General features: G+C 60.3%; 40 protein-coding genes and 2 pseudogenes. 13 read left to right on the forward strand and 29 right to left on the reverse strand.

Translation table 11 applies throughout. The features are described 5' to 3' along the window. Positions 1 to 166: 166 nt before the first annotated feature. From AUK77_RS14710 to AUK77_RS14775, 15 genes and pseudogenes are all read right to left on the reverse strand, one after another. Positions 167 to 763 carry a MarC family protein gene (locus tag AUK77_RS14710; RefSeq protein WP_296130961.1) on the reverse strand — a complete coding sequence of 199 codons (597 nt, stop codon included), beginning with the start codon at positions 761 to 763 and terminating at the stop codon, positions 167 to 169. A 68-nt stretch (positions 764 to 831) separates the two neighbouring features. Continuing rightward, the gene (locus AUK77_RS14715; protein WP_296130963.1) at positions 832 to 3,609 is read right to left on the reverse strand and encodes a hybrid sensor histidine kinase/response regulator; all 2,778 of its coding nucleotides are present in this window, start codon (positions 3,607 to 3,609) and stop codon (positions 832 to 834) included. Positions 3,610 to 3,720: 111 nt separating this feature from the next. Further along, a complete protein-coding gene (purD, locus tag AUK77_RS14720; RefSeq protein WP_296130968.1) occupies positions 3,721 to 5,010 on the reverse strand; it encodes a phosphoribosylamine--glycine ligase in 1,290 nt (429 codons plus the stop codon). Between the two features lie 214 nt (positions 5,011 to 5,224). Further along, a complete protein-coding gene (gene purH / locus AUK77_RS14725) occupies positions 5,225 to 6,832 on the reverse strand; it encodes a bifunctional phosphoribosylaminoimidazolecarboxamide formyltransferase/IMP cyclohydrolase (RefSeq protein ID WP_296130970.1) in 1,608 nt (535 codons plus the stop codon). Between the two features lie 89 nt (positions 6,833 to 6,921). After that, the gene (gene fis, locus AUK77_RS14730; protein ID WP_296130972.1) at positions 6,922 to 7,242 is read right to left on the reverse strand and encodes a DNA-binding transcriptional regulator Fis; all 321 of its coding nucleotides are present in this window, start codon (positions 7,240 to 7,242) and stop codon (positions 6,922 to 6,924) included. Next, positions 7,239 to 8,237: a tRNA dihydrouridine synthase DusB gene (dusB, locus tag AUK77_RS14735; RefSeq protein ID WP_296130974.1), complete on the reverse strand. Its 999-nt coding sequence runs from the start codon at positions 8,235 to 8,237 to the stop codon at positions 7,239 to 7,241. The genes fis and dusB overlap by 4 nt, the downstream gene beginning before the upstream one ends. A 180-nt stretch (positions 8,238 to 8,417) precedes the next feature. Continuing rightward, positions 8,418 to 9,530, reverse strand: coding sequence for a DUF3426 domain-containing protein (locus AUK77_RS14740; RefSeq protein ID WP_363079407.1), 1,113 nt, complete (start codon positions 9,528 to 9,530; stop codon positions 8,418 to 8,420). Then, positions 9,475 to 9,834 (reverse strand): MJ0042-type zinc finger domain-containing protein, encoded by a 360-nt coding sequence (locus AUK77_RS18960; RefSeq protein WP_363079403.1) that lies wholly within the window; start codon positions 9,832 to 9,834, stop codon positions 9,475 to 9,477. The genes AUK77_RS14740 and AUK77_RS18960 overlap by 56 nt, the downstream gene beginning before the upstream one ends. Positions 9,835 to 9,901: 67 nt before the next feature. Beyond that, on the reverse strand, positions 9,902 to 10,780 hold the full coding sequence (prmA, locus tag AUK77_RS14745; protein ID WP_296130977.1) for a 50S ribosomal protein L11 methyltransferase: 879 nt from the start codon (positions 10,778 to 10,780) through the stop codon (positions 9,902 to 9,904). A gap of 320 nt (positions 10,781 to 11,100) precedes the next feature. After that, positions 11,101 to 12,450, reverse strand: a complete 1,350-nt coding sequence (gene accC / locus AUK77_RS14750) for an acetyl-CoA carboxylase biotin carboxylase subunit (protein WP_296130979.1) — start codon at positions 12,448 to 12,450, stop codon at positions 11,101 to 11,103. 17 nt (positions 12,451 to 12,467) lie between these two features. Further along, positions 12,468 to 12,932 (reverse strand): acetyl-CoA carboxylase biotin carboxyl carrier protein, encoded by a 465-nt coding sequence (accB, locus tag AUK77_RS14755; RefSeq protein WP_296130982.1) that lies wholly within the window; start codon positions 12,930 to 12,932, stop codon positions 12,468 to 12,470. A gap of 22 nt (positions 12,933 to 12,954) precedes the next feature. Continuing rightward, complete coding sequence (gene aroQ / locus AUK77_RS14760) at positions 12,955 to 13,404, reverse strand: type II 3-dehydroquinate dehydratase (RefSeq protein ID WP_296130984.1); 450 nt, start codon at positions 13,402 to 13,404, stop codon at positions 12,955 to 12,957. 119 nt (positions 13,405 to 13,523) lie between these two features. Further along, positions 13,524 to 15,290 carry a protein-disulfide reductase DsbD gene (locus AUK77_RS14765; protein WP_296130987.1) on the reverse strand — a complete coding sequence of 589 codons (1,767 nt, stop codon included), beginning with the start codon at positions 15,288 to 15,290 and terminating at the stop codon, positions 13,524 to 13,526. A 127-nt stretch (positions 15,291 to 15,417) separates the two neighbouring features. Beyond that, positions 15,418 to 17,341: pseudogene (locus AUK77_RS14770) on the reverse strand (methyl-accepting chemotaxis protein). A 138-nt stretch (positions 17,342 to 17,479) separates the two neighbouring features. Next, complete coding sequence (locus AUK77_RS14775; RefSeq protein ID WP_296130990.1) at positions 17,480 to 19,099, reverse strand: PleD family two-component system response regulator; 1,620 nt, start codon at positions 19,097 to 19,099, stop codon at positions 17,480 to 17,482. Positions 19,100 to 19,414: 315 nt separating this feature from the next. Here AUK77_RS14775 and AUK77_RS14780 point away from each other — a divergent pair, with 315 nt between their 5' ends. From AUK77_RS14780 to speA, 4 genes are all read left to right on the forward strand, one after another. Next, positions 19,415 to 20,488, forward strand: coding sequence for a DUF2333 family protein (locus AUK77_RS14780; RefSeq protein ID WP_296130993.1), 1,074 nt, complete (start codon positions 19,415 to 19,417; stop codon positions 20,486 to 20,488). Between the two features lie 3 nt (positions 20,489 to 20,491). Then, positions 20,492 to 21,028, forward strand: coding sequence for an NUDIX hydrolase (locus tag AUK77_RS14785; protein WP_296130995.1), 537 nt, complete (start codon positions 20,492 to 20,494; stop codon positions 21,026 to 21,028). 338 nt (positions 21,029 to 21,366) lie between these two features. Further along, entirely contained in the window at positions 21,367 to 21,738 is a 372-nt protein-coding gene (locus tag AUK77_RS14790) for a translation initiation factor Sui1 (RefSeq protein WP_296131050.1), read from the forward strand. A 123-nt stretch (positions 21,739 to 21,861) separates the two neighbouring features. Continuing rightward, positions 21,862 to 23,775 (forward strand): arginine decarboxylase, encoded by a 1,914-nt coding sequence (speA, locus tag AUK77_RS14795; RefSeq protein WP_296130996.1) that lies wholly within the window; start codon positions 21,862 to 21,864, stop codon positions 23,773 to 23,775. A gap of 235 nt (positions 23,776 to 24,010) precedes the next feature. Here the strand turns inward: speA and AUK77_RS14800 are convergent, their stop codons facing one another. Continuing rightward, a complete protein-coding gene (locus AUK77_RS14800; protein ID WP_296130998.1) occupies positions 24,011 to 25,366 on the reverse strand; it encodes a 3-oxoacyl-ACP reductase in 1,356 nt (451 codons plus the stop codon). A 372-nt stretch (positions 25,367 to 25,738) separates the two neighbouring features. Between AUK77_RS14800 and AUK77_RS14805 the strand changes: the two genes are divergently transcribed. Beyond that, a complete protein-coding gene (locus tag AUK77_RS14805) occupies positions 25,739 to 27,019 on the forward strand; it encodes an acetyl-CoA C-acetyltransferase (protein ID WP_296131000.1) in 1,281 nt (426 codons plus the stop codon). A gap of 238 nt (positions 27,020 to 27,257) precedes the next feature. On the opposite strand, the pseudogene AUK77_RS14810 reads toward AUK77_RS14805, so the two are convergent. Continuing rightward, positions 27,258 to 27,758, reverse strand: a pseudogene (locus AUK77_RS14810) (methylated-DNA--[protein]-cysteine S-methyltransferase); the annotation flags it as partial. Between the two features lie 236 nt (positions 27,759 to 27,994). On the opposite strand from AUK77_RS14810, the gene AUK77_RS14815 reads away from it, so the two are divergent. Continuing rightward, positions 27,995 to 28,882, forward strand: a complete 888-nt coding sequence (locus AUK77_RS14815; RefSeq protein ID WP_296131003.1) for a PA4780 family RIO1-like protein kinase — start codon at positions 27,995 to 27,997, stop codon at positions 28,880 to 28,882. A 44-nt stretch (positions 28,883 to 28,926) separates the two neighbouring features. On the opposite strand, the gene AUK77_RS14820 is transcribed toward AUK77_RS14815, so the two are convergent. Then, positions 28,927 to 29,364: a DUF411 domain-containing protein gene (locus tag AUK77_RS14820; protein ID WP_296131006.1), complete on the reverse strand. Its 438-nt coding sequence runs from the start codon at positions 29,362 to 29,364 to the stop codon at positions 28,927 to 28,929. Positions 29,365 to 29,490: 126 nt separating this feature from the next. On the opposite strand from AUK77_RS14820, the gene AUK77_RS14825 reads away from it, so the two are divergent. Further along, a complete protein-coding gene (locus AUK77_RS14825; RefSeq protein WP_296131009.1) occupies positions 29,491 to 29,877 on the forward strand; it encodes a DUF4345 domain-containing protein in 387 nt (128 codons plus the stop codon). Position 29,878: 1 nt separating this feature from the next. Here the strand turns inward: AUK77_RS14825 and AUK77_RS14830 are convergent, their stop codons facing one another. From AUK77_RS14830 to AUK77_RS14840, 3 genes are all read right to left on the reverse strand, one after another. Then, positions 29,879 to 30,373, reverse strand: coding sequence for a DUF4136 domain-containing protein (locus AUK77_RS14830; RefSeq protein ID WP_296131013.1), 495 nt, complete (start codon positions 30,371 to 30,373; stop codon positions 29,879 to 29,881). Positions 30,374 to 30,492: 119 nt separating this feature from the next. Beyond that, a complete protein-coding gene (gene trmA, locus AUK77_RS14835) occupies positions 30,493 to 31,581 on the reverse strand; it encodes a tRNA (uridine(54)-C5)-methyltransferase TrmA (protein ID WP_296131015.1) in 1,089 nt (362 codons plus the stop codon). Positions 31,582 to 31,709: 128 nt separating this feature from the next. Then, positions 31,710 to 33,002, reverse strand: a complete 1,293-nt coding sequence (locus tag AUK77_RS14840; RefSeq protein WP_296131017.1) for an NCS2 family permease — start codon at positions 33,000 to 33,002, stop codon at positions 31,710 to 31,712. Positions 33,003 to 33,186: 184 nt separating this feature from the next. Between AUK77_RS14840 and AUK77_RS14845 the strand changes: the two genes are divergently transcribed. After that, positions 33,187 to 33,747, forward strand: coding sequence for a DJ-1 family glyoxalase III (locus tag AUK77_RS14845; RefSeq protein ID WP_296131019.1), 561 nt, complete (start codon positions 33,187 to 33,189; stop codon positions 33,745 to 33,747). A gap of 6 nt (positions 33,748 to 33,753) precedes the next feature. Here AUK77_RS14845 and AUK77_RS14850 read toward each other — a convergent pair whose 3' ends face one another. Then, positions 33,754 to 34,878: a class I SAM-dependent methyltransferase gene (locus AUK77_RS14850; RefSeq protein ID WP_296131022.1), complete on the reverse strand. Its 1,125-nt coding sequence runs from the start codon at positions 34,876 to 34,878 to the stop codon at positions 33,754 to 33,756. Between the two features lie 350 nt (positions 34,879 to 35,228). On the opposite strand from AUK77_RS14850, the gene AUK77_RS14855 reads away from it, so the two are divergent. Together AUK77_RS14855 and AUK77_RS14860 are read left to right on the forward strand one after the other, a co-directional pair. After that, a complete protein-coding gene (locus AUK77_RS14855; protein WP_296131026.1) occupies positions 35,229 to 36,224 on the forward strand; it encodes a DctP family TRAP transporter solute-binding subunit in 996 nt (331 codons plus the stop codon). 114 nt (positions 36,225 to 36,338) lie between these two features. Further along, positions 36,339 to 37,112 (forward strand): ferredoxin--NADP reductase, encoded by a 774-nt coding sequence (locus AUK77_RS14860; protein ID WP_296131028.1) that lies wholly within the window; start codon positions 36,339 to 36,341, stop codon positions 37,110 to 37,112. On the opposite strand, the gene AUK77_RS14865 is transcribed toward AUK77_RS14860, so the two are convergent. The 7 genes from AUK77_RS14865 to AUK77_RS14890 all read right to left on the reverse strand — a co-directional run bounded on the left by AUK77_RS14865 (position 37,063) and on the right by AUK77_RS14890 (position 45,474). Continuing rightward, a complete protein-coding gene (locus tag AUK77_RS14865) occupies positions 37,063 to 39,498 on the reverse strand; it encodes an ATP-binding protein (RefSeq protein ID WP_296131033.1) in 2,436 nt (811 codons plus the stop codon). The genes AUK77_RS14860 and AUK77_RS14865 overlap by 50 nt on opposite strands. Continuing rightward, positions 39,473 to 40,588, reverse strand: coding sequence for an ABC transporter substrate-binding protein (locus tag AUK77_RS14870; RefSeq protein WP_296131036.1), 1,116 nt, complete (start codon positions 40,586 to 40,588; stop codon positions 39,473 to 39,475). The genes AUK77_RS14865 and AUK77_RS14870 overlap by 26 nt, the downstream gene beginning before the upstream one ends. After that, positions 40,578 to 41,057, reverse strand: coding sequence for an ABC transporter substrate-binding protein (locus tag AUK77_RS18965; protein ID WP_363079409.1), 480 nt, complete (start codon positions 41,055 to 41,057; stop codon positions 40,578 to 40,580). Before AUK77_RS18965 ends, AUK77_RS14870 begins: the two co-directional genes overlap by 11 nt. Next, positions 40,952 to 41,659: an ABC transporter substrate-binding protein gene (locus tag AUK77_RS14875; RefSeq protein ID WP_363079405.1), complete on the reverse strand. Its 708-nt coding sequence runs from the start codon at positions 41,657 to 41,659 to the stop codon at positions 40,952 to 40,954. Before AUK77_RS14875 ends, AUK77_RS18965 begins: the two co-directional genes overlap by 106 nt. A 3-nt stretch (positions 41,660 to 41,662) precedes the next feature. Further along, positions 41,663 to 43,885 carry an EAL domain-containing protein gene (locus AUK77_RS14880; RefSeq protein WP_296131038.1) on the reverse strand — a complete coding sequence of 741 codons (2,223 nt, stop codon included), beginning with the start codon at positions 43,883 to 43,885 and terminating at the stop codon, positions 41,663 to 41,665. A gap of 364 nt (positions 43,886 to 44,249) precedes the next feature. Continuing rightward, the gene (mscL, locus tag AUK77_RS14885; protein ID WP_296131039.1) at positions 44,250 to 44,663 is read right to left on the reverse strand and encodes a large-conductance mechanosensitive channel protein MscL; all 414 of its coding nucleotides are present in this window, start codon (positions 44,661 to 44,663) and stop codon (positions 44,250 to 44,252) included. Positions 44,664 to 44,727: 64 nt separating this feature from the next. Continuing rightward, a complete protein-coding gene (locus tag AUK77_RS14890) occupies positions 44,728 to 45,474 on the reverse strand; it encodes an EAL domain-containing protein (protein ID WP_296131041.1) in 747 nt (248 codons plus the stop codon). A gap of 134 nt (positions 45,475 to 45,608) precedes the next feature. Between AUK77_RS14890 and AUK77_RS14895 the strand changes: the two genes are divergently transcribed. From AUK77_RS14895 to radA, 3 genes are all read left to right on the forward strand, one after another. After that, entirely contained in the window at positions 45,609 to 45,851 is a 243-nt protein-coding gene (locus AUK77_RS14895) for a YdcH family protein (protein ID WP_296131043.1), read from the forward strand. Positions 45,852 to 45,935: 84 nt separating this feature from the next. Continuing rightward, positions 45,936 to 46,214: a DUF465 domain-containing protein gene (locus tag AUK77_RS14900; protein WP_296131045.1), complete on the forward strand. Its 279-nt coding sequence runs from the start codon at positions 45,936 to 45,938 to the stop codon at positions 46,212 to 46,214. Between the two features lie 144 nt (positions 46,215 to 46,358). Next, a partial coding sequence (gene radA / locus AUK77_RS14905; RefSeq protein WP_296131047.1) for a DNA repair protein RadA occupies positions 46,359 to 47,668 on the forward strand: 1,310 nt, incomplete at its 3' end.

A 47,668-nucleotide genomic window follows, 5' to 3' on the forward strand; every position in this document is an offset into this window, starting at 1 on the left:
GTAGCTCGGATGCAATCCGGTATTTACGGTGCTAACGGCATAAACCGCTCCCGGATTTCATCCGGGCTACGGCCTCATTTTATGGACGGCAGCGTTCGGCAATAGCAGGCGTCATGGTGGGCGAAAACGGCGTCGTCCACCCTAGATGGTCAGTCAGGGGGGGGGCTCAGGGCAGCAGGTAGTTTTTCACCCCGGTAAAGATGATCTGCGCCGCCAGCGCGCAGACAAACAGGCCCATCAAACGACTGACAATCTGCAAGCCTTGATCGCCGAGCAGGCGCTCAAACTGGTTGGATAAATACAGCACCACACCCACGGTGAAACTGGCCAGGGCGATGGCCAGCACGGCCACGGCCTTGTCACTCCATTCCGGCTGGCTGGCACCCATCAGCAACAGCGCGCCGATGGTGCCGGGGCCAACGGTGAGGGGGATGGTCAGCGGCACGATGGTCACGTCCTGCTGCACGTTATCGCTCTGCACCGCCGATTTACCTTGAGCCATGCCAAGGGCTGAAATAAACAGCACGCTGCCAGCCCCGATGCGGAAGGCATCAATGGTGATGCCGAACAGGGTAAAGATGTGCTTGCCGAACAGGTACAGCAGTACGCTGGCGATCAGCACGCCGAGGGCGACCTTCCAGGCCAGGCGCTTGCGCTCTTTAACCGTGTAACCACGGCTTAGGCCGATAAAGCACGACAGCACGAAGAACGGGCTGTAGAGCACCAACAGTTTCAAATAAAGGCTAAACAGCGCGGACGCCATGGAAAGGACTCATTTCGGTGTAAAGAAGGCAGGTTAAGCGCGCCGCCGATGCCGGGCAATTAACCTGATCAGGATGGCAGTGCGTCGCGTTGACGGCGGATTTCTCGTTCGGCGACCCAGTGTTCGATCAACTCGCGCAGTTGCGACATTTCCACCGGTTTGGACATGTGCCCATCCATACCGGCCAAGCGTGCGCGCTCTTTGTGCTCGGTGAGAATGTGCGCGGTGAGCGCCACCACCGGCGTGCGTGGGCGCTGTTCGGCAGCCTCCCAGGCCCGCAGCTGCTCTGTGGCGGAGAAGCCGTCAAGCACTGGCATTTCACAGTCCATCAGCACCAGATCATAGGCTTGCGCCTTTATCGCGCTGAGGGCTTCTTCGCCGTTGCTGGCGGTGTCCGGCTGAATGTTGAGCTTGCCGAGCATGCCGCGAATCACCTTGGTGGAAATGGTGTTGTCTTCGGCCACCAGAATGCGGAAGTCGCTTGGCACATTCAGTGGGGTACTCGGCGGCGCCGGGTTGAACATCGGCGAGTCACCCTTGCCGCGCTGGGCCAGTTCATCGGCCAGGGTGGTTTTCAGCGTGTAGCCGGCCACCGGTTTGGCCAGGATGCGTTTGATCCCGGCGTTGCGCGCGATGATCTTGCTCGGCGCATTGCTGATACCGGTGAGCATGATCACCAGAATGTCATGGTTAAGGTTAGCGTCTTCCTTGATTCGCGCGGCCAGTTGCATGCCGGTCATGCCGGGCATGTCCTGATCGAGCAGCACGGCATCGAAGTATTCGCGCAAATGCGCTTTGGTGCGCAGCAGGGCCATGGCCTCTTTGCCTGAGGGAACGGCGCTGACTTGCATACCCCAGGCGCTGCATTGCTGCACCAGCACTTTGCGGCAGGTGTCGTTGTCGTCCACCACAAGCAGGCGTGCGCCCTGCAGCGATGCGTCGAGGTCTGCGGTGGGTTGCTCAAGACGCGAGGCGTCCAGCGGCAAGGTCAACCAAAGGGTCGAACCCTGGCTGCCACCGCTTTGAATGCCGAACTCGCCTTCCATCAGGCGCACCAGCTGACGGGCGATGATCAGGCCCAGACGCCCACCCAGTTTGGTGGCAGCGAGGAAGTCTTTGCTGTGCAACTCGGCATTCAGCAACGCGTCACGCTCGCTGGCATCTAACGGCTTGCCGCTGTCCTGCACGGCGATGCGCAGGCGCGGTTGCTCGCCGCTGGTGTCGAGGGCGACGACCAAGAGGATTTCGCCTTCGTCAGTCTGCTTGAAGGCGTTATCCAGCAGGCTGAGCAATGTTTGCCGCAGGCGCGTGGGGTCGCCACTGATCACCCGTGGCACCTGCGGCTGCATGAAGCTGATCAGTTCGACTTTTTGCTGTTCGGCCTTGGCGCGGAAGATGTCCAGGCAGTCTTCGATCAGCGCATTGAGGTCAAACTGCACGTCATCCAGCTCGATTTGTCCGGATTCGAGCTTGGAGATGTCGAGGATTTCATTAATCAGCGTCAGCAGTTCATTGCCGGAGCTGTGGATGGTCTGCACGTAGTCGCGCTGTTTGGCCGAGAGCGGCGTGCCGAGCAGCAACTCGGTCATGCCTAGTACGCCATTCATCGGTGTGCGAATTTCATGGCTGATTTTGGCCAGAAACTCGGCCTTGGCCTTGAGTTCAGCGGAGCTGGCCGCCAGGGCGCGGCTGGTGCTGAACTGGCTCTGCATGATGCGGCGTTGGCGCTCACTCAATGCCATGCTGAGCATAAAACCGCTGACCGTGCTGACCGCAATCAAGCCATAGACCAACCATTCTGATTGCACTGCCCAGTAGCCAAACAGCACCGGCAAGGCAAAAACAAACGCAATACAGAACACCAGAATGGCCAGGCTGAACAAGCCTGCTGGCGGATAGCCGTGTCGCCAGTGGGTTAGCGAGACCATCAGGATGCTGATCGCCACAACGACATTGAGCAGGTAAACCAACTGGTTGAACTGCAGGTTGGTCGCCACCAGCAAGGCGACACACACCAGCCCGAGGATGACGATTTCGGCGCTCAGCAGATGATTGAGCGGTGTGCTGGGGCAAACGTTACGGAAGAAGCTGGCGGTAAAAAACAGGGCGCAAATACCGGTGAGCAGCATCGACAGGTTGGCGATTTGTGGCTGAAAGCTGTGCCATTCGTTCAGCCAAGGGGTACTGATACCGAGCAAGCTGACCACTGCGGTCAATTGGCAGACCTGCGTCACCGCCAACCACAGTCCACTGGCCGCGCGGGTGTAGAAAAAGCGCACAAGGTTGTAGGTCACCATCATGCCCAGGCAGCCGAGCAACAGGCCAAACAGCAGCGGCCGGTTATCGTCTGCGGCCATCAGTTGCGCGCTTTGCAGGGTAATGCTGGGGCGCAGCGCCTGTTCGGAGGCCAGGCGCATGTAGATATCCAGCGGTTCTTCGGCACTCGGCAGGGGCAGCAGGTAGTCGCGGCTCGCCAGCGGTCGTGTGGCGAAAGGTAGGCTGCTGCCAGTCTGTGCCTGGTCAATCAGCTCATCACCGCGCAATACAAAGAGATCGAGATAAGCCAGGTAGGGCGCGAAGATACGCAGCATCTGCGGGTCGCTACTGGCGGGGATGCGGTAATGCAGCCACAGCGCGTGAGTACCGCCGGGGGTGTATAGCTGTTTGAGGTCTATCGGCTGGAATGCTGCGCACCGCTCAGGGCTCAGCACATCATCCAGTTGCAGCGTGGCCGACGGGTCGACAAAACCTGACCAGCCTGCTTCAGCCTCGGCTTGGGCAGTGCCCAGTGCAAGCATCAGCAGCGTGCTGCAGAGCAGGTGAATGGCGATCCTCAGCCGGGGCACAGTGACATCCCTTCGATAATAAGTGGTCGGATTATAGCCAAGCTGTTCGTACGGTTAATATGACAAAGGTGGCCATTTGGCCACCCTTGTCGTTTTTACCTTTTATTTCTCTCACTTATTACCGCGTTCGCGGGCAATGGCGCGGTAGCCAATGTCATGGCGGTAGAAACTACCGTCCCAGCGAATTTTTTTGGCCAGTCGATACGCCTGTTGTTGCGCTTCTTCCACGGTGCGACCGATGGCGGTGGCGCACAGCACGCGTCCACCCGCAGTGACGATTTGGCCATCTTTCAGGGCAGTACCCGCATGGAAGACTTTACCTTCCAATTGCGCAGCGGCGTCCAAGCCCTCGATCACATCACCTTTGGCGTAATCGGCCGGGTAACCGCCAGCGGCGATCACCACGCCGACTGTCGGACGCGGGTCCCAGGTGGCTTCAACTTTATCCAGCGCCTTGGCCAGCGCAGCTTCAACCAGCAGCACCAGAGAGGACTCCAGGCGGCACATGATCGGCTGGGTTTCCGGGTCGCCGAAGCGGCAGTTGAACTCAATCACCTTCGGCTTGCCGGCAGTGTCGATCATCAACCCGGCGTACAGGAATCCGGTGTAGACGTTGCCTTCGCTGGCCATGCCGCGCACGGTTGGGTAGATCACTTCGTCCATCACGCGCTGGTGCACGTCCGCCGTGACCACCGGCGCTGGCGAGTAAGCGCCCATGCCGCCGGTATTAGGGCCAGTGTCGCCATCGCCGACGCGTTTGTGGTCCTGGCTGGTGGCCATGGGCAGCACGTTTTCACCATCAACCATGACGATAAAGCTGGCTTCTTCGCCGTCGAGGAACTCCTCGATCACTACGCGCGAACCGGCTTCGCCAAAAGCGTTGCCGGCGAGCATATCGCGTACGGCGTCTTCGGCTTCTTGCAGAGTCATGGCGACGATCACGCCTTTACCGGCGGCCAGGCCGTCGGCCTTGATCACGATTGGCGCGCCGACCTTTTGCAGGTAAGCCAGGGCCGGCTCGACTTCGGTGAAGTTCTGGTAGTCGGCGGTCGGAATCGCGTGGCGGGCGAGGAAGTCTTTGGTAAAGGCCTTGGAGCCTTCCAGCTGCGCGGCTGCGGCAGTAGGACCGAAGATGTCCAGCTTGCGCGTGCGGAACAGGTCGACCACGCCTTTCACCAGCGGCGCTTCTGGGCCGACGATGGTCAGCTGTACATTCTTCTCGGCGAAGTCGGCAAGCTGCTCAATGGCCAGCACGTCGATGGCGACGTTCTCGCACTTGGGCTCAACGGCAGTGCCGGCGTTACCGGGCGCGACAAAAACTTTAGTGACGCGCTTGTCTTGCGCCACTTTCCAGGCCAAGGCGTGTTCACGACCGCCGCTGCCGATGATCAATACGTTCATGGGGTATCTCCTGACCGTAGCCCGGATGCAATCCGGGGCTTTTGAGTGGGGTGTTCCCGGGTTTCACCCGGGCTACGACTGCTGGTGGATAAGAAAAGCGTTATCCACCCTACGAAAAGCTGCATTCGAGGTCGCGATGAAGCCGGTAGATGCAAGGCACCCTGGGTTTCGACAAGCGGCAACACAGCAGATGCCGGTTTCAGTGCGGTCGATTTTAGTGCCTAAAGTGACGCATGCCGGTGAAGACCATGGCGATACCTGCTTCGTCGGCGGCGGCAATCACTTCCGCATCGCGCATCGAGCCGCCCGGCTGAATCACAGCCGTGATGCCATTGGCAGCGGCGTTATCCAGGCCGTCGCGGAACGGGAAGAAGGCGTCGCTGGCCATCACTGAACCGGCGACTTGCAGGCCGGCGTGCTCAGCTTTGATCGCGGCGATACGCGCGGAGTTGACGCGGCTCATTTGGCCTGCGCCGACACCGATGGTCTGGCGGTTCTTTGCGTAGACGATGGCGTTGGATTTAACGAACTTGGCCACTTTCCAGGCGAAGATCAGGTCATGGATTTCCTGCTCGCTCGGCGCGCGCTGGGTGACGATCTTCAGGTCTTCTGCCTTGATCATGCCGATGTCGCGGCTCTGCACCAGCAGACCGCCGTTGACGCGTTTGAAGTCCCAGCCGCTGGAGCGCTCAGCTGTCCATTCGCCGCATTCGAGCAGGCGTACGTTAGCTTTTGCGGCGACCACTTCACGGGCGGCGGCGCTGATTGTTGGCGCGATGATTACTTCAACGAACTGACGCTCGACAATCGCTTGAGCGGTGGCAGCGTCCAGCTCACGGTTGAAGGCAATGATGCCGCCGAAGGCTGATTCGGTGTCGGTGGCGTAGGCCAGCTCATAGGCCTGTCGGATGCCGCCTTCTTCGTCGGTGGCCACGGCCACGCCGCACGGGTTGGCGTGCTTGACGATCACGCAAGCAGGCTTAACGAAGCTCTTCACACATTCCAGCGCGGCGTCAGTGTCAGCCACGTTATTGAACGACAGTTCCTTGCCCTGCAATTGCACGGCAGTGGAGACGCTGGCTTCGCCTTTTTCTGCTTCTACGTAGAACGCCGCGCTCTGGTGCGGGTTCTCGCCGTAGCGCATTTCTTGCGCCTTGATGAACTGGCTGTTGAAGGTGCGCGGGAACACGCCGCGTTCTTCGGTGCTCAAGGTGTCGCGGCTTTGGTCGATGGTGCCCAGGTAGTTGGCGATCATGCCGTCGTAGGCTGCGGTGTGTTCGAAGGCTTTCAGGGCCAGGTCGAAGCGCTGGGCGTAGCTCAGGCCTCCGGCTTTGAGGCTTTCGACGATGCCAGCGTAGTCGCCAGCGTTGACCACGATGGCCACGTCTTTGTGGTTTTTTGCCGCGGAGCGGACCATGGTCGGGCCGCCGATGTCGATGTTCTCGATGGCGTCGGCCAGGTCGCAGCCAGGCTTGGCTACAGTGGCGGCGAACGGGTAGAGGTTGACCGCCACCAGATCGATTGGCTTGATGCCGTGCGCGTCCATCACTGCACCGTCGATGGCGCGACGGCCAAGGATGCCGCCGTGGATTTTTGGGTGCAGGGTCTTGACGCGACCGTCCATCATTTCCGGGAAGCCGGTGTAATCGGCCACTTCCACAGCAGCAATGCCGTTGTCCTTGAGCAGCTTGTAAGTGCCGCCCGTGGAGAGGATTTCCACGTTGAGGGCGACGAGCTCGCGGGCAAACTCAAGGATGCCGGTTTTGTCAGAAACACTGATCAAGGCACGGCGAACGGGGAGGCGGGTGGTCTGGTCGGTCATTTCAGCGTCCATCAGAGCGGAAGTATCGGCAACGGAGTTATCAGCAAAAAAGGCGGCTTATGTGGGCCGCCCTTTTCGGGAGTTTGGGGTTACAGCAGGTCGTACTGCTTGAGCTTCTTGCGCAGGGTGCCGCGATTCAGGCCGAGCAGCTCGGAAGCCTTGGTCTGGTTGCCCTTGACGTAGTTCATCACGGTTTCCAGCAGCGGTGCTTCCACTTCAGTAAGCACTAGGTTGTAGACGTCGCTGACGTCTGCGCCTTCAAGGTGGGCGAAGTAGTTGTGCAGGGCTTTCTCAACACTGCCGCGTAGGGTTTGCCCCTCTTCGCTTGGCGTATTGAGGTGCTGCTTCAAGCTGCTGTTGTCACTTACGGGAGCCATGTCACTTCCTAAAGTCTCGGTCAACATCGTCATGCGGCCACCCCTTCTCCATTATTGTTACGCTCGCTGAAAAAACCGCGAACGTTGGCGCATTGCGCGTCCGTACTGTCCAGACGATTGAATTGGGCGCGAAAATCCTTGGCGCCCGGCAAGGTTGCGAGATACCAACTGACATGTTTGCGGGCAATCCGCACGCCCATCACATCGCCATAGAAGGCGTGCAGGGCTGTCAGGTGTTCAAGCAGAATTTGTTCCACTTCATTGAGTGTGGGTGCGGGCAGTTGTTCGCCGGTGCGCAGGTAATGCTCAATCTCGCGGAAGATCCACGGCCGGCCTTGTGCCGCGCGGCCGATCAACAAACCGTCTGCGCCAGTGGCGGCGAGCACTGCTTTGGCTTTTTGCGGCGAGTCGATGTCGCCATTGGCCAGCACCGGGATCGACACGGCCTGCTTGATGGCGGCGATGGTCTCGTACTCGGCGTCACCGGTGTACAGATCGGCGCGGGTGCGTCCGTGTACCGCCAGCGCCACAATGCCAGCCTCTTCGGCGATCTTCGCCACGGTGATGCCGTTTTTATTTGAGCGGTCCCAGCCGGTGCGGATTTTTAGCGTGACCGGGACGTCTACAGCATCCACCACTGCGTGAAGAATATCGTGTACCAGTTGTTCATCTTTTAGCAGTGCAGAACCGGCGGCCTTGTTGCAGACCTTTTTGGCCGGGCAGCCCATGTTGATGTCGATGATCTGCGCGCCCATCTCAACATTACGCCGCGCCGCTTCGGCGAGCATGTCGGGATCACCGCCGGCGATCTGCACCGAACGGGGCTCGGGATCACCGCTGTGCATCATACGCAGGCTCGACTTGCGCGTGTTCCACAGTCGCACATCGCTGGTGACCATTTCCGATACCACCAAGCCCGCGCCCATACGCTTGCACAGCTGTCGAAACGGCTGATCAGTGACGCCCGCCATAGGAGCGAGGATCAGCGAGTTTGGCAATGTATAGGGGCCGATGCGTAGCGCCGACATAGGGCTTCCCTGCTCAAGAGACGTGCTGTTGAGCGCATAGGAGAGTGCGAAAAAGGGTGGGCATGATACCCGCTCTGGGTATCGGGAGAAAGGTCGTTTTGAACAAATTCTGAACAGTTGTTGGCTTATCGCGAAGGGTTTGGTTGGGCGTGCTTTGCCAGGCAATTCGCCGCTTGTGGGTTATTCCGGCGAGTGGAAACTGAGGCTGTAGTTGATCGCCTGTGGGCCCGGATCAAGGATGTCCAGAGAGATGTGGATAGGCGTCTGCGGCGGCATTTCAGCATTGCCGGCCAGCTCGCCGGCGAGGTATTCGCTGGGTTTGAAGCGTCGACTGGCAAGCAGTTGGCCGTTGATATCGGCGAAGCGCATTTCCAGCAACGGGAAGGGTTGTGAGAAGGGCGCGCGGTTGTAGAGGATGGCGTCGACCACCAGGGCGCCACTGAATTCGGGGTGGCTGCGCACCACCAGGTTACTGCTTTTAACCTGGGCGATATCAACCTTGGACGGCAGTTGGCAGCCGATGGCAGGGCATATCTGCTCAAACCAGGGGCGGTACTGATCCTGCCGTGCCAGCTGGTCAAAGTGGTACATCACGTATTGGCCTGCCAGTGCTGCTGCGGCCAGCAGGTTCAGCAAGCCCCAGCCGAGCCAGCGCCCCCAAGGCTTGCTGGGCTTTTGCCAATCCAGTTGCAGGGGTTCATCGTCCAGTTCAAACAGGCGCTCGTCGCGTACGGCGGGTTCGCGTCGTGCGGGCTTGGCAGCCGCTGGAGGCTCATCGTCCGGATCGTCCGTCAGCGCTGAAAAAGGCGTGCGCTCAGCGTGAAGTTCAATATGTTCGATTTCAGGCTCGGGCGTTACGGTGCGGCGATCGCTGATGCTGAGGTCTAGCGGCGGTTCAGCGCTCAGTGCGGCGTGAGTGTCGAGCGCGCGGACATTTACTTCCGGCTCGCGTGCGGTCAGTGGGCGAGCTGGGCTGGCTGAGCGCGCATCAACGGGTGCTGCTGGTTTGGCCGGCTCGTCTTGCAGCAGCGCTTCAGCCCAGCGCTCATCAAGCGGGTCACGTTCCTCGGGTTCGGCCAGAAGAAACCCGTCGCGCTGTTGGGGTGCGCGCTCAATCGCCAAAAACTGCTTGGACAGTTGCTGCTCCTGCGCTTCGAGCTTGGCCAGCTCTTCGTCCAGATCAAGGCTGTCGAGATCCAGATCGTCATGGATCCACAGCGTTTCGCCGCCAGCCGGCTTATTGGTCTGAGGCTGAGCAGGTAAGACTTGACCGCCAGCAGTGGCGGCCAGAATGTTGGGTGCAGGTGCAGGTGCAGGTGCAGGTGCAGGTGCAGGTGCAGGTGCAGGTGCAGGTGCAGGTGCAGGTGCAGGTGCAGGTGCAGGGTGCAGGTCTGGTCGGTATGGCTGCAGCGGGTTTGCTTGGCGTAACCGGCGCAGTGGGTAGCGTATGACCCTGTTCACGCAGCTGTTGTGCGGCGTTGAATACGTTGAGGCAAGCTCCGCAGCGCACCGCACCATGCGCGGCACCCAGCTGCGTGATGTTCACGCGAAAGCTGGTGCGGCAATGGGGGCACTGGGTGACGAAGCTCTGGGTCATGCGGCGGTCCGGCTGAACAAGGCGGCTAGTCTAACGCAACTGCTTGTGATTGCAGCACCGTTGGTGTTCAGCGGCGTACACCGCTGATGCGTACCCAGCCATCTTTGTCGGCGGTGGGGTCGAGGATAAAGGCGTCGTCGTAGGCGGCGCGCACCTCTTCAGCCTGTTCGGCGAGAATCCCCGACAGCGCCAGGCGCCCGCCGGGTTTAACCAGGCCAGTGATTTGCGGGGCCAGCGCCACCAGTGGGCCGGCGAGGATATTGGCCACCACCACGTCGGCGGGTTGTTGTGGCATGTCTTCAGGCAGATAAAGCGGGAAGCGCGCGTCGTCGATGCCATTGCGCTGGGCATTGTCGCGCGAGGCCTCGATGGCCTGAATATCGATATCGGTGCCGACGGCCTGGGGCGCGCCGAGCAGCAGGGCGGCAATCGCCAGAATGCCCGAGCCGCAACCGAAGTCGATCACGCTGCAATCCTGCAGGGGTTGGCCGTCCAGCCACTCCAGGCACAGTGCGGTGGTCGGGTGAGTGCCGGTGCCAAAGGCCAGGCCCGGGTCGAGCAGCAGGTTGACGGCGTCCGGCTCGGGTGCGGCGTGCCAGCTCGGCACAATCCACAGGCGCTGGCCGAAACGCATCGGCTCGAAGCCGTCCATCCAGCTGCGCTCCCAGTCCTGATCGGCGATCACTTCGGCGTGATGCTCCGGCAAGTCGGCGCCGGTCAGCAATTGCAGGTGGGCAAATACGGCGTTTTCGTCAGTATCGGCTTCGAACAGTGCAAGCAGGTGGGTGTGCGACCAGAGCGGCGTGGTGCCTAGATCCGGCTCGAAAATCGGCTGGTCTTCAGCGTCCATAAAGGTCACCGAAACGGCACCGACTTCCAGCAGTGCATCTTCGTAGGTTTCCGCCTGCTCCGGGGTAATGGCGAGACGGACTTGTAACCAGGGCATGGGGAAACCTCGTAAACACTGTGGCGGGACGCTGCAAATTGGCGCGCAGCTTACTTGAAGCGGTGGGGCGGCTGCCACCGCCGGTAGGTCGGAAACGACAAAGGCTGCCGAAGGGCAGCCTTTGTCAAAAACTTGAAGAATGACCTCGCGAGCTAGAGCGAGACAAGGAAAAAACAGCCGAGGAAGCGGAGTTTACGTCTGTAAATGAGCATTACTCGCTCCGCTCGCCCTTCGGGCCGCGCTAAAGCGCGTTAGCCGCAAGCGGCTGTCCGAGGCTGTTTTTGACGCAGTATCGCCGACGCGCAGCAGGTCATTGCGGTTTAGTGCTTATCCATACCCAGTTTCTTTTCTAGATAGTGGATATTCACGCCGCCTTTGCAGAAGCCTTTGTCACGGACCAGATCGCGGTGCAGTGGCACGTTTGTCTTGATGCCGTCGACGACGATCTCGTCCAGGGCGTTGCGCATGCGGGCCAGGGCCTCGTCGCGGTCTTTGCCGTAGGTGATGATCTTGCCGATCAACGAGTCGTAGTGCGGTGGCACGGTGTAGCCGCTGTACAGGTGCGAGTCAACGCGTACGCCGAAGCCGCCTGGGGCGTGGAAATGCTTGACCTTGCCGGGGCAGGGCATGAAGTTGTCCGGGTCTTCAGCGTTGATCCGGCACTCCAGTGCGTGGCCGAGCAGCTTCACGTCTTCCTGCTTGTACGACAGCGTGTTGCCAGCGGCGATGCTGAGCATCTCCTTGACGATGTCGATGCCGGTCACCATCTCGGTGACCGGGTGTTCGACCTGTACGCGCGTGTTCATCTCGATGAAGTAGAAGCGGCCGTCTTCATAAAGGAACTCGAAGGTGCCCGCGCCACGGTAGCCGATCTCGATACAGGCATCGACGCAGCGCTGCAGCACTTCGGCGCGAGCCTTGGGGTCGATCTGCGGGGCCGGGGCTTCTTCCAATACCTTCTGGTGGCGGCGCTGCAAAGAGCAATCGCGGTCATACAGATGGATGGCGTTGCCCTGACCGTCGGAGAGTACCTGAACTTCCACGTGACGCGGATTGCCGAGGAATTTCTCCAGGTAGACCATCGGGTTACCGAATACCGAACCGGCTTCACTGCGGGTCAGTTTGGCCGACTTGATCAGGTCTTCTTCCTTGTACACCACGCGCATGCCGCGACCACCGCCGCCGCCAGCGGCTTTGATGATCACCGGGTAACCGACTTCGCGGGCGATTTGCAGGGCGGTTTCTTCGTCTTCCGGCAGTGGGCCGTCGGAGCCAGGCACCACCGGCACGCCAGCTTTGATCATGGCGTGCTTGGCCGAAACCTTGTCACCCATCAGGCGAATGGTGTCGGCTTTCGGGCCGATAAAGGCGAAACCGGAGTTCTCCACTTGCTCGGCAAAGTCGGCATTTTCCGCAAGAAAGCCGTAGCCCGGGTGAATAGCCGTGGCACCGGTGACTTCAGCGGCGCTGATGATCGCCGGGATATTCAAGTAAGACAGCGCGCCGGCAGCCGGGCCGATGCACACCGATTCGTCGGCCAGGCCCAGGTGCATCAGTTCACGGTCGGCGGTGGAATGCACCGCGACGGTCTTGATGCCCAACTCTTTGCACGCGCGCAAGATGCGCAGGGCAATCTCGCCGCGGTTGGCGATCAGCACTTTTTCCAACATCGCAGGCTCTCCGAGAATCAAACGATGGTGAAAAGAGGTTGATCGTATTCCACCGGCTGGCCGTTTTCGCCCAGGATGGATTCGATCACGCCGCTGGTCTCGGCCTCGATGTGGTTCATCATCTTCATCGCTTCAACGATGCAGAGGATGTCGCCTTTCTTCACGCTCGAACCCACTTCAACGAAGTTGCCCGAGGTTGGGCCGGACGCGCGGTAGAAGGTGCCTACCATCGGCGAACGCACTACAGTGCCATTCAGCTTGGCAGCAGCTGGCGCAGCGGCGGTTTCGGCAGCGGCAGGTGCGGCAGCAACCGGCGCAGCAGCAGGTGCTGGTGCCTGTGCGTACATCGGCTGTTGCATAAAGGCCGGCTGCTTGCTGTGGCGGCTGATGCGCACTGACTCTTCGCCTTCGCGAATCTCCAGCTCGTCGATGCCGGATTCTTCCAGCAGCTCGATCAGTTTTTTGACTTTACGAATATCCATAGTGGTTCAACTCCCGGTGAGGTCAGGGGCGCTTAAGTTCAAGTTGTTCGATTGCAGCCTCCAGGGCCAGCCGATAACCGCTGGCGCCAAGGCCGCAGATCACTCCCACCGCTACATCGGAAAAGTAGGAGTGATGGCGGAAAGCTTCGCGTTTGTGCACGTTGGACAAATGCACTTCGATGAATGGGATGCTCACTGCCAGCAATGCGTCACGTAATGCGACGCTGGTGTGAGTAAAAGCGGCAGGATTGATCAGAATAAAGTCGATACCTTCGTCTTTCGCCGCATGAATGCGGTCGATCAACTCGTATTCGGCATTGCTCTGCAGGTACTGCAAGTGGTGGCCGGCTTCACGGGCGCGGCGCTCCAGGTCGAGGTTGATCTGTTCCAGGGTGACGGCACCATAAACCCCCGGCTCGCGGGTGCCGAGCAGGTTGAGATTGGGGCCGTGCAGTACCAGAAAGGTCGCCATGATCCATGTTCCTTATTTTTCACTGCGCAGGACTATGCCGCGACAGCGCGGGGCTGTCCAGTTATCGGCAGTAGTCGACACGATGACCGCTGTTTGCGGCAAATATATGACTCGGGTGGTTAGAAGCGTTCCCGTGCGGCACTCAGGCGAGCCGCAAAGGTTGCCGCATCCACTTCGCCGACGACTCGCAGGTCCAGCCATTCTTCGCCCTTGCCATCAAACAACTGGATAGCGGGTGGGCCGAACAGTTGGTAGCGGTCGAGCAGGGTGCGTTGCGCTGCGTTGCTTTCGGTGATGTCGAACCGGACCAGTTGATAGTCGCCCAGTTGACGGGTGACCTGCGGCGCGTTGAGCACTTCGCGCTCAATGACTTTGCAACTGATACACCAGTCGGCGTACCAGTCGAGTAGCAGGGGTGTGCCGTTGCTCTGCGCATTACGCAGGGCGGCATCCAGTTCGGCGGGGGTACTGACGGTTAGCCACTGGCTGGATTTCACCGGCGTGGCTTCGGCATTACTGACGATTTGGCCGAGCGGTCGCATGGGGTCTTCATGGCCCTGCAAGGCACCGACCCAGGCCACCAGCGCATAGACCAGCAGCGGCAGGCCGAGCAGTTGCGCGAGTTTTTGATGGTGGGTTTTCGGCGTTAGCTCCAGCACCCCGAGCCACAGCGCCACACCGGCGGCCAACAGCCCCCATAGCGCCAGGCTGACCGGGCCGGGTACGACGCGCTCCAGCAACCAGATGGCCACACCCATCAGTAGTGCGCCGAACAGGTTACGCACGGTGAGCATCCAAGGGCCGGATTTGGGCAGTAATGCGCCGCCACCGACGGCAAACAGCACCAGCGGTGTACCCATGCCCAGGCCGAGTGCCAAGAGTTTGAGGCCGCCACCCAAGGCATCGCCACTGGCGCTGATGTACAGCAGCGCACCCGCCAGCGGTGCGGAAACGCAGGGTGAAACCAGCACGCTGGACAGCACACCCAATGACGCTGCACTGAGAATCGTGCCGCCTTTAAGCCGCTGGGTCAGGCGTTGTAAGCGGTCGTCGAGGGCCGCGGGTAGGCGCAGCTCAAGAAAGCCCAGGCTGGCCGCGCCAAACAGGGCGAAGAAAATCGCAAAAGGCACCAGTACCCACGGTGATTGCAGGCGTGCTTGCAGGTTCAGTTCTGCGCCGAACAGGCCCATCAGTGCGCCGAGTGTGGCGAAGCTCAGGGCCATCGGCAGCACGTAAGCCAGCGACAGCGCCAGGCTACGCAGTCCGCCCGGCTGGCCGCGCAGCACCACGCCACTGAGAATCGGCAGCATCGGTAACACGCAAGGGGTGAAAGTCAGCGCCAGACCGCCGAGGAAGAACAACGCCAGATCCGCCCAGCTCCACTGGGTTACCGTCGTTTGCGTGGCGCTGTTGCTCGGTGCGCCGCCGCCAATCGGCAATTCCTGGGTTTCCGGTGGGTAGCACAAGCCTTTGTCAGCGCAGCCCTGATAGCTGACGGCGAGATTGAACGGGCGGTTTTGCGGATTATCGAGCGGTATGTCCACATCCAGCACACCGTAATACGCCTCGATGTCGCCAAAAAACTCATCGTGCTTAGCTTGTCCTGTTGGCAGGACGGCTTGGCCCAGGCTGATATCGGACGGTTCGCTGCTGAAGCTGAACCGATGGCGATATAGGTAGTAGCCTTCGGCTGCCACAAAACGCAGTTTGATCGACTCGCTGGAGCTGCTGATTACGCTGAGTTTGAACGCCTCATGCACCGGCAGAAAATCAGCACTGTTATTCAGCGGCGCGCCAAACTGGGTCGGCACGGGCGGCTTGTCGAACAGGCTGGCGCTGGTCGGCAGCGCAATTAATAGCAGAAGTAGGCAGAGTAAACGGTGCATGGCGGGCTCGTAATGCGGGTGTCGGCGCATCATAGCGGAGGCCTGTGGCCGCGCGCATGCCTTAGCCTGTAAACGGTCTTGTCAGCAGGCCCGATGGTGCGCGGCAGATTGCCGCGCAGCGCAATACTCAGACGCGAAACGCCTGCACGGCCGTATGCAATTGACCGCCGAGTTGCAGCAACTGCTCGCCCTGCTTACGGCCTTCACCGATGTGCAGCAGATTGTCGCCGCCCAGGCTGTGGATGCGCTCGCTGTGCCCGCGAATCTCGCTGACGGCACCGCTTTGCTGGGCGGTGGCATCCGCAATGCGCTCGGCCATGCTGGCAATGGTGCGGATCGCGGCAACAATTTCGACGAGTGCGCCATCGGCGGCTTCGGCTTGGCTGGCAGTGGCTTCGGCGTGTTCCACTTGCGTGCGCATGGCCTGCACCGATTGCAGTGCGGCTTGCTGCAGGCGGCCAATCAGCTCTTGGATTTGTGCGGTGGCACCGCTGGTGCGCTGTGACAGCGAGCGCACTTCATCCGCTACCACGGCAAAACCGCGGCCTAACTCGCCGGCGCGGGCCGCTTCGATGGCCGCGTTGAGGGCCAACAGGTTGGTCTGTTCGGCGATGCCACGAATCACGGTCAGAACATTGCCGATCGTGGCGGTTTCTTCGGCCAGACGTTCGATGGCTTGGGCATTGTTTTGCACTTTATCAACCAGTTCATGCAGGCCGGTCAGGCTGTGTCCGATCACCTGTTGGCCGTGCTCAACCGCGCGGTTGGCGTCACGGCTGGCGTCGGCGGCCTGGCTGGCATCGCCGGCCACTTGATGGATGGTGGCTTGCAACTCACCCAAGGCGTCGCGGATCTGCGCGGTGTCACCCACCTGCCGCTCTGCGCCGTTGTGCAGCCCGCTACTCAGGTCCGCCAGGGTTCGGCTGGAGCCGACTACCTGCTCGGCGTGCTGGCGAATGGTGCCGACCAGATCGACCAAGTAAGCGCGCAGTCGATTGAGCGAGGATATCCGCTGCAAAGTCACCCTGGGCCCAGGTCGAGAGCGCCGGTGCGAGTTGGCTAAGTACCCGCGTCAGGCGGCGCTGCAGGGTGTCGATGATCAGGGCAATCAGCAGAATTAAGCCAATCATCAGGCCCAGAATCAGTTGTACTTCTGTCTGAATGCGCCCGTGCTCGGCGCGCACCAGCGGCTCCAGTGCAGCCAGAGCTTGCTGCACTTGATCGACTTGTTCGCGCGTGCTGCTGGCCAGTGTGCTGCGCTGCTCGATCAGGCCTCGGGTGCGTTGCAGCTCAGCGGGGTAGCGGCTGATCAGGTTGCTCAGGTCACGCTTGAGGGCGATGCCTTTGTCTTCTGCCTGGCTGGTTTCGCTGCTGGCATCCAGGCCCAAAAGGTCGGCAAAGGCGTTGGTGGATGAAGCGCTGGCGTCGGCAACCCCCAGCAGTGGCAAGTCGTTGAGCGTTTGCGCTTGCTTATTTAAGGCGGACAGTTCGCGTTCCACTTCGCCGGCCAGCTCGCCTCGGCCGCTACGCACCAGCTTGTCGCGGGCGTGGGCAAGGCGCGTCAGGTGTCTTGCGGCATTGAACAGTGGGCGACGATAGCTTTCTGCGGCGCTGCCTTGGCCCGTGTCGGCGTACTGCGCCAGCTGCTCCAGGGCGGCATCCATTTCGCGCTCGGCCTGTAACAGCAAGCCTTGCGGGTCGCCCGACAGCTTGCCGGCAGCCAGCAGTTCATTGGCCGTAAATGCACTGAGCTGCAACACGCTGGGGCGCAGATTGGTTGCCAGTTGCTCGGGCAGTTCGCTCAGCGCCTGCTCCAGGCTGCTTAGCGATTGCAGAGCAGCGCTGTGGCGCAGGGCGTCACCGCTGTCGAGATACGCGCTGATGTTGGTGGCCGCATTGCTTTGGAACTGCTGCGACAGATTCAGGTACTGGGTCATTACCTGATAAGGGCGCTCAAGGGCGCGTTGTGACCACCAGAGGGTGGCGGCCAGCGCCACGCAAACGGTCACCAGCAGCAAGGTATTGAGGTTGGTGATGAATTTCAGGCGCATAAGACTCAACCGGAAGAGAAACGGTGTGGGCCGCCGAGCGATTGCAGTGCGACCACTGAGTCTTTGAATTTATTGCTCTTTCGTGACGTTAATGTGACGGCGCGAGGTGCGTCACACTATTTTAGCCAAGCGGTCAGGTTATTCGTCTTGGTATATGGCCACTTGGTTGCGTCCGCCATGCTTGGCCACATACAGCGCCTGATCGGCCTGCTGCGACAGGAGTTTGCCGTCAAGGTGCGGTGCAAGCTGGGCAATGCCGCAACTGAACGTGCACGACAGGTCATGCGGCTGGGCTGAAAACTGGATTTCCGCAAAGCGCTGACGAATATCGTCAAGCACGCGGTTGGCTGCTGCTGCGTCGGTGTTGGGCATGACCACGGCAAACTCTTCGCCGCCGTAACGCCCAACATGATCACTCTTGCGCAGCCGCTGCTTGAGGAACAGCGCCAGGCTTTTGATGACGCGGTCGCCCATGGGGTGGCCATAGGTGTCGTTGACCTTCTTGAAAAAGTCGATGTCGATCATGGCAAAGCTCAGCGGTTGCCCGTCGCGTTCGGCGCGAAAGCGTGCATCTTCCAGCAACTGCAAGGTGTGGGTGTGGTTGTACAGGCCGGTCAGGCTGTCGCGCACCATGCGCGCGCGCAAGCTGCGGGCGCGGGAGGCGCGGTTGCGTACGGTGGCAATCAGGTGGCGCGGCTTGATTGGTTTGGTGAGGAAGTCGTCGCCGCCTTCGCTCATGGCATCAAGCTGTTTGTCCAAGTCATCTTCAGCGGACAGGTAAATGATCGGCACGCTGACATAGCGGTCGTTGTGACGGATCACCTGCGCCAGTTCCGGGCCATTGCACTCGGGCATGTACATATCGAGGATGATCAAATCCGGCTGGAAGTCGGCCAGGTGATTCATGGCCTCAATCGGCTCGATCAGCGTGCGCGTGACAATGCCTGCGCTATTGAGTACGCGCTCGGTGTGCGTGGCTTGGGCGCGCGAGTCGTCTACAATCAGTACTTTGTAAGGCTCGTATTGGGCGATATTGGTCAGCACCTCGATGCGCTCAAACAGGTTGGACGCATCCAGGCTGCCGCTGAAAAACTCACGCCCGCCTGCACGCACGGCGGCCAGTCGGGTCATGGTGTCGGTTTCTTCGGCACTAAAGAACAGCAGCGGAATTTTGTGCTCCAGGCCTTCCTGCACACTGTGCGCCAAATGCAGGCCGCAACCGGGGCCGGAAAAGTCGACTTCCATGACAATCGCGGCCGGGTGGCGCTGCTGAATGGCGTTACGAAAGGCGTTGGCGGTGTCCAAGGCAATGGCGTTCATGCCAAAGAATTCAAGGCGCTGCACCAGTTGTTCGGCGCGCTCCAGATGTTGCAATGCCAGATAAACCGGCTTGCGTAGGGGTGGCAGCAGCATCTGCTCAAATTTGTCGCCATGGCGCAGACCGGTGCGCGACAGGCGTTGCAGCAACTGATTGAGTTGGTTGATCAGCTCGCTATTGAGGCGGCCACGGTTATCAGCCACCCGTTGCAGGCACTCATCGATCTGTGTGGCCAGTTGGCTGTGTTCGGCTTGCTCGAAGCGTTCGGCGTAGCGCTGCAGCATTTGCGTAGCTTCACGCAACTCGCCCATGCCGGTTTCGTTCCACTCGCTGCGTTGCAGGCGTTGCCAAACTTCTAAAACCTGGCGTGCCTGATTTATTACGCGCTGGGCGAAGTGTTGTTTGAGGCGGTCGCGGCTGGGATCTTCGTGCTCGGTCATGGCCTGGGTTCGGTTGGACGTGGGTGCTGACAGATAATGGCGTAATGCTGGCAATGCTAACACTGGCAGAGGTCACTACGTTCGCCGTCGATCTATTGGCGTCGGCCTTTTGTCTAAGCTTTCACACAAACGGTAGCAGTAAAACCATCGCTTAGTTGGCCCCCCGGCGCTGCGCAGTGGCCGGCGCATCCCTTATAGTGCAAAGCAATTCGTGCAACCTGACCTGCAGGTTGTGGTCGAACGTTTCGTTAAAGGCCGTGCAGTGAGTTAAGCGCGTGCTGAACTGCTTCGCCATTTGAGTGAAAGGACAACGCCATGCTGGATTGGAAAAATCGTACTGCCGGGGCGCGTGATGGCGCGGCAGATTCAGTGGATAACGTACGCAGCTACTTTGCCGGAGGCTGGGCGATGCGTGTATTTGGCGGGTTGCTGGGGCTGTACCTGTTTGCCGCTTTGCTGGTGGGCTGGTACTGGAGCCAGGAGCCGGAACAGTTTTCCGTGCAGCAGCGCGCCGAAGCCGCCGCGCAGGCGCGTGGGCACAAACTGGTAAACGGTTACACCACCGTAGAAACGCTCAAGCAGGTGGCTGGTACGTTGCTCGACAAGCCGGGCGGTTACCTGTCCAACGACCTCGCGCCGCCAGGCCTGTGGCTGGACAATATGCCGAGCTGGGAGTTTGGCGTGCTGGTGCAGGTGCGGGATATGTCGCGCGCGCTGCGTAAGGACTTCACCCGTTCGCAGTCGCAATCCACTGAAGACCCGGATCTGGCCAAGGCCGAACCGCGCTTTCACTTCGATAACAAAAGCTGGGCGTTGCCCGCTTCTGAGGCGGAATACGGCGAGGGCATCAAGTCGCTCAACCGCTACCTCAATCGTCTGGCTGATCCGGCCCGTTCTGATGCGCAGTTCTACACCCGTGCTGACAACCTGAACAACTGGCTGGGCGATGCTGCCACACGTTTGGGTTCGCTTTCGCAGCGTCTGTCGGCCAGTGTCGGGCAAGTGCGCTTGAACACTGCCGTCGTCGATCCAGCGCTGGCAGGCAGCGTGGCGCAGGCCGACTTTATCGAAGGCGTGAACTACGAAACGCCGTGGCTGCAAATCGACAACGTGTTCTACGAGGCCCGTGGCCAAGCGTGGGCATTGGCTCACCTGCTGCGCGCCATCGAGGTTGACTTCGCCGATGTGCTGGCGAAGAAAAACGCCACCGTCAGTGTGCGGCAGATCATTCGTGAGCTGGAAGCCGCGCAGGAAACCCTGTGGAGCCCGATGATCCTTAACGGCAGCGGTTATGGTCTGCTGGCCAACCATTCGCTGGTCATGGCCAACTACATTTCGCGCGCCAATGCCGGTTTGATTGATTTGCGCCAATTGCTGTCGCAGGGCTGATCGGTGCCGTGGTCTGACGCCGAGGCGGCGCATCGTGCGGCTTCCGATGCCGAGCGCATTGCCTGGGTGGATGAACAGGACCGGCCGTTGGGCGGGGTGCCGCGCAGCGCGTTGCGCGCGCAGCACCTGATTGGTCGCTGCACCTACATTCTGCTGTTCAACAGCGCGGGCGAGTTGTGCGTGCATCGGCGCACCCTGAGCAAGGCGTTGTATCCCGGTTATTGGGACATGGCTGCCGGCGGCATGGTGCTGGAAGGCGAAGACTATGCCGACTCCGCCGCGCGCGAGTTGGCCGAAGAGCTGGGCGTTCGTGATGTGCCGCTGGTTGAGCATGCCCACTTCTTTTACGACGCCCCGGAAAGCCGGTTGTGGTGCAGGGTGTATTCGGCGGTGTCCGATGCACCGCTGACGTTGCAGCCCGAGGAAGTGTTGGAAGCGCGCTTTATCAGCCTCGATCAGGCGCTGGCCGAGACCGAGCGTGTGCCGTATTGCCCGGACTCGCTGATTGCCCTTCGGCAGTATCTGGCGGCGACTGAATAAATGGATGACGATGGCGTCATCTGCCGTCGCCTAATTCCGCTTAAGTACCGCGTTGTACAACCCCTCGGCGCCTGTGTCTGTGCCGCAAACCAGCGCCAGGGCTGGGTTTGTGCAGGATACCGGGGCGTTTTGTTCGGCATCTCGAACGGCGTCGCCAATCCACCGATTAATGGCGCATTTTTACACTTAGCAGGTGCGCTTTTTGCCGTTACACTGCGCGACCTTCAAGCCCAGGCCCTGCTGCCTGGGTGCGCTGCCCCTGCCAGAGTGGGGCTTCGCGGTCGACGCGTTTGTACCTGTCGACCAGTCGCTATCCTGACCCCTTCGAGGACAAACCGGTGGTCAAGAAAGCCTCTTCATTCGCCGCCCTCAGCGGCTTGGTGTATTCCACTGACAGCGGTCGGCATTGCCCCGACTGCAGCCAGCCGGTGGACGCCTGCACCTGCAAGCAGACCCAGATCCCCGAAGGTGACGGCATCGCGCGCGTGCGCCGTGAAACCAAGGGGCGTGGCGGTAAAACCGTCACCACCATCAGCGGCGTGCCCTTGGCTGAAGAGCCGCTCAAGGACCTCGCCAGCGCCTTGAAAAAACGCTGCGGTTGCGGCGGTTCGCTCAAGGATGGGGTGATTGAGATCCAGGGCGACCACGTCGAACTGTTGCTCGCCGAGCTAATCAAACAGGGCTTCAAAGCCAAGAAGTCCGGCGGCTGATCCCGTCGCTTTCACTCCCTCGGCGGCCCTTTGGGGCCTCGCCGAGCAATCGTCATTTCCAGACTTTATTCTGTACCCGTCTTGGCTGTGCCAAGGCCATTACCGCCAGCAAGGGAGACTTCGATGTCTGCACGACGCACACGCAAAGATGACGGCAGCCAATGGACCGTAGCCGATAGCCGCAGTGTCTATGGCATTCGCCATTGGGGCGCGGGTTACTTCGCGATCAATGATGCTGGCCGGGTTGAAGTGCGCCCCAAAGGCCCTGAAAGCCAGCCGATTGACCTGTATGACCAGGTTGATCAACTGCGTAAAAGCGGGTTGTCGTTGCCGCTGTTGGTGCGTTTCCCGGATATTTTGCAGGACCGCGTACGCCGCCTGACCGGCGCCTTCGACGCCAGCATCGAGCGTCTGGAGTACCACAGCCGCTACACCGCGCTGTACCCGATCAAGGTCAACCAGCAGGAGGCGGTGGTGGAAAACATCATCGCCACGCAGGACGTGTCCATCGGCCTTGAGGCTGGTTCCAAGCCCGAACTGATGGCCGTGCTGGCGCTGGCCCCCAAGGGCGGCACCATCGTTTGTAATGGCTACAAAGACCGCGAGTTTATCCGCCTGGCCTTGATGGGGCAGAAGCTGGGGCACAACGTCTTTATCGTTATCGAGAAAGAATCTGAAGTGCAGTTGGTGATCGAGGAAGCGGCCGAGCTTAAAGTCGCCCCGCAAATCGGCCTGCGCGTGCGTTTGTCGTCGCTGGCTTCGAGCAAGTGGGCTGATACGGGCGGTGAAAAGTCTAAGTTCGGCTTGTCGGCCGCGCAGATTTTGCAGGTGGTCGAGCGCTTTAAAGTCGCCGGGCTGGATCAGGGTATCCGCCTGCTGCACTTCCACATGGGCTCGCAAATCGCCAACATCGCCGACTACCGCAAGGGCTTTCGCGAGGCCATTCGTTACTACGGCGAACTGCGCGCGCTGGGTCTGCCGGTCGATCACATCGACGTGGGCGGTGGCCTGGGTGTCGATTACGACGGCACCCACTCACGCAACGCCAGCTCGATCAACTACGACATGCAGGACTACGCCGACGCCGTGGTCGACATGCTCAAGGAATTCTGCGACCGCCAGGAAATTCCGCACCCGCACATCTTCTCGGAAAGCGGCCGGGCGATGACCGCGCACCACGCGGTGTTGTTGGTGCAGGTGACCGACGTGGAGCGGCATAACGAGAAAGTGCCGCAGATCGACTCCTCGGTTGAACAGCCCGAAGTGCTGCAGGTGCTAATCGAACTGCTGGAAGACAGCGACCCGGAAATGGTCGCCGAAACCTACTGGCGCGCCACCCACTACATCGAAGAAGTGGCCGCGCAGTACTCGGCCGGCAAGCTCAGCCTGGCGCAAAAAGCCCTGGCCGAGCAGTGCTACTTCGCCATCTGCCGTCGCCTGCACAACCAGCTCAAGGCCCGTCAGCGTTCGCACCGTGCCGTGCTGGACGAACTCAACGACAAGCTGGCCGACAAGTACATCTGCAACTTCTCGGTGTTCCAGAGCCTGCCGGACACCTGGGCGATTGGCCAGATTTTGCCGATTCTGCCGCTGTCGCGCCTGGAAGAAGAGCCGCTGCGCCGCGCCGTGTTGCAAGACCTGACCTGCGACTCCGACGGCAAAATTCGCCAGTACGTGGACGAGCAGTCGATTGAAACCAGCCTGCCGGTGCATGAACTGCGCGACGGTGAAGACTATGTGTTGGGCATCTTCCTGGTCGGCGCGTACCAGGAAATTCTCGGCGACATGCACAACCTGTTCGGTGACACCGACTCGGTGAACATCTACCAGAACGCAGACGGCAGCGTGTACCACGCCGGTATCGAGACCCACGACACCATCGAAGACATGCTGCGCTACGTGCACCTGTCGCCGGAGGAGTTGATGAATCATTACCGCGACAAAGTGGCCAGCGCCAAAATCAGCCCGCGCGAACGCACGCAGTTTCTGGATGCGCTGCGGTTGGGCCTGACTCGTTCCTCTTATCTGTCCTCATAAGCTCAAAGCTGAATGTAAAAGGCCCCGCATGTCGGGGCCTTTTGCTGTGTGCAAACACGTATCAAGCGCTGTCGGGTGTTGCAGGCCGTAGCCCGGATGTAATCCGGGAAGGATTTTGACGGCAATACAGCGCCCCGGATTGCATCCGGGCTACTTCAGAACTGATATGGGTCGATAAACGTAGCCGAACGTAGGGTGGATGGATGAAGCGTCATCCACCCTACAACAGCGCGTCTTATGCGCCGAGCAGGCTTTGTCCGCAGACACGCAACACCTGCGCAGTGGCTGCACCTGAGCCCGGCTGGGCGAACCAGGCCACGGCTTCGGCGACGTCTTGTGGCTGGCCGCCCTGGCCCATGGAGTTCATCCGGCGGCCGGCTTCGCGGATGGTCAGCGGGATGGCGGCAGTCATCTGGGTTTCGATAAAGCCCGGAGCCACGGCGTTGATGCTGATGCCGCGCTTGGCCAGAGCTGGTGCCCAGGCCTGTGCCAGGCCGATCACGCCGGCCTTGCTCACCGCGTAGTTGGTTTGGCCCAAGTTGCCGGCGATGCCGCTGATCGACGCGATCAGCACCACGCGGCCGTTGTCGTGCAGCTTGCCGGCGTCGAGCAGGGCTTGGGTCAGCACTTGCGGGGCGCTGAGGTTGACGTTGATCACCGAGTTCCAGAAGGCATCGGTCATCTTGGCCAAGGTCTTGTCGCGGGTGATGCCGGCGTTGTGCACAACAATGTCGATGCCGTCTGGCAGTGCTTCGACCAGCTGCGCGGCGGCATCATCGGCGCAGATGTCCAGCGCCAGGCCGCGACCGCCCAGGCGTGCCGCCAGGGCATCCAAGGCATCCTTGGCGGGTGGTACGTCCAGCAGCACCACCTCGGCGCCGTCGCGGGCCAGGGTTTCGGCGATGGCCGCACCGATGCCGCGTGACGCGCCGGTGACCAGCGCTTTCTTGCCGGCCAGCGGGCGGGTCCAATCCTTAACGTGCTCGCTGCAGGCGTTCAAACGCAGCACCTGACCCGACACATAGGCGCTTTTCGGCGAGAGGAAGAAGCGCAGCGCGCCTTCCAACTGCGCCTCGCCGCCCTTGCCGACGTAGATCAACTGCACGTTACCGCCGCGACGGATTTCTTTGCCCAGTGAACGGGTAAAACCTTCCAGTGAGCGTTGCACGCTGGCAGCAATCGGATCTTTCAGCGATTCCGGTGCGCGGCCTAACACCACCACGCGCGGACATTTGCCTAAGCCTTTGAAGGCAGGCTGGAAGAAGTCGCGCAGTTCGATCAGTTGCTCGAAACGGGTCAGGTGGCTTGCATCAAACACCAGCGCCTTGAGCTTGGGGCCGTGCTCGGCGGTCCAGTGCGGCAGCTCGAATTGGCCTTCGCGGGGGGCATACAGGGCATCGGTCAGTTTGTGCGCAAAGGGCCGTACCGCGCTGGCCAGGCTGCCTTCGCCGCCCAGCAGTAGGGCGCCGTCTACCGGTCGGCTGCGCCCGGCCATCCAGCGCTCCAGCAGCAGTGGCGCAGGCAGGCCGAGCGCACTGACCAAACGGCGACCTGAGGTGGAGTTGGCAAAGGCGAGATAACGGTCGGACATGGGGCGGCTCCTGCGCATGGATCAAAAGTGCGCCCACTCTACGCAGCGCGCACAATTGCGCAATTGACCGCGCCGCCTGCGCCAGCGGCAAGGCGGCCAATGCAGCAGGGCCGCGAAAGGTTAGCCTGTGCGCCATTCATTAGAACCCGCTCAAAGTCTGCTGCACGTCGGCCCAGCGGGGTGAAAAACAGGTTCGGAAAACCGCTTGCGGCTAACGCACTTTAGTGCGGCCCCGAAGGGGCGAGCGAAGCGAGTAATGCTCATTTACATCAGTAAACTCCGCTTCCTCGCCTGTTTTTGCCTTGCAGGTCTCTAGCTCGCGAGACTTTGAACAGATTCTCAGCGCCATCAATTTCAGCCTAGGAGTCGTCCATGACCCAGCCGCGCCGTGTCGCCATTGTTGGTGGCAACCGTATTCCGTTCGCCCGCTCCAATACCGTCTACGCCACCGCGAGCAACCAGGAGATGCTGACCAGCGCACTGGATGGACTGGTGGAGCGCTTCAACCTGCACGGCGAGCGCCTGGGCGAGGTGGTGGCCGGTGCGGTGCTCAAGCATTCGCGCGACTTCAACCTGACCCGCGAATGCGTGCTCGGCTCGCGTTTGGCCCCGGAAACCCCTGCCTATGACCTGCAGCAGGCCTGCGGCACGGGGCTGGAAGCGGCGCTGCTGGTGGCCAACAAAATCGCCCTTGGGCAGATCGAGTGCGGTATCGCGGGCGGCGTCGACACCACCTCGGATGCGCCGATTGGCGTGAACGAAGGGCTGCGCAAGATCCTACTGCAGGCCAACCGTGGCAAGAGCACGGGCGACAAGGTCAAAAGCCTGCTGCAGATTCGCCCGCGCCACCTGGCCCCATCTATTCCACGTAACGGCGAGCCGCGCACCGGGCTGTCGATGGGCGAGCACTGCGAGCTGATGGCGCAAACCTGGGCCATCCCCCGTGATGAGCAAGACCAATTGGCCGTGGCCAGCCACCACAAACTCGCTGCCGCCTATGCCGAAGGCTGGCACGACGACCTGCTCACGCCTTTCCGTGGCCTGACCCGCGACCAGAACCTGCGCGCCGACATCAGCCTGGAAAAGCTCGCCACCCTCAAGCCCTGCTTCGAGCGCAGCCCGCGCGGCACCCTGACCGCCGCCAACTCCACGCCGCTGACCGATGGTGCGTCCCTGGTGCTGCTGGCCAGCGAGGAGTGGGCCAAGGCCCGTGGTTTGCCGATTTTGGCCTACTGGAAGGACGGCGAAGCGGCGGCGGTGGATTTTGTTGGCGCGGGTAAGGAAGGCTTGCTGATGGCCCCGGCCTACGCCGTGCCCCGTTTGCTGGCGCGCAACAAACTGAGCCTGCAAGACTTCGATTACTACGAAATCCACGAAGCCTTTGCTGCGCAGGTGCTGTGCACCCTCAAGGCTTGGGAAGACGCCGACTACTGCAAGACTCGCCTGGGGCTGGATGCGCCGCTGGGCGCCATCGACCGCAGCAAAATGAACGTCAAGGGCAGCTCGCTGGCCGCGGGTCATCCGTTTGCCGCCACCGGCGGGCGCATCGTCGCCAACCTGGCCAAGCTGCTGTCGGTGGCGCAGGAAGGGCGTGGTTTGATCTCAATTTGCGCCGCGGGCGGTCAAGGTGTGACTGCGATCCTGGAAAAGTAATCAAACAGCAGTCCCCGTACTCTGTGCAGGGGCTGATGTATGCAACTCCGTGATTTAGAGCGGCCCACCGACGGTGGTGCCGCTCTTTTTTTATCTCAGCACTCGATGGCGCACGCGCTCCGTGGGAGGGGCTTAAGCCGCGACAGATCTTGGGGGCGCTACAAGTCGCGGCTAAAGCCCCTCCCACCCAAGCCTCCCACCCAAGGCTGGCATTCAACCGAGCGTTCAGGCGGCGCGATCATTGTGCCTGGGCATCGGCTTCGCCCTTCAGCAGCGCAGCCTTGCGTTGCAATCCCCAGCGGTAGCCGCTGAGCGCGCCGTTACGGGCAATCACCCGGTGGCAGGGCACTAATACGCCGAGCGGGTTACGTGCGCAGGCACTGGCTACGGCGCGTGGGTGGCTGCCCAGTGGCGCGGCCAGTTCGCTGTAGGTGCGCGTCTGCCCGCAGGGGATATGCAACAGGGCTTGCCACACCTGCTGCTGAAAGGCACTGCCGCGTATGTCCAGGGGCAGTTGGGCGGGGCGCAATGGATCGTTGAGTTGGCGCACGACCTGCTGCACGTCTTCGCTTAGCCCAGCGTCATCGACCTGCAATACAGCCTCGGCAAAGCGTTGTTGCAACTCAACCTGCACGGCGTGTGGCGTATCGCCCATCAACACGGCACAAATGCCCTTGGCGCTGGCGGCCAGCAGCAGATAGCCAAGCGGGCACGGCGCTATGCTGTAACGCAGCGGCTCGGCGTAGCGGGCTGTGTGTGGCGTGATGCGGCGGGTTGAGCGGTGGGTGGTGGCAGGCATGCTTCACACTCCTTGAAGTCAATGGATTGTCGGCGGCCTGTGTGTGCTTGCCAATAACCGTACGCCGGCTCAGCTTTTGTAAGCAGCCTGTGCACAAGGGTGGGCGCTTGGCGCGGATTGCCGTATAACGGGCGGCAGAGACGATTTAGGCCACACAGGACCCCTGATTAAAGCTGATGAAGACGCCAAAACGTATTGAGCCGCTGGTTGAGGCCGGGCTGGTCGATGAAGTGGTACGGCCGCTGATGAGTGGCAAAGAGGCTGCTGTCTATGTGGTGCGCTGTGGTGATGAGTTGCGCGTCGCCAAGGTCTACAAAGAGGCCAACAAACGCAGCTTCCGTCAGGCCGCCGAGTACCAAGAAGGCCGCAAGGTGCGTAATAGCCGTGATGCCCGGGCCATGGCCAAAGGTTCTAAGTACGGCCGCAAGGGCCAGGAAGATGCCTGGCAGAATGCTGAAGTAGCGGCGCTGTTCCGCCTGGCCAACGCCGGGGTGCGGGTACCCAAGCCGTATGACTTCCTTGAAGGCGTATTGCTGATGGAGTTAGTCGATGACGGCGAGGGCGATGCCGCTCCGCGCCTCAATGATGTCGACCTGCACCCGGACGATGCCCGCGAATTCCACGCCTTTATGATTCGTGAAGTGGTGAAAATGCTTTGCGCGGGTCTGGTGCATGGTGACCTGTCGGAATTCAACGTGCTGCTTGATCCAGGTGGTCCGGTGATCATCGACCTGCCGCAGGCGGTGGACGCGGCCGGCAATAACCATGCGTTCAAGATGCTTGAGCGTGATGTCGGCAACATGTCCGCCTACTTCGGCCAATTTGCCCCGGAATTGAAGTTCACCAAGTACGCCAAGGAAATGTGGGCGCTGTATGAGACCGGTGAACTGACACCGGAAAGCCCGCTGACCGGTGAATTCGATGACCCGGAAGAAGAAGCCGATATCGACGCCGTGATGCGCGAGATCAAGGCTGCACTGGCCGACGAGGCGCGTCGTCAGGCGCTGCTCAATGCCGAAGACGAGCCCAAGGGCGAAGAACCGCCGCCGCCCTGGGCCCAGTAGCCGTCAGCGCATACCCACTGACGTCCCGCACGGGGCGTCAGTGGTTAATTCCCCGCGTATTCGCTGATCACCCGCTCATCGCCGTCAGTGTCCAGGCCGATGACCTGGTACGCATCACGCTTGTCACCGTATTCCATGCCCGGCGAGCCGGTGGGCATGCCCGGTACGGCGGCGCCGAGTAGATCAGGTTGCTGACGCAGTTTGAGAATGTCGGCGGCTGGCACATGACCTTCGACAAATTTCCCGTCTATGACCCCGGTATGGCATGACGCCAGGCGTGGCGGTACGCCCAGGCGCATTTTGACCGCCGTCATGTCGGTCTCCACATGGTCGTTTACGTTAAAACCGTTGTCTTGTAGATGGCTGATCCAGGCTGTGCAACAGCCGCAATTGGCGTCGCGGTGTACATCAATGGTCAACGGCTCGGCAGCTTGGCTCAGGCTGCTGAACAGCAAGGCGCTGATGGCAATAAACGGGCGCATGGTGAACCTCTTGGCAAATGCAGCGCGTAGCTTAACGCCCGTAAGCGCAGGCTCACTATGGATGATTTGCGAAACGCGCTGAGCGGCTTATGCTGCGCCTTCGATTTCGCCGTTTAGAGGTGCTTCATGCTGTTTGCACGTGTGGTCTTGGTGATTCAGTTGCTGGCCTTGGGCGGTCTTGGCCTGGCGTATTTTGTGCGCCCTCATGAGATGGCCAATCTCAGCGGCATGCTGCTGATGTCGGCAGCGGCAGCCACGGATGTACGTGCGTATTACGGCGGCCTGCAATTAGGTTTGGCGGCGTTTATCGGTATGGCCCTCACGCGTCTGGAGCTGACACGCACCGCCCTGACCTTGCTGGTGCTGCTCTACAGCGCCTTGGCCTTGGCTCGCATCGGCGGCTTGTGGCTCGATGGCGGCGCGCAACAGACCTTCAACCTTTACGCTTTGCTGCTTGAAGTGGTGTCTGCAGGCCTGTGTTTCTGGGCGCTGCGCGGTTTGCAGCGGGCCTGAGTCAACGGGCCTCGGGGAAGTCGGCAAACAGCCGGACCACGCCACGGGTGAAGTTTTCCTGGCTCATGTCTGGGTTGTGCAGTTGCCGGTTGATTTGCGCCTGAAACAACACCGCCTGCGTCTGGCTGTCGAGAATGCGCAGGGCCAGACGGGCGCGTTCATCCTCGGTGGCGCGGGTTTGCGTGTAAACCGTGCCGGCCACGGCCACCGGGGCCAATTCAATACCGCGTTCATGGTGCATGCCCAGGGCATAGATCACCTGCATGTCCGCACCCTGTTCCCGGTAGCGATAACCTTTGGCACTGAGTGCCGTCTGCACCGCTTGATTGAAGCGCTCTTCAAGGTCGAGGCGATGGCCACTGGCCCGCACCGCGCGCACGCTAAAGGTTTGATAGGACTTGCTTGAGGCCTGATCCAACACCTGAACCGGCGGTGGTGGCGCGCTGGTGCAGGCACTCAGCAGCGGAAAAAGAACAGCAAGCAGGTAGCGGCGCATGGGCGACTCCGTGGCGCATGGGTGCGTTCACCCGGGTTCGCCCAGTCTAGTCGCGCTCCCGATACCCTGCGCCCATCCACCGATGGGTCTGGTGCTGGCGCGTGCCTGTGGCCGTAACCTTAACGGCGTTCCAGCAGTACACCCGATTCCATGTGATGGGTGTAAGGGAACTGGTCGAACAGCGCGCAGCGCGTGACTTTATGCGTGTCGTTGAGCTGTGCGATGTTGGCGGCGAGGGTTTCCGGGTTGCAGGAGATGTACAGGATGCGCTCGAAGCGACGGGTCAGCTCGCAGGTGTCTGGGTCCATACCGGCGCGTGGTGGGTCGACGAATACGCAGCCGAAGTCATAGCTTTTCAGGTCGATGCCGGCCAGGCGGCGGAACGGTCGCACCTCATTCAGCGCCTCGGTCAGTTCTTCCGCCGAGAGGCGCACCAGCGTGACGTTGTCCACGCCATTGTCGGCCAAGTTGGCCAAGGCGGCGTTGACCGAGGATTTACTGATCTCAGTGGCCAGCACTTTGCGTACGCGGGTGGCCAGCGGCAGGGTGAAGTTGCCGTTACCGCAGTACAGTTCCAGCAGGTCATCGCTGCGCTCGCCAAGTGCGTCATAGGCCCAGGCGAGCATCTTCTGGTTCACCTCGCCGTTGGGCTGGGTGAAGGCACCTTCCGGTTGGCGGTAGCTGAAGGTGCGGCCAGCGACCTGCAGTTTTTCTTCGACATAGTCCTTGCCGATGACGATGCGCTTGCCCTTGGAGCGACCAATGATGCTCACCTGCAATTCAGCCGCGAGCTGCTCGGCTTCGGCCTGCCAGGCAGCATCCAGCGGGCGGTGATAGCAGAGGGTGATCAAGCCGTCGCCTGCCAGCGTGGTGAGGAACTCGACCTGAAACAGTTTGAAGCTCAGGGCGCTACTGGCCTGCCACGCCGCCTTCAAGCGCGGCATCAGCGCATTGATCTGCGCGCTGGCGATGGGGAAGTCTTCGAAGAAGATCGGGTTAAGGTTATCGCCAGCCTCGAACATCGCGTAATGGCGCTCGTCACCTTCGCGCCACAAGCGGAACTCAGCGCGCAGGCGATAGTGCTCACGCGGCGATTCGAATACCTCAGGAGGCGGTGCGTTGAACGGTGCCAACAGCTCTATAAGGCGCTGCTGTTTGTCAGCCAGCTGGGCGGCGTAGGCAGTGGGATCGAACTGGGAACGGCTCATGGCGGACTCGCAAAGCGGGCGGACAGATGTCCTGCGTTGAAAGGGATGCAAGCGGTGTGGCGAGCAACTGGCTGGCGATCAGCGTGAGCGGATCGCCAGCCAGCAAAGGCCTGCAGTTTGCGGCGTGGTTATGCGAACCAGGCGAGCTTAACCACAAACAGTGCCGAGAGAATCACCAGCGCCGGGTTGAGTTCACGTGCGCGACCGGCCAGCAGCTTGATCAGGGTCCAGGCAATAAAGCCGAAGGCAATGCCGTTGGCAATCGAGAAGGTCAGCGGCATGGCCAGGGCGGCAACTACCACCGGAGCGGCGACGGTCAGGTCTTCCCAGTCAATCTGCGCCAGGCTGCTCATCATCAGCACGGCGACAAACAACAGCGCGGGTGCAGTGGCGTAAGCCGGTATGGCACTCGCCAGCGGGGCGAAGAACAGCGCGAGCAGGAATAGCGCGGCCACGACGCAAGCGGTTAGGCCAGTACGTCCGCCAACACTGATGCCAGCAGCCGATTCGATATAGCTGGTGGTAGTCGAGGTGCCCAGCGCTGCGCCGGCCATGGTCGCGGTACTGTCGGCCAGCAGGGCGCGGCCGAGTTTCGGCATCTTGCCGTCTTTATCCAGCAGGTTGGCTTTTTGCGCCACGCCGACCAGAGTGCCGGAGGTGTCGAACAGGTCAACGAAGAGGAAAGCGAAGATCACGCTGACCAGGCCAATGTCCAACGCGCCCATGATGTCCAGTTGCATCAGAGTCGGCATCACCGAAGGCGGCATCGAGACCACGCCATCGAGCTTGGACAGGCCGAACAGAATCGACAGGCCGGTGACCAGCAAAATACCGATCATCACCGAACCGGTGACGCGGCGCTGGGCCAGTGCTGCGATCACGAAGAAACCCAGGCACGCCAGGATTGGGCCGCCTTGCGACAGGTCACCGAGGGTCACCAGGGTGGCGGGGTGATCGACCACGATGCCTGCGTTTTTCAGTGCGATAATCGCCAGGAACAGGCCAATGCCAGCGGCGATACCTGCACGCAGGGCCAGTGGAATGCTGTTGATGATCCATTCACGGATTTTGGTGATCGACAGCAGAAAGAAGATCACCCCAGAGAGAAACACCGCACCCAGCGCCACTTGCCAGGTGTGGCCCATGGTCATGACCACGGTGTAGGTGAAGAACGCGTTGAGGCCCATGCCGGGCGCCAAGGCAATCGGGTAGTTGGCGACAAGGCCCATGATCAGCGAGCCAATAGCCGCCGCCAGGCAGGTCGCTACAAACACCGCGCCATGGTCCATGCCGGTTTTTGCCAGCATCTCCGGGTTGACGAAGAGGATGTAGGCCATGGTCAGGAAGGTGGTCAGCCCTGCCAGAAGCTCGGTGCGCACCGTGGTGTTATGGGCTTTGAGTTGGAACAGTCTTTCCAGCATGTGGAACTCTCCGAAGCGGCGGCGTGCCGTGTTGATGCAAACCGAAAGCAAAGCACATCCATGCATCTGTGCATGTTTTTGCTGGCGATCTGGAAAAAGGCGCGCATCATATCAGCTAGGCTGCGGAGGGTGAATTTATGACCAGTCGGACAGTTTATGGTCGGCCAGAAAAAGGAATAAGTGCATGACGACACGAGCCCTGATCAGTGTGGCGGACGGTGTTGAAGACCTGGAGTGCGTGACGCTGATTGACGTATTGCGTCGTGCTGAAATCGACGTGGTGGTGGCCAGCATTGAAGGCCGGCGCATGATCACCTGCGCCCGTGGTACGCGCCTGACGGCCGACACCATGTTGGTCGACGTGCTAGCGCAGCCGTTTGACCTGATCGTGCTGCCGGGCGGCATGCCGGGGGCGCAACGGTTGGCCGAGCATGAGCCGTTGGCCGAGCGGGTGCGTGAGCAGGCCAAGGCCGGCAAGCTGTTCGCCGCGATTTGCGCCGCACCGGCGCTGGCTTTGCAGCACTACGGTGTGCTCAAACAAAGGCGCATGACCTGCTACCCGGCGTTTAGTGATCGCCTCAGTGGCTGCGTATTTGTCGATCAGCCGGTGGTGGTCGATGGTAACTGCATCACCAGTCAGGGCCCTGGCACCGCGCTGGTGTTTGCCCTGACCTTGGTTGAGCAACTCTGTGGCAAGGCCATGCGCCGGCAGGTGGCCGAGGCCATGTTGGTGTCGCCGGTCTAACGCGTCTTACTTGATGGCTTTGAGCACGACAAACTTTGGTGTGGCCGCCACCTGTTCGACGCCTCGGAACAGGCGCTTGAGTTTGGCGTGGTAGCCCAAGTGGCGGTTGCCGACAATCCACAGCTCACCGCCGGTCACCAGTGCGGCGTGGGCCTGCTGGAACATGCGCCAAGCCAGAAAATCGCCCACCACTTGCTGCTGATGGAAGGGCGGGTTGCACAGGACTAGATCCAGTGAGTCGGCCGGCTGTTCAGCCAGGCCGTCACCGGCGCGGATCTGTACCGGGCGCTCGCCCAGTGCTGCGCGCCAGTTCTCGGCGGCCGACTGCACCGCCATGTACGACTCATCCACCAGCGTCAGCTCGGCCTGCGGGCTGCCCAGTGCGTAGGCAATCCCCAGTACGCCATTGCCGCAGCCCAGGTCGGCCACCCGCATGCGGCTCAGGTGTTTGGGCAGGTGCGGGAGAAAGGCACGGGTGCCGATATCCAAGTCTTCCCGGCAAAACACGTTGGCGTGGTTGAGCAGCTCGATGGCCGGTTTATCCAAGCGATAGCGCGTCGGGTAGGGTGAAACAGGCACGGCTTTGGCCTGCGGCGTGGCCAGCAGTAGACGGGCTTTTTTCACTGCCAGCGAGGCCTGCACCGGGCCGATGTATTGCTCCAGCAAATCCCCGGCGGCGCGCGGCAGGTGCTTGATCATGGCCGCAGCAACCACCTGTGCGCCTGGGGCGAGCTGGCCATGCAGGCGGATCAGTTGTTCTTCCAGCAGGGCCAGGGTTTTCGGCACGCGAATCAGCACCATGTCGAACGGCCCCTGTGCGGCCTCACTGGCCGGGACAAACTGCACGGCATCCGCTGGCAACTGGTTGCGCTGCAGGTTGACCTGCAAACCCTGGTAGCCCAAGTAGGAGTCGCTGCTGCTGGTTACTTGGGCCCGCCCTGCGAGGCTGGCGGCCAGCGCGCCGAAGCTGTCATTGAGCACCAACACTCGCGTCTCGCTCTTCAGCCCCTGTTCGTGCAGGTGATTGAGCAGGTACTCGTCGGCGGCATCGAAGGCCTGCAGCGGCTCGTTGGGTTGGTCTGGTTGGCGAATCAAATCGAGTTGGGCAAACGGGCTGCTAAGCAAAGGCATGGAACACTCGGTGGCAAGGTGCAATTCGTCGCTATTGTCGGCGCAAGTGCTGCAAAAGTCTCGGAACTGCGAGCGGGTTCCGTTAATCAAGGTTGTGCCGCGTGTCGCTTTATCGAAGAATGCCGCCCCCTTGCGGATCTGCTCAGTCGTGTCTGATACCACTGAGTCAGCAGGGCCGGCATTCAAATAATAACCAGACCCCGAGCAGTTGTTCGGATGCGATCTGGTAGCGCCTGATGATCGGGAGCGCGCGGGCTGTTCTGCGCGGCATCATCCAACGTCCACACCCCACACTCAATGAGGCCTGCCTATGCAGGCTTCACGGCGTTCTATTTGCATAAGGTATGTCCATGTACAAGTTTCTCCTGCCCCTAATCCTCGGCGCGGCGCTGTTTGTAGCCAATCCAGTGTTGGCTCAGGGCAAGGCCCCCATCGTCATCAATTTCTCCCACGTGGTGGCTGAAAACACGCCCAAGGGCCAGGGCGCAGTACTGTTCAAGCAGATGGTTGAAACGCGCTTGGCGGGTCAGGTCAAGGTTGAGGTGCACGCCAACGCCAGCCTGTTTGGTGACGCTGATGAACTGGAAGCGCTGCGCGATAACCGGGTGCAAATGCTGGCCCCGTCGCTGTCCAAATTCAGCGCCTACAGCAAGCAATTGCAGCTGTTTGATTTACCGTTTTTGTTTGATGACCTAGAGGCGCTCAAGCGGTTTCAGAAGCGCGACAAAAGCCGCGAACTGCTGCGTGCCATGACCGAGCAGAACATCTACGGGCTGGCGTTCTGGAATAACGGCATGAAGCAGCTATCGGCCACCCGCGAACTGCGCCTGCCAACGGATGCCAAGGGGCTGGCCTTTCGCATTCAGCCCTCCAAGGTGCTGGATGCGCAATTCAAGGCGCTGGGCGCCACGGGTGTGAGCCTGCCGTACAGTGAGACGTTGACCGCGCTGCAGGGCGGCAAGGTGCAGGGCAGCGAAAATGCCTGGTCGAACATCGCCAGTCAGCGACTCGATGCCGTGCAGCCGTTTATCACTGAAAGCAATCACGGCACGCTGAATTACATGCTGGTGAGCAACACACGTTTCTGGAACAGCATCCCGTACAAAACCCGCGTTGAGTTGGAGGCGATCATTGAAGAGGTGACTGTGGTCGTCAATCAGCAAGCTGAAACGCTCAATCAAAAGGCCCGCGAGCAGGTGCTGGCCGCTGGCAAGACTAAGTTGGTCAGCCTTACAGAGCAGGAGCGTGCCGCCTGGCGCAGTGCCATGCAACCGGTCTGGAAAACCTACGAGGCCGAGGTGGGTGCCGACATGCTACGCGCAGCGCAGACGGTCAATCGCCGCTAGCCACTAACGCCTCTCTGGCGTGTGGCAGAAGAGTCCTCAGGCTTTGTCGGTGTTTGTCCGCGCGGCGATGGGCCACACTGGGGCGGTGCATTCTGCCGCTACCCGGTGCCTTTTATGGCCAGTGATGACAACTACACCGAGCAAACTCTGACAGCGATCAACCTGTGGTCGCCGAGTTTGTTCAGCCTGCGTTGCAGTCGCGACGCGGGCTTTCGCTTTACCGCGGGGCAATTCGCCCGGCTAGGTGTACGAAAGGAGGATGGTTCGGTGGTCTGGCGTGCCTATTCGATGGCGTCGGCGCCCCATGATGAGTTTCTTGAGTTCTTTTCCATTGTCGTGCCGAACGGTGAGTTCACTTCTGAGCTGCGCCGGCTGCGCGTTGGCGACCGCCTGCTGGTGGCCAAGCAGGCCATGGGCTTTCTCACCTTGGACCGTTTTGTTGACGGTCATGATCTCTGGTTGCTCGCCAGCGGCACCGGGCTGGCGCCGTTTCTATCGATCTTGCAGGGGTTGGAGGTTTGGCAGCGCTTTGCCCGCGTGGTGCTGGTGTACAGCGCACGCACGGCGGGCGAGTTGGCCTATCAGCCGCTGATTCACACGCTTATGCAGCAGCCCCATTTGCAGGAATACGCTGAGCGTTTTGCCTACCTGCCGTTGGTCACCCGCGAACAGGTTCCCGGTTGCTTGCATGGGCGCATCACCACCTTGTTGGACAACGGCGAGTTGGAGCGTGCTGCCGGATTGAGGCTGGAGCCGGCGCACTCGCGGCTGATGATTTGCGGCAACCCGCAGATGATCGATGACACCCGTGCGCGGCTTAAACAGCGCGGCTTGCAGCTCAGTCTGAATCGGCGTCCGGGGCAAGTGGCGGTGGAGAACTACTGGTAACCGCTGGCGCACCGACTGCGGACAACTCTCCTCGCGGCGCACTGATTGGCAGGCGAATGGCGAAGCGCGCGCCCCAGCCGGGTTGGCTGGCCACCTCCAGCTTACCGCCGAGCACCCCAGTAACCAGGTTGTGCACGATATTCAGGCCCAAACCGCTACCGCCTTGGCCTAAACGGGTGGTAAAGAACGGGTCGAAAATCCGAGGCAGGTTTTCTTCGCTGATGCCGTGGCCGTTATCCGACAGCGCCAGTTCAATCCAGCCCGGCTCATAGGGGAAGGCATACAGACCGATCTTGCCGTGCTTAAGCCCGTCTAGGCCGTGGATCAGGGCATTGTTGATCAGGTTCACCAGCACTTGGCCGAGTGCGCCGGGGTAGCTGTCCAATTCGATGCTGTCGTCAATGTTGCTTTCTATCACGAACGGCGTCTTTTTTAGGGTCGGGCCGAGCGTGATCAGAATCTCTTTGACCACCTCGCTGAGCTGGAAGTGCCGGCGCTGGGCGCTGGCCTGATCGACCGCGACCTGCTTGAAACTGGTGATCAGTTCACTGGCTTTGCGCAGGTTGCGCACCAGTATGTCGGTGGCGGTTTTGTTGTCCTCAATAAACTGCTCCAGGGTCGAGCGCTTCAGCGCGCCACTGGTGATGGCGGTGGCAATGCTGCGGCTGTGATCTTCCAGGGTGCTGGCTGCCATCAGGCTGTTGCCCACTGGGGTATTCAGTTCGTGGGCAATCCCAGCCACCAGCGAGCCCAGCGCCGCCAGTTTTTCACTGTGCACCAGTTCTTTTTGCGCGCGCTGCAAGGACAGCATGGTTTGATTGAGTTCGGCGTTGCTCTTGCTCAAGGCTTCGGTGCGCTCATCAACGCGCTGCTCTAGGCTGGCATTGAGTTCGCGGTAGGCGATTTCAGCTTTTTTCTGGTCGGTGACATCGATGTCCATGCACACAAACATTTGCTGCCCATCGTTGCTAGGCAAGGCAAAGGTCGTGGCCAGAACAAACACCTGGCGTTTGTCCGGCAGGCGCACCTCACTCAAGTAAGGGCCGATGCCGCTGCCCTTAGTGGTTTCTTTAAGCATGGCTTTAAACAACCGCTGCTGCTCGGCGGTGTAGAACAACTGGTCGAGGGTTTGGCCCAGTGCCTGATCGCGGCTGATCCCATAGAGCGTCTCGCTGGCATGGTTCCACAGCACGACTCGGCTTTCGGCATCGAACCATTGGATGGCCACGTTGGGCGTATTCTCCAGTGTCGCCAGCAGGCGGTCTTCGCTTTCGCGCAGGCTTTGCGCGGTGGCCAGCAATGCTTCTTCCCGCTCACGGATAGCGCCCACCATGCGTTTAAGGCTGGCGCTCAAGGTGTTCAGTTCGCGGATTGAAGTGCTTTGCATTGGCAGGTCGTAACGGCCGTTGGCAATTTGCCGAACCTGGCGGCTGAACAGCGAGATTTTATTGGCCAGGCTCCAGCTGGTGAGTGCGGCAATGCCCATCGCCACCGCCAGCGTGGCTGCCAGTGAGAGGAACAGGCGCTGCCAGGTTGAGCTCAGCAGGGCATAGGCTTGCTCGCGAGGTTGTACCACCAACACTTGCCAGTCTGGGCCGTTTACGGTGCGCGCCAGACCTACCATGTCCTGATTATCGATCTGTAAGTGCTGGACGCGTGTGTTTGTGCCTTGGAAAACTGGCAAATGGCCAAGGTTCAGTTGCTGGCTCACTTCGCGGTTTTGCGAGCTGGCGATCAGTTGGCGCTGGCGATCAACAATCAACACTTGTAACGCGCCGTCCTGGCTTAACTGGCGTGCCAATTCGGGCAGTGGGCTTATCGCCACTTCACCGATCAGGGTGCGCTGGCCGAGCGGTTTGGCCAGGGCGACCGCTAGTCGTGAGCTGACTGTCGAGAGGAAGCTGTTGGACCAGGCCCCTGTTTTTTCCGCCTGGGCATTGCGCACGAAATCTCGCGCCGATACATCCAAGCCATAAAGGTTCTGTCTCAGTGCCCGCTTGTCTGCGGGCATGCCGATTGCGCGGATGCGCCCCTGGGCGTCGCTCAGGTAGATCGCTTCGTAAAAGTCCGAGGTGTCGGCATAGGCATCGAGCAGTGTTTGTACATGTACTTCGTTCAGATCCGCCGAGCTGTCGAACAGGCTGGCTAGCGAACCTAACTCGCGGTCGGCAATGGCAAAGTGGCGCTCCAGTTGACGGGCGATGTTATCGGCGGCAAGCCCCTGGCGAGTGTTGATGTCTTCCAGCATCAGCGGCTCGTAGTACAGCCGGAATAGCAGCGCGATAGCCACAATCGGCAAAGCCGCCACGAGAATAAAGCGGCTGGCCAGGGTTAGCAGAAGGGGGCGCGCCCTGAGCAGGTTACTCAGGGTCGATAAAGCGACCATGCTTGACCACTCGCAAATATATACGGTTGTTGTCTCCGAACGCGTCGAAGACGATGGGTTGTTGCAGACCCTCGAAGCGGCGAATGCGCAACAGGGTTTGTTTGAGGTGCTCGTCGGGTTGGCGGGCTTCAAGAGCCTGCAGCAAGACTTGAGTGGCGTTGTAGCCGGTCACGGCAGCGGTATCAACATCTTGGCTGAAGCGTGCTTGGTACTGCTTGCGGAAGTTGGTGAACGCCGGGCTTTGATCAGCGAGGTCAAAAACCTGTGCCGTAACCAGCCCCTCGACTGATTGCCCACCCATTTCCAGCAGGGCATCGGCGGCGGCCCAAGAGGGGGTTGCCAACACCACGTCGGGTCGTTTTTGTCGCAGGTGTGAAGCGAGCATGGCCGTGTCGAGGGCGCTACTGACGATCACCACCGCCTGTGTGTCAGGCATAAGGGCGGCGCTGGCCAGCTCGGCATACTGCGCCTCGGGGCTGCGCTGAAAAGCAACCGGTGCTGCAACCTGACCGCCCAGGGTGGTGAAATGTGCCGTGAAGTCTTTAACCCATGGGGTTGCGAAGGTGACGTTGCTTTGCTCAACCAACAGGCTGGCCTGGGTGACGCCCATGCGCTTGAACAGGTGATTGGCGATGCTACGTGCATCAGGATTCAAGTGGCCCAAGGTGCGGAAAAACATATCGTCCTGGCCCGCCAAAAGGGGGGATAGCGGCGTAATGCCCATCAGCAGAATGTTCGCCTCGGTGAAGGAGGGGGCAAGTGCTTCGGCAATCACACTGGTCATCGGCCCCAAGACAGCATCGACCTGGCTGTCGATCAGTGTTTTGGCGGCTTGCTTCGCCCGCTGCGGATCAAACCCGTCGTCGTGCGGCAGCATCTCAATGCTGCGCCCCTGAATGCCGCCGACTGCATTGCGCTGCTCGATGGCCAGTTGCACGCCATTGCGCCCGGAAATGCCCAAGCTGGCGCTGGCCCCCGAGCTGTCGACGATGACCCCGAGCCGAATCGGCTGTTCGGGTTTATTCGGCTCGCTGCAAGCCGCCAGGAGCACGGCAAAGAGCAAAGCGAAGGCAAGACGCTTAATCCGCATGCTGATACTGGCCCTGTTGAATGCGGGTAATGAAGGTCGGGCTGTGCGTGTCGCCAAATGCATCCAGCTCGATAGGGCCTTGTAAACCCTCAAAGCGCCGTACCCGAAGCAGGGTCTGTTTGAGGGTTTCGTCGTCCTGTTGCTCGCTCATGCCTTGCAGCACAACGCGGGTGGCGTTGTAGGCGGTGAGTGCTGGGAAACCGGGGGCTTCTCCATAGCGTGCGCTGTACGCCGTGCGGAAGGCCGTAAATGCCGGCGAGGTATCTTGCATGTTGATGTACTGTGCGACGATTACGTCTTCGACGGCCTGGCCACCCAGCTCGATCAGCTTACCGCTGCCGGCCCATTCCGCCGTGGCAATGGTTAATGAAGGCTGCTGTTGACGCAGTTGGTGATCAGCAGCACCGCTTGCGTGGTTTCGCTCAATGCCTGGCTGGCCACCTGGGCGTAGTCGAGCGTTGTGGAGGATTCGAAGGCTGCGATCTGCACAATGCGTCCACCCAACTCGTCGAAACGTGCGTTGAAGTGCCCGGCCCAAGAGTCGGTATAGGCCCTGTTGCGGTGATCGACAATCAGGCTGATGCGCTCGATGTTGTGGGTTTGCCGCAGGTAAGCAGCCATGACGCGCGCATGTTCGTCATTGCTGCCGATGGTGCGGAAGAATTGGTCATCGCGGCTGTTGAGTAGGTCAGTACTGACTGGGCCGCCCATCAATAGCACGCCTGCTTCTGTGGCCATGGGTGCAAGCGCCATGGCCACTGCGCTGGTCATAGGGCCGATAACCGCGTGCACCTGCTGTTGCAGAAGCTCAGCCAGGGCTTTCTTACCTTGCTCGGGGTTGAGTTCGTCATCGCGGATGATCAGCTGTACGCTGCGTCCGGTGTCTTGCGCCGTGGCGTTATGTTGCTCAACGGCCAGTTGCGTTCCGTTACGCGCGGCCAGACCGAGGTCGGCGTTAGGCCCGGACAGGCCAGCGATAAAGCCCAGGCGAATGGGCTCCGGATCACTGCAAGCCGTAACCAGCAGCGAGAGTGCAATCAGGGCGAGAAGGCGGAGTTGGACGCGAGACATGGCTTACTCACTTGAACGCGCGGCGATAAACGCAAGCAGGTCATGCATGGGCAAGGGCTTTGAAAACAGGTAACCCTGGCCCTCGTGACAGCCCATTTGCTTGAGCAGCACGGCTTGGCTGTCCTGCTCAATGCCCTCGGCGATGACTTCAAGGTCAAGGCTCTGACCCAGTTGGATAATGGTTTCAACTATGCGCCGTCCGCCCTCGCTCTGTTCCAGTTGGCGAATAAAACTGAGGTCGATTTTCAAGCGATCCACGTTCAGCCGCTCCAAGTAGCTGAGCGAGGAAAACCCGGTGCCGAAATCGTCTATGGCCAAGGTCAATCCTTGCGCCTTGATCTGGTTAATCAGCACGGTCATCAGATCAGCTTCGAGCATGGCCATGGATTCGGTGATCTCAAGCTCGATCAGTTGCGGTTGCACATTGCTTTCAGCCAGTGCGCCGCTAAGCATGTCGATAAAGCCCGGATGGCGCAGTTGCGCCACTGAAACGTTGATAGCCATGCGCAGCGGGCGTTGGCTGTGCTGGTTGATCGTGCCCAGATCATGGCAGGCCACACGCAACACCCACTCACCCAAGGCCACGATTAATCCTGAGCTTTCAGCCAGTGGGATGAACTCGGCCGGCGAGACAAACCGGTTGTCTTCGGTGCGCCAGCGCAGCAGGGCTTCGACGCCAACCAGTTGGTTATCTTGCAGGTTGAACTGCGGCTGGTAGACGACAAACAGGCGCTCATGCTCAAACGCCAGGCGCAGGTCTTGCAGCAGTTGCACGCGGGCGCGGGTCTCGAACTCCATCTTGCGGCTGAAGTGATTGATGCTGCCGCGCTGCTGCTGTTTGCCGTGCTTGAGGGCAATGCTGGCGGCTTTCAGGGCGTCACTGCCTTTGCCATCGACGTGATCCAGGCGTGCTAGACCGATGGTGGCGGTGATGCGCTGGGTCAGATCAGCAAACTGTAAGGGGTCATGCAGCAGTGTTTGCAGTTGCTGCGGACAGAGCGTGCTGTGCTCGGCCAGAATGCCGAATACATCGCCATCCACGCGTGCGAGCAAGCTGCTGCTCGGTAGGGCGTCCTGCAATCGCGTGCTCATGGCTTGCAGCATGGCGTCGCCCAGCTTGTGGCCCAGGGTGTCGTTAAATTCCGAGAAACCATCAATGTCGATCAGCGCTAAGGTGAGTTCGCTGGCGACACTGCTGGCCAGGGCGCGATCCAAGGCGTGAATCAGCGCCAGGCGGTTGGGGATGTGCAGCAGTTGATCGTTGTAGGCGTGATCCTTGAGCTGACTGAGCAGCAGGACGTTGTCCAGGGTGATCACAATATTGCTGCAAAACACCTCAAGCAGTTGTTTATCCAGCTCATCAAGTGCCCGTTCGGTTTGCAGGTAGGCCGCCATATGGTTGTGGCCCTGGCCTTGAAAGAACAACGTGGTGCTGGTGTCACCGTAAATGTTGTGGCGCTCGCTCAGTGCCTGTTTAAGTGCATCTGCGATCTCTCGGTCGGGCAGTTCGCCCAGTTGCTTATCGATGCAGTTCGTCAGGTTGCCGGCGGCGGCCACGATTAAGGCGTTGGACGGCGAAAACTCATGGTCATAGGCGCACACCAGCCCTTCGGGCGGCAGCCCGAGCAGGCCACAAATCTGCGTGATGATGCCGGCGGCAAACTCAGTCACACCTTGGCGAGCGAGTAGCTGACTGCTGGCGCGGATCACCATACCCAGACCACGGCGGCTGGCGTTGATAGTGTGAATTTGATCGTAGGAGCGAATGGCGGTGGTGAGCGAGGTGTAGAGACGGTTGCGCGTCAGTTCGGATTTAGTTTTGTAGTCGTTGATGTCGTAGTCGCGAATAGCTTCCAGCTCGGGGGCGTAACCTGGTTGCCCCGTACGCAGGATGATGCGTGCTTCGCTATTGCCCATCTCTTCGCGGATGCGCTTTACCAAGTGCAGGCCGGCATGCTCGGACTCCATCACCACATCCAGCAGGATCACCGCTACTTGAGGGTTCTCACACAGTAAATCGACCGCTTGGCCGGCGGAGTATGCATGCAGGAATTTGAGCGGGCGGCCGAGAATGTGCGTGTTGGCCAGGGCGAAGCAGGTGGACTGATGAACGTCTTGGTCATCATCGACAATCAAAACATGCCAGGTGTGGCGGGGGTTCTCAGCGGGTTCATGGCCGGTCTCGGCGTCGAAGTTAAACAGATCGTCGTCGGCATTATCGGTCATGAATCGGCCTTAGCTAATAGAGAAGAATCTGCCGGCTACAGGTCAACGTTTATGCCTGTTTTGCTGGTCCGCTCGATGATGAGCGGGTTCAACCAGCCGGTCGCTGTTCTAACGATGTTACTCAAACCCTTCTGCAGTCTAGTTAAAAAATCGCGTTAGCAGCGCCAATTTATTGAGCGGGTTATTGAGCCGTGGAGCTGGATTTATCAGTTGTTGCTTGGCCACTTTATAAAGGCACTAACTGATGGGCCGCTGAGTCAGGTTTCGGCGCGGGCTGGCACCTGTGAGCGAAAAGAGGGGTTTCGGTCATTTAATGCGAGGCAAGCGTAGGCAAGGGCAGCTATTGGCCCTTGCCTACTAATGCTTACTGTTGAGCTTGGTTCGATTTAAGCAAGTCGCGGATTTCGCTGAGCAGCTCCTGGTCTTTGGTCGGTGCAGGTGCTGCCTGAGGCGCGACTTCTTCTTCACGCTTGAGGCGGTTAAGCACCTTGATGCCCATAAAGATGGCAAAGGCGACGATCAGGAAGTCGATAACCGTCTGGATAAACTTACCGTAGGCCAGTACCACCGCCGGCAGATCACCTTCAGCTGCCTTTAAGGTGATGGCCAAGTCGGTAAAGTCTACGCCGCCAATCAGCACGCCAAGTGGTGGCATCACCACATCGCCAACGAAGGACGAAACGATTTTGCCGAAGGCCGCGCCAATGATGATGCCGACGGCCATGTCGACGACGTTGCCTTTCACGGCAAAGGCTTTGAATTCGCTGATGATGCTCATGCTGCGCTCCCTGTTAAATGGTGTGGCGCAGAGTGTAATGCAGTCCGTTCGGCTTGCCAGCTACTTAGGCTGGCCAGTGGATATCAGGCAGCGATTGGAAGCCTGGCTTGGCTAGCAGATATCCCTGGAACAGTTCCACGCCCATGGCTTGCAGGGTGCGCAGTTCGGCAAGGCTCTCAATGCCTTCAGCAATCACCCGGATGTTGAGCTTGCGGCACATCTGCAGGGTGGCTTCGACCAGGATCTGCCGAACGTTGTCCTGATCAATATTGCGGATCAGCTGCATGTCGAGCTTGATCAAGTCGGGCTGAAAGTCCGCCAGCAGATTGAGGCCAGCATAGCCGGCGCCAAAATCATCAATGGCGGTCATAAAGCCCTGTTTGCGGTAGGCGCGCAGGATACCGGTGAGGTGGTCGATGTCGAGCACCTGCTCTTGTTCAGTGACTTCGAAAATGATGCGCTCTAGGGGGAAATTGAAGCGTTTGGCGGCTTCCAGTGTGGCGCGGATACAGGTTTTAGGCTTATACACCGCGTTGGGCATAAAGTTGATCGACACCATCGCCGGGACCTGCAGCCTGGCCGCCCATTCCAGCGCAGTAATGCGGCAGGCCTGGTCGAAAGGATAGAGGTTGTCGCCGTTAATCTGGCTCAGCAAACTGCCGGCAGACTCACCCGCACTGCCTCGGACCAAGGCTTCGTGGGCAAATACGCTACCTGTACTTACGTTGACGATGGGCTGGAATGCCATGCTGATGGCGAAGTCCAAACCTTTGCCATCGCGGCAGGCCGAGCATCCGGTGGTTATGCTCATAGTCTGATCTCAGGTGTGTGGCGGTATGTGCGCACGATAGCAGAACGTGCGCAGTGCTTCTCATTTTGCCAGCGCCCGGCAGAGTCATGCTGGGTGAGCTAGTCTCAACTTCGACCCGCAGTGAGGAGCCTTGTATGCCTTTGGAACATCACCCACTCAGCCGTGAATTTCCTGAATTTCAGGCTCAGTTGCGTCGCCTGATGTCCAATGATGGGCATTTCGTGCGCTTGGCTGAAGAGTATGAAGGCCTCGATAAGCGCATTTATGAAGTAGAAAGCGGGCGGGTTGCTATGGATGAATTTCTGCTGCTTGGCCTGAAAATGCAGCGTGTGACGCTTAAGGACGAGCTCGCCACCTACCTGCACAATGCGTCATAGCGATGCTGTCTTGACCCTGATCAAGTAATGGCTGGAGCGCTGGGGATAGTCTGCAAGCACAGACCATCACTCAGGAGTGCCAGCATGCACGTTGAACATCACCCTCTGATCAAAGACTTTCCTGAATTGCGTAGCACGCTGCATGACCTACGCGTAAGCGATGCTGGCTTTGCCAAGCTTGCCGAAACGTATGAGTCACTGGACAAGCGTATATGCCGTATCGAAGCCGGTAATGAACTGCTCAACGACGACGCACTGGTGTCGCTCAAGCAAGAGCGTGTAGAGCTCAAAGATGAGGTGGCGCGTTTACTTAAGCGTGCGGCTGGTCAGTGTTGCGGGTGCGGTAACGGTTGTAAGTCCTAAGCACCTTTTAAGGGCTGAATGGCCGCTGGCTTGGCAAGTTTGCGCGCAGTCCCTTCTGCACGCAGCCAGCGGTTCACTTCTCTGAGCTGTAAATATATCCAGCCATTTCGTATGATCCGGGCTTAGTTCTTACAGGAGTCCGGCATGGCCAAGGCCAAGCGTATGTATGGTTGCACCGAGTGCGGTGCAACGTTCCCCAAATGGGCAGGCCAGTGCGGCGAGTGCGGCGCTTGGAATACCTTGGTCGAAACCCTGCTTGAAGCTAACGCCGCAACCCCCAGCGGTCGCGCTGGCTGGGCCGGTGAGCAGGCACAAATCAAAACCCTGGCTGAAGTCAGCGTCGAGGAAATGCCGCGCTTCTCCACCGCCTCCGGCGAGTTGGATCGAGTGCTTGGCGGCGGTCTGGTAGACGGCTCTGTGGTGCTGATCGGTGGTGACCCCGGCATCGGCAAATCAACCATTTTGTTGCAGACACTGTGCAATATTGCCCAGCGCTTCCCTGCGCTCTATGTCACCGGTGAGGAATCTCAGCAGCAGGTGGCGATGCGCGCGCGTCGTTTGGGCTTGCCAGAAGACAAGCTCAAGGTGATGACCGAAACCTGCATCGAAAGCATCATCGCCACCGCGCGCCTGGAAAAACCCAAGGTGATGGTGATTGATTCGATCCAGACCATCTTTACCGAACAACTGTCCTCCGCGCCTGGCGGTGTGTCTCAGGTGCGCGAGAGTGCGGCGCTGCTGGTGCGTTTTGCCAAACAGAGCGGCACGGCGATCTTTCTGGTGGGCCATGTAACCAAGGAAGGCGCGCTGGCCGGCCCGCGCGTACTGGAACACATGGTCGATACCGTGCTGTATTTCGAAGGTGAGTCCGATGGCCGCCTGCGTCTGTTGCGCGCGGTGAAGAACCGCTTTGGCGCAGTCAACGAGTTGGGCGTTTTCGGCATGACGGACAAAGGCCTGAAGGAGGTCACGAACCCTTCGGCGATTTTTCTGACCCGTGCTCAGGAGGAAGTGCCCGGCAGCATCGTCATGGCCACTTGGGAAGGGACACGACCGATGTTGGTGGAGGTGCAGGCGCTGGTCGACACCAGCCATATGGCCAACCCGCGCCGCGTTACCTTGGGGCTGGATCAGAACCGTTTGGCCATGCTGCTGGCGGTGTTGCATCGCCACGGTGGCATCCCGACCTATGACCAAGATGTGTTTCTCAACGTGGTCGGTGGGGTCAAGGTGCTGGAAACAGCGTCCGATTTGGCGCTGATGGCTGCAGTGATTTCCAGCTTGCGCAACAAACCGCTGCCGCATGACTTGCTGGTGTTCGGTGAGGTGGGGTTGTCTGGCGAAATTCGCCCTGTTCCGAGTGGTCAGGAGCGCTTAAAAGAAGCGGCCAAACACGGCTTCAAGCGCGCCATCGTGCCGAAGGGCAATGCGCCCAAAGATCCGCCGCCGGGTTT

It is taken from the genome of Pseudomonas sp. Ga0074129 (genome assembly GCA_001465025.1).
In the GTDB taxonomy this organism is placed as follows: domain Bacteria; phylum Pseudomonadota; class Gammaproteobacteria; order Pseudomonadales; family Pseudomonadaceae; genus Aquipseudomonas.

What these genes read in the sequence shown, in the direction of transcription:
- AUK77_RS14710 (WP_296130961.1), bottom strand. Translation starts at nt 763, where the DNA reads ATGGCGTCCGCGCTGTTTAGCCTTTATTTGAAACTGTTGGTGCTCTAC.
- purD (WP_296130968.1), bottom strand. Translation starts at nt 5,010, where the DNA reads ATGAACGTATTGATCATCGGCAGCGGCGGTCGTGAACACGCCTTGGCC.
- purH (WP_296130970.1), bottom strand. Translation starts at nt 6,832, where the DNA reads ATGACCGACCAGACCACCCGCCTCCCCGTTCGCCGTGCCTTGATCAGT.
- fis (WP_296130972.1), bottom strand. Translation starts at nt 7,242, where the DNA reads ATGACGATGTTGACCGAGACTTTAGGAAGTGACATGGCTCCCGTAAGT.
- dusB (WP_296130974.1), bottom strand. Translation starts at nt 8,237, where the DNA reads ATGTCGGCGCTACGCATCGGCCCCTATACATTGCCAAACTCGCTGATC.
- AUK77_RS18960 (WP_363079403.1), bottom strand. Translation starts at nt 9,834, where the DNA reads ATGACCCAGAGCTTCGTCACCCAGTGCCCCCATTGCCGCACCAGCTTT.
- prmA (WP_296130977.1), bottom strand. Translation starts at nt 10,780, where the DNA reads ATGCCCTGGTTACAAGTCCGTCTCGCCATTACCCCGGAGCAGGCGGAA.
- accC (WP_296130979.1), bottom strand. Translation starts at nt 12,450, where the DNA reads ATGTTGGAAAAAGTGCTGATCGCCAACCGCGGCGAGATTGCCCTGCGC.
- accB (WP_296130982.1), bottom strand. Translation starts at nt 12,932, where the DNA reads ATGGATATTCGTAAAGTCAAAAAACTGATCGAGCTGCTGGAAGAATCC.
- aroQ (WP_296130984.1), bottom strand. Translation starts at nt 13,404, where the DNA reads ATGGCGACCTTTCTGGTACTGCACGGCCCCAATCTCAACCTGCTCGGC.
- AUK77_RS14765 (WP_296130987.1), bottom strand. Translation starts at nt 15,290, where the DNA reads ATGCACCGTTTACTCTGCCTACTTCTGCTATTAATTGCGCTGCCGACC.
- AUK77_RS14775 (WP_296130990.1), bottom strand. Translation starts at nt 19,099, where the DNA reads ATGACCGAGCACGAAGATCCCAGCCGCGACCGCCTCAAACAACACTTC.
- AUK77_RS14780 (WP_296130993.1), top strand. Translation starts at nt 19,415, where the DNA reads ATGCTGGATTGGAAAAATCGTACTGCCGGGGCGCGTGATGGCGCGGCA.
- speA (WP_296130996.1), top strand. Translation starts at nt 21,862, where the DNA reads ATGTCTGCACGACGCACACGCAAAGATGACGGCAGCCAATGGACCGTA.
- AUK77_RS14800 (WP_296130998.1), bottom strand. Translation starts at nt 25,366, where the DNA reads ATGTCCGACCGTTATCTCGCCTTTGCCAACTCCACCTCAGGTCGCCGT.
- AUK77_RS14805 (WP_296131000.1), top strand. Translation starts at nt 25,739, where the DNA reads ATGACCCAGCCGCGCCGTGTCGCCATTGTTGGTGGCAACCGTATTCCG.
- AUK77_RS14815 (WP_296131003.1), top strand. Translation starts at nt 27,995, where the DNA reads ATGAAGACGCCAAAACGTATTGAGCCGCTGGTTGAGGCCGGGCTGGTC.
- AUK77_RS14820 (WP_296131006.1), bottom strand. Translation starts at nt 29,364, where the DNA reads ATGCGCCCGTTTATTGCCATCAGCGCCTTGCTGTTCAGCAGCCTGAGC.
- AUK77_RS14825 (WP_296131009.1), top strand. Translation starts at nt 29,491, where the DNA reads ATGCTGTTTGCACGTGTGGTCTTGGTGATTCAGTTGCTGGCCTTGGGC.
- AUK77_RS14830 (WP_296131013.1), bottom strand. Translation starts at nt 30,373, where the DNA reads ATGCGCCGCTACCTGCTTGCTGTTCTTTTTCCGCTGCTGAGTGCCTGC.
- trmA (WP_296131015.1), bottom strand. Translation starts at nt 31,581, where the DNA reads ATGAGCCGTTCCCAGTTCGATCCCACTGCCTACGCCGCCCAGCTGGCT.
- AUK77_RS14840 (WP_296131017.1), bottom strand. Translation starts at nt 33,002, where the DNA reads ATGCTGGAAAGACTGTTCCAACTCAAAGCCCATAACACCACGGTGCGC.
- AUK77_RS14845 (WP_296131019.1), top strand. Translation starts at nt 33,187, where the DNA reads ATGACGACACGAGCCCTGATCAGTGTGGCGGACGGTGTTGAAGACCTG.
- AUK77_RS14850 (WP_296131022.1), bottom strand. Translation starts at nt 34,878, where the DNA reads ATGCCTTTGCTTAGCAGCCCGTTTGCCCAACTCGATTTGATTCGCCAA.
- AUK77_RS14855 (WP_296131026.1), top strand. Translation starts at nt 35,229, where the DNA reads ATGTACAAGTTTCTCCTGCCCCTAATCCTCGGCGCGGCGCTGTTTGTA.
- AUK77_RS14860 (WP_296131028.1), top strand. Translation starts at nt 36,339, where the DNA reads ATGGCCAGTGATGACAACTACACCGAGCAAACTCTGACAGCGATCAAC.
- AUK77_RS14865 (WP_296131033.1), bottom strand. Translation starts at nt 39,498, where the DNA reads ATGGTCGCTTTATCGACCCTGAGTAACCTGCTCAGGGCGCGCCCCCTT.
- AUK77_RS14870 (WP_296131036.1), bottom strand. Translation starts at nt 40,588, where the DNA reads ATGCGGATTAAGCGTCTTGCCTTCGCTTTGCTCTTTGCCGTGCTCCTG.
- AUK77_RS14875 (WP_363079405.1), bottom strand. Translation starts at nt 41,659, where the DNA reads ATGTCTCGCGTCCAACTCCGCCTTCTCGCCCTGATTGCACTCTCGCTG.
- AUK77_RS14880 (WP_296131038.1), bottom strand. Translation starts at nt 43,885, where the DNA reads ATGACCGATAATGCCGACGACGATCTGTTTAACTTCGACGCCGAGACC.
- mscL (WP_296131039.1), bottom strand. Translation starts at nt 44,663, where the DNA reads ATGAGCATCATCAGCGAATTCAAAGCCTTTGCCGTGAAAGGCAACGTC.
- AUK77_RS14890 (WP_296131041.1), bottom strand. Translation starts at nt 45,474, where the DNA reads ATGAGCATAACCACCGGATGCTCGGCCTGCCGCGATGGCAAAGGTTTG.
- AUK77_RS14895 (WP_296131043.1), top strand. Translation starts at nt 45,609, where the DNA reads ATGCCTTTGGAACATCACCCACTCAGCCGTGAATTTCCTGAATTTCAG.
- AUK77_RS14900 (WP_296131045.1), top strand. Translation starts at nt 45,936, where the DNA reads ATGCACGTTGAACATCACCCTCTGATCAAAGACTTTCCTGAATTGCGT.